The sequence below is a fragment of the Paenimyroides ummariense genome, assembly GCF_900115115.1.
In the GTDB taxonomy this organism is placed as follows: Bacteria; Bacteroidota; Bacteroidia; order Flavobacteriales; family Flavobacteriaceae; genus Flavobacterium; species Flavobacterium ummariense.
Genome location: NZ_FOVI01000019.1, coordinates 1 through 55,626, shown reverse-complemented (window position 1 = coordinate 55,626; position 55,626 = coordinate 1). Strand labels below are relative to the sequence as shown.

General features: G+C 34.2%; 58 protein-coding genes, 2 tRNA genes and 1 rRNA gene. 18 read left to right on the top strand and 43 right to left on the bottom strand.

Annotation, left to right across the window (positions count from 1 at the left end):
* Together BM253_RS12705 and BM253_RS12700 are read right to left on the bottom strand one after the other, a co-directional pair.
* Positions 1-291 (bottom strand): 16S ribosomal RNA (locus tag BM253_RS12705); the annotation flags it as partial.
* Positions 292-492: 201 nt separating this feature from the next.
* Positions 493-567 (bottom strand) — tRNA-Val (locus BM253_RS12700).
* An 819-nt stretch (positions 568-1,386) separates the two neighbouring features.
* Between BM253_RS12700 and BM253_RS12695 the strand changes: the two genes are divergently transcribed.
* A tRNA-Trp gene (locus BM253_RS12695) sits at positions 1,387-1,457 on the top strand.
* A 35-nt stretch (positions 1,458-1,492) separates the two neighbouring features.
* Here the strand turns inward: BM253_RS12695 and BM253_RS12690 are convergent.
* From BM253_RS12690 to BM253_RS12660, 7 genes are all read right to left on the bottom strand, one after another.
* Positions 1,493-2,512 carry a porin family protein gene (locus tag BM253_RS12690; protein ID WP_143095657.1) on the bottom strand — a complete coding sequence of 340 codons (1,020 nt, stop codon included), beginning with the start codon at positions 2,510-2,512 and terminating at the stop codon, positions 1,493-1,495.
* Between the two features lie 96 nt (positions 2,513-2,608).
* Positions 2,609-3,640, bottom strand: a complete 1,032-nt coding sequence (locus tag BM253_RS12685) for a hypothetical protein (protein ID WP_091524968.1) — start codon at positions 3,638-3,640, stop codon at positions 2,609-2,611.
* Between the two features lie 6 nt (positions 3,641-3,646).
* Entirely contained in the window at positions 3,647-4,255 is a 609-nt protein-coding gene (locus tag BM253_RS12680; RefSeq protein ID WP_143095656.1) for a hypothetical protein, read from the bottom strand.
* Between the two features lie 24 nt (positions 4,256-4,279).
* A complete protein-coding gene (locus tag BM253_RS12675; protein ID WP_091524962.1) occupies positions 4,280-4,813 on the bottom strand; it encodes an RNA polymerase sigma factor in 534 nt (177 codons plus the stop codon).
* A gap of 88 nt (positions 4,814-4,901) precedes the next feature.
* Entirely contained in the window at positions 4,902-5,525 is a 624-nt protein-coding gene (locus BM253_RS12670) for a hypothetical protein (protein ID WP_091524958.1), read from the bottom strand.
* Between the two features lie 170 nt (positions 5,526-5,695).
* On the bottom strand, positions 5,696-6,736 hold the full coding sequence (gene rlmN / locus BM253_RS12665; RefSeq protein ID WP_091524955.1) for a dual-specificity RNA methyltransferase RlmN: 1,041 nt from the start codon (positions 6,734-6,736) through the stop codon (positions 5,696-5,698).
* Between the two features lie 25 nt (positions 6,737-6,761).
* The gene (locus BM253_RS12660) at positions 6,762-6,941 is read right to left on the bottom strand and encodes a hypothetical protein (RefSeq protein WP_091524951.1); all 180 of its coding nucleotides are present in this window, start codon (positions 6,939-6,941) and stop codon (positions 6,762-6,764) included.
* A 173-nt stretch (positions 6,942-7,114) separates the two neighbouring features.
* Here BM253_RS12660 and BM253_RS12655 point away from each other — a divergent pair, with 173 nt between their 5' ends.
* Positions 7,115-7,756 carry an O-methyltransferase gene (locus BM253_RS12655; RefSeq protein ID WP_091524948.1) on the top strand — a complete coding sequence of 214 codons (642 nt, stop codon included), beginning with the start codon at positions 7,115-7,117 and terminating at the stop codon, positions 7,754-7,756.
* A gap of 15 nt (positions 7,757-7,771) precedes the next feature.
* On the opposite strand, the gene BM253_RS12650 is transcribed toward BM253_RS12655, so the two are convergent.
* From BM253_RS12650 to BM253_RS12635, 4 genes are read right to left on the bottom strand one after another with little or no spacing between them, the layout of a single operon-like run.
* A complete protein-coding gene (locus BM253_RS12650; RefSeq protein ID WP_091524944.1) occupies positions 7,772-8,362 on the bottom strand; it encodes a phosphatase PAP2 family protein in 591 nt (196 codons plus the stop codon).
* Positions 8,362-8,754 (bottom strand): Sec-independent protein translocase subunit TatA/TatB, encoded by a 393-nt coding sequence (locus tag BM253_RS12645; RefSeq protein WP_317040959.1) that lies wholly within the window; start codon positions 8,752-8,754, stop codon positions 8,362-8,364. Before BM253_RS12645 ends, BM253_RS12650 begins: the two co-directional genes overlap by 1 nt.
* Positions 8,755-8,788: 34 nt before the next feature.
* Positions 8,789-9,517, bottom strand: a complete 729-nt coding sequence (locus BM253_RS12640; protein WP_091524941.1) for a hypothetical protein — start codon at positions 9,515-9,517, stop codon at positions 8,789-8,791.
* A 50-nt stretch (positions 9,518-9,567) separates the two neighbouring features.
* The gene (locus BM253_RS12635; RefSeq protein WP_091524937.1) at positions 9,568-10,263 is read right to left on the bottom strand and encodes a hypothetical protein; all 696 of its coding nucleotides are present in this window, start codon (positions 10,261-10,263) and stop codon (positions 9,568-9,570) included.
* A 107-nt stretch (positions 10,264-10,370) separates the two neighbouring features.
* On the opposite strand from BM253_RS12635, the gene pepE reads away from it, so the two are divergent.
* The 4 genes from pepE (at position 10,371) to BM253_RS12615 (ending at position 13,402) form a co-directional block, all read left to right on the top strand.
* Positions 10,371-11,078, top strand: a complete 708-nt coding sequence (gene pepE / locus BM253_RS12630; protein WP_091524934.1) for a dipeptidase PepE — start codon at positions 10,371-10,373, stop codon at positions 11,076-11,078.
* A gap of 58 nt (positions 11,079-11,136) precedes the next feature.
* Positions 11,137-12,486, top strand: a complete 1,350-nt coding sequence (locus tag BM253_RS12625; protein ID WP_091524931.1) for an acyl-CoA dehydrogenase family protein — start codon at positions 11,137-11,139, stop codon at positions 12,484-12,486.
* Positions 12,487-12,548: 62 nt separating this feature from the next.
* Positions 12,549-12,863, top strand: a complete 315-nt coding sequence (locus BM253_RS12620; RefSeq protein ID WP_091524977.1) for a GNAT family N-acetyltransferase — start codon at positions 12,549-12,551, stop codon at positions 12,861-12,863.
* A 5-nt stretch (positions 12,864-12,868) separates the two neighbouring features.
* Positions 12,869-13,402 carry a hypothetical protein gene (locus BM253_RS12615; protein WP_091524927.1) on the top strand — a complete coding sequence of 178 codons (534 nt, stop codon included), beginning with the start codon at positions 12,869-12,871 and terminating at the stop codon, positions 13,400-13,402.
* Positions 13,403-13,436: 34 nt separating this feature from the next.
* Here BM253_RS12615 and BM253_RS12610 read toward each other — a convergent pair whose 3' ends face one another.
* The 8 genes from BM253_RS12610 to BM253_RS12575 form a co-directional block, all read right to left on the bottom strand.
* Complete coding sequence (locus BM253_RS12610) at positions 13,437-13,640, bottom strand: hypothetical protein (RefSeq protein WP_091524924.1); 204 nt, start codon at positions 13,638-13,640, stop codon at positions 13,437-13,439.
* 48 nt (positions 13,641-13,688) lie between these two features.
* On the bottom strand, positions 13,689-14,162 hold the full coding sequence (locus tag BM253_RS12605; protein WP_091524920.1) for a hypothetical protein: 474 nt from the start codon (positions 14,160-14,162) through the stop codon (positions 13,689-13,691).
* 66 nt (positions 14,163-14,228) lie between these two features.
* Positions 14,229-15,266, bottom strand: coding sequence for an NAD(P)-dependent alcohol dehydrogenase (locus BM253_RS12600; protein ID WP_091524916.1), 1,038 nt, complete (start codon positions 15,264-15,266; stop codon positions 14,229-14,231).
* Positions 15,267-15,328: 62 nt separating this feature from the next.
* Positions 15,329-15,949, bottom strand: a complete 621-nt coding sequence (locus BM253_RS12595) for a DUF6624 domain-containing protein (RefSeq protein ID WP_143095655.1) — start codon at positions 15,947-15,949, stop codon at positions 15,329-15,331.
* 10 nt (positions 15,950-15,959) lie between these two features.
* Positions 15,960-17,087 carry a hypothetical protein gene (locus BM253_RS12590; RefSeq protein WP_143095654.1) on the bottom strand — a complete coding sequence of 376 codons (1,128 nt, stop codon included), beginning with the start codon at positions 17,085-17,087 and terminating at the stop codon, positions 15,960-15,962.
* 11 nt (positions 17,088-17,098) lie between these two features.
* On the bottom strand, positions 17,099-17,827 hold the full coding sequence (locus BM253_RS12585; RefSeq protein WP_091524907.1) for a hypothetical protein: 729 nt from the start codon (positions 17,825-17,827) through the stop codon (positions 17,099-17,101).
* Positions 17,828-18,148: 321 nt separating this feature from the next.
* Entirely contained in the window at positions 18,149-19,033 is an 885-nt protein-coding gene (locus BM253_RS12580) for a hypothetical protein (protein WP_091524903.1), read from the bottom strand.
* Positions 19,017-20,675 (bottom strand): S41 family peptidase, encoded by a 1,659-nt coding sequence (locus tag BM253_RS12575; RefSeq protein WP_091524899.1) that lies wholly within the window; start codon positions 20,673-20,675, stop codon positions 19,017-19,019. The genes BM253_RS12580 and BM253_RS12575 overlap by 17 nt, the downstream gene beginning before the upstream one ends.
* 140 nt (positions 20,676-20,815) lie before the next feature.
* Here BM253_RS12575 and BM253_RS12570 point away from each other — a divergent pair, with 140 nt between their 5' ends.
* Positions 20,816-21,052, top strand: coding sequence for a hypothetical protein (locus BM253_RS12570; protein WP_091524896.1), 237 nt, complete (start codon positions 20,816-20,818; stop codon positions 21,050-21,052).
* A gap of 32 nt (positions 21,053-21,084) precedes the next feature.
* Here the strand turns inward: BM253_RS12570 and BM253_RS12565 are convergent, their stop codons facing one another.
* The 9 genes from BM253_RS12565 to BM253_RS12520 all read right to left on the bottom strand — a co-directional run bounded on the left by BM253_RS12565 (position 21,085) and on the right by BM253_RS12520 (position 30,677).
* Positions 21,085-21,726, bottom strand: coding sequence for a hypothetical protein (locus BM253_RS12565; protein WP_091524892.1), 642 nt, complete (start codon positions 21,724-21,726; stop codon positions 21,085-21,087).
* Positions 21,727-21,809: 83 nt separating this feature from the next.
* Positions 21,810-23,927 carry a prolyl oligopeptidase family serine peptidase gene (locus tag BM253_RS12560; protein WP_397334429.1) on the bottom strand — a complete coding sequence of 706 codons (2,118 nt, stop codon included), beginning with the start codon at positions 23,925-23,927 and terminating at the stop codon, positions 21,810-21,812.
* A 74-nt stretch (positions 23,928-24,001) separates the two neighbouring features.
* On the bottom strand, positions 24,002-24,736 hold the full coding sequence (locus tag BM253_RS12555) for an RHS repeat protein (protein ID WP_091524885.1): 735 nt from the start codon (positions 24,734-24,736) through the stop codon (positions 24,002-24,004).
* A gap of 19 nt (positions 24,737-24,755) precedes the next feature.
* Positions 24,756-25,472: a hypothetical protein gene (locus tag BM253_RS12550; RefSeq protein WP_091524881.1), complete on the bottom strand. Its 717-nt coding sequence runs from the start codon at positions 25,470-25,472 to the stop codon at positions 24,756-24,758.
* 82 nt (positions 25,473-25,554) lie between these two features.
* Complete coding sequence (locus BM253_RS12545; protein ID WP_091524878.1) at positions 25,555-26,292, bottom strand: hypothetical protein; 738 nt, start codon at positions 26,290-26,292, stop codon at positions 25,555-25,557.
* Positions 26,293-26,302: 10 nt separating this feature from the next.
* Positions 26,303-26,743, bottom strand: a complete 441-nt coding sequence (locus BM253_RS12540) for a DUF4625 domain-containing protein (protein WP_177205781.1) — start codon at positions 26,741-26,743, stop codon at positions 26,303-26,305.
* A gap of 604 nt (positions 26,744-27,347) precedes the next feature.
* Complete coding sequence (locus tag BM253_RS12530; RefSeq protein ID WP_091524866.1) at positions 27,348-27,797, bottom strand: DUF4625 domain-containing protein; 450 nt, start codon at positions 27,795-27,797, stop codon at positions 27,348-27,350.
* 18 nt (positions 27,798-27,815) lie between these two features.
* Positions 27,816-30,161: a TonB-dependent receptor gene (locus BM253_RS12525; RefSeq protein WP_091524863.1), complete on the bottom strand. Its 2,346-nt coding sequence runs from the start codon at positions 30,159-30,161 to the stop codon at positions 27,816-27,818.
* A gap of 183 nt (positions 30,162-30,344) precedes the next feature.
* Positions 30,345-30,677, bottom strand: coding sequence for a hypothetical protein (locus BM253_RS12520; RefSeq protein WP_091524860.1), 333 nt, complete (start codon positions 30,675-30,677; stop codon positions 30,345-30,347).
* Positions 30,678-30,731: 54 nt separating this feature from the next.
* On the opposite strand from BM253_RS12520, the gene BM253_RS12515 reads away from it, so the two are divergent.
* Positions 30,732-31,499 carry a hypothetical protein gene (locus tag BM253_RS12515; protein ID WP_091524858.1) on the top strand — a complete coding sequence of 256 codons (768 nt, stop codon included), beginning with the start codon at positions 30,732-30,734 and terminating at the stop codon, positions 31,497-31,499.
* A 54-nt stretch (positions 31,500-31,553) separates the two neighbouring features.
* Here the strand turns inward: BM253_RS12515 and BM253_RS12510 are convergent, their stop codons facing one another.
* The gene (locus BM253_RS12510; protein WP_091524854.1) at positions 31,554-32,546 is read right to left on the bottom strand and encodes an aspartate-semialdehyde dehydrogenase; all 993 of its coding nucleotides are present in this window, start codon (positions 32,544-32,546) and stop codon (positions 31,554-31,556) included.
* Between the two features lie 74 nt (positions 32,547-32,620).
* The gene (gene recJ / locus BM253_RS12505; RefSeq protein ID WP_091524852.1) at positions 32,621-34,315 is read right to left on the bottom strand and encodes a single-stranded-DNA-specific exonuclease RecJ; all 1,695 of its coding nucleotides are present in this window, start codon (positions 34,313-34,315) and stop codon (positions 32,621-32,623) included.
* A 137-nt stretch (positions 34,316-34,452) separates the two neighbouring features.
* Between recJ and BM253_RS12500 the strand changes: the two genes are divergently transcribed.
* Entirely contained in the window at positions 34,453-34,995 is a 543-nt protein-coding gene (locus tag BM253_RS12500; protein WP_091524848.1) for a hypothetical protein, read from the top strand.
* A gap of 107 nt (positions 34,996-35,102) precedes the next feature.
* Positions 35,103-35,672 (top strand): hypothetical protein, encoded by a 570-nt coding sequence (locus BM253_RS12495; RefSeq protein WP_091524845.1) that lies wholly within the window; start codon positions 35,103-35,105, stop codon positions 35,670-35,672.
* A gap of 90 nt (positions 35,673-35,762) precedes the next feature.
* Here the strand turns inward: BM253_RS12495 and BM253_RS12490 are convergent, their stop codons facing one another.
* From BM253_RS12490 to BM253_RS12480, 3 genes are all read right to left on the bottom strand, one after another.
* The gene (locus tag BM253_RS12490; protein WP_091524842.1) at positions 35,763-36,185 is read right to left on the bottom strand and encodes an OsmC family protein; all 423 of its coding nucleotides are present in this window, start codon (positions 36,183-36,185) and stop codon (positions 35,763-35,765) included.
* Positions 36,178-36,873 carry a 16S rRNA (cytidine(1402)-2'-O)-methyltransferase gene (gene rsmI, locus BM253_RS12485; RefSeq protein ID WP_091524838.1) on the bottom strand — a complete coding sequence of 232 codons (696 nt, stop codon included), beginning with the start codon at positions 36,871-36,873 and terminating at the stop codon, positions 36,178-36,180. Before rsmI ends, BM253_RS12490 begins: the two co-directional genes overlap by 8 nt.
* A 232-nt stretch (positions 36,874-37,105) precedes the next feature.
* Positions 37,106-38,092: a hypothetical protein gene (locus BM253_RS12480; RefSeq protein ID WP_091524834.1), complete on the bottom strand. Its 987-nt coding sequence runs from the start codon at positions 38,090-38,092 to the stop codon at positions 37,106-37,108.
* A 100-nt stretch (positions 38,093-38,192) separates the two neighbouring features.
* On the opposite strand from BM253_RS12480, the gene BM253_RS12475 reads away from it, so the two are divergent.
* Entirely contained in the window at positions 38,193-38,777 is a 585-nt protein-coding gene (locus tag BM253_RS12475) for a thymidine kinase (RefSeq protein WP_091524829.1), read from the top strand.
* A 3-nt stretch (positions 38,778-38,780) separates the two neighbouring features.
* Here BM253_RS12475 and BM253_RS12470 read toward each other — a convergent pair whose 3' ends face one another.
* Positions 38,781-40,331 (bottom strand): hypothetical protein, encoded by a 1,551-nt coding sequence (locus BM253_RS12470; RefSeq protein WP_143095653.1) that lies wholly within the window; start codon positions 40,329-40,331, stop codon positions 38,781-38,783.
* Between the two features lie 99 nt (positions 40,332-40,430).
* On the opposite strand from BM253_RS12470, the gene BM253_RS12465 reads away from it, so the two are divergent.
* From BM253_RS12465 to BM253_RS12455, 3 genes are all read left to right on the top strand, one after another.
* Positions 40,431-41,192: an enoyl-CoA hydratase/isomerase family protein gene (locus BM253_RS12465; protein WP_091524820.1), complete on the top strand. Its 762-nt coding sequence runs from the start codon at positions 40,431-40,433 to the stop codon at positions 41,190-41,192.
* A 214-nt stretch (positions 41,193-41,406) separates the two neighbouring features.
* Positions 41,407-41,859 (top strand): 6-pyruvoyl trahydropterin synthase family protein, encoded by a 453-nt coding sequence (locus BM253_RS12460; protein WP_091524816.1) that lies wholly within the window; start codon positions 41,407-41,409, stop codon positions 41,857-41,859.
* 2 nt (positions 41,860-41,861) lie between these two features.
* The gene (locus tag BM253_RS12455) at positions 41,862-42,680 is read left to right on the top strand and encodes a UDP-2,3-diacylglucosamine diphosphatase (RefSeq protein WP_091524813.1); all 819 of its coding nucleotides are present in this window, start codon (positions 41,862-41,864) and stop codon (positions 42,678-42,680) included.
* Here the strand turns inward: BM253_RS12455 and BM253_RS12450 are convergent.
* Together BM253_RS12450 and BM253_RS12445 are read right to left on the bottom strand one after the other, a co-directional pair.
* On the bottom strand, positions 42,580-43,956 hold the full coding sequence (locus BM253_RS12450; protein ID WP_091524809.1) for an HTTM domain-containing protein: 1,377 nt from the start codon (positions 43,954-43,956) through the stop codon (positions 42,580-42,582). The two genes, BM253_RS12455 and BM253_RS12450, sit on opposite strands and share 101 nt — an antisense overlap.
* A 2-nt stretch (positions 43,957-43,958) precedes the next feature.
* Complete coding sequence (locus tag BM253_RS12445) at positions 43,959-44,909, bottom strand: bifunctional riboflavin kinase/FAD synthetase (protein WP_317040958.1); 951 nt, start codon at positions 44,907-44,909, stop codon at positions 43,959-43,961.
* 132 nt (positions 44,910-45,041) lie between these two features.
* Here BM253_RS12445 and BM253_RS12440 point away from each other — a divergent pair, with 132 nt between their 5' ends.
* Positions 45,042-47,312, top strand: a complete 2,271-nt coding sequence (locus BM253_RS12440; RefSeq protein ID WP_091524806.1) for a zinc-dependent metalloprotease — start codon at positions 45,042-45,044, stop codon at positions 47,310-47,312.
* Positions 47,313-47,460: 148 nt separating this feature from the next.
* Here BM253_RS12440 and BM253_RS12435 read toward each other — a convergent pair whose 3' ends face one another.
* The 4 genes from BM253_RS12435 to BM253_RS12425 form a co-directional block, all read right to left on the bottom strand.
* On the bottom strand, positions 47,461-48,507 hold the full coding sequence (locus BM253_RS12435) for a T9SS type A sorting domain-containing protein (RefSeq protein ID WP_091524803.1): 1,047 nt from the start codon (positions 48,505-48,507) through the stop codon (positions 47,461-47,463).
* Between the two features lie 165 nt (positions 48,508-48,672).
* On the bottom strand, positions 48,673-49,575 hold the full coding sequence (locus tag BM253_RS12430; protein ID WP_091524800.1) for a hypothetical protein: 903 nt from the start codon (positions 49,573-49,575) through the stop codon (positions 48,673-48,675).
* A gap of 60 nt (positions 49,576-49,635) precedes the next feature.
* Positions 49,636-49,743, bottom strand: a complete 108-nt coding sequence (locus tag BM253_RS17360; RefSeq protein WP_177205780.1) for a membrane lipoprotein lipid attachment site-containing protein — start codon at positions 49,741-49,743, stop codon at positions 49,636-49,638.
* 111 nt (positions 49,744-49,854) lie between these two features.
* Positions 49,855-51,672, bottom strand: a complete 1,818-nt coding sequence (locus BM253_RS12425) for a GNAT family N-acyltransferase (RefSeq protein WP_091524797.1) — start codon at positions 51,670-51,672, stop codon at positions 49,855-49,857.
* Between the two features lie 224 nt (positions 51,673-51,896).
* On the opposite strand from BM253_RS12425, the gene BM253_RS12420 reads away from it, so the two are divergent.
* The 3 genes from BM253_RS12420 to BM253_RS12410 all read left to right on the top strand — a co-directional run bounded on the left by BM253_RS12420 (position 51,897) and on the right by BM253_RS12410 (position 55,099).
* The gene (locus BM253_RS12420) at positions 51,897-52,658 is read left to right on the top strand and encodes an exodeoxyribonuclease III (RefSeq protein WP_091524792.1); all 762 of its coding nucleotides are present in this window, start codon (positions 51,897-51,899) and stop codon (positions 52,656-52,658) included.
* Positions 52,659-52,873: 215 nt separating this feature from the next.
* A complete protein-coding gene (locus BM253_RS12415; protein ID WP_091524788.1) occupies positions 52,874-53,752 on the top strand; it encodes an OmpA/MotB family protein in 879 nt (292 codons plus the stop codon).
* A gap of 48 nt (positions 53,753-53,800) precedes the next feature.
* Complete coding sequence (locus BM253_RS12410) at positions 53,801-55,099, top strand: mechanosensitive ion channel family protein (protein WP_091524785.1); 1,299 nt, start codon at positions 53,801-53,803, stop codon at positions 55,097-55,099.
* 90 nt (positions 55,100-55,189) lie between these two features.
* Here BM253_RS12410 and BM253_RS12405 read toward each other — a convergent pair.
* Positions 55,190-55,626 (bottom strand): T9SS type A sorting domain-containing protein (locus BM253_RS12405; protein ID WP_143095652.1); only part of this gene is annotated, 437 nt, incomplete at its 5' end.

Genomic DNA, 55,626 nt, shown 5'->3' with positions numbered 1-55,626 from the left:
AGGACCCCTACCCATCATCGTCTTGGTAAGCCGTTACCTTACCAACTAACTAATGGGACGCATGCCCATCTTATACCGATAAATCTTTATAATTAAAAAGATGCCTTTTCAATTAACTATAAGGTATTAATCCAAATTTCTCTGGGCTATCCCTTAGTATAAGGTAGATTGCATACGCGTTACGCACCCGTGCGCCGGTCTCAAGTAAGCAAGCTTACTCTACCCCTCGACTTGCATGTGTTAGGCCTGCCGCTAGCGTTCATCCTGAGCCAGGATCAAACTCTTCATCGTATATTTTTTATATTTTTGATGTGTTGTTCAAGACCTCTTAGTCTCCTAAAAGCTCTTACTCTTTAATTTTCTGTTAATCCAATATGTCTATGAACTTATTCTTCTTTCCTCACTTATCTCTCAAAGCGGTTGCAAAAGTAAAACTTCTTTTTAAACTAACAAAACTTTTGAAAGTTTTTTTTTAAGAAAGTTTTTTTTCTGTGGGCGATGAGGGGTTCGAACCCCCGACCCCCTCGGTGTAAACGAGGTGCTCTGAACCAGCTGAGCTAATCGCCCTTTATTTTTTGAACGGACTGCAAAGATACATACCTTTTGCAATATCATCCAAATTTATTTTTTAATTTTTTTCTAGGAACGTGGCTTTCGTTACTCTGAAAGCGGTTGCAAATATAGTACTGTTTTTTTGAACTTTGCAAATGGTTTTTGAAAGTTTTTTATTCTTTTTTGTAAGAAGCTGAATATGTGTTTATTGAAGGATGTCTGATATTGGATGCTTGGTGCGGGGTGTTTGGCTGAAGCCGACGATATTCTTTTATTTGACCACGGATTGCACTGATTCGCACAGTTTTTTTTGATTTGGCTAAAACCAATTTAAACTTATAACAACAACCCTCGAACTAAAGTTCGAGGCAATTGATTTAGCAAAATAACTTTAAACCTTAAACTTCAAATCATTTAACCACTGATTGCACAGATTTTCACAAATTTTATTTTTATGATTTAAAAAACTTACAACTTGAAACTTACAACTTGAAACTTACAACTTGAAACTTACAACTTGAAACTTACAACTTGAAACTTTAAACGAAAACTGCGTTAGGGATAGCAGCGGATAGCCCGCAGCGAGGAGGTACGACGAGCGAGGACTTGGAGTGAATAGCCCGACCCGACTGTTTACTGACGTTTTCTGTTATTGTTGTATGGTTAACTTATCAGATTTTGTTTTGAAACTGGATGTAAGGGGAACGCCCACACTTAATCTATAATTATTAAACATACTGAACTTAAACGGATTAGGTTTTAAGCGAAATTTCTTTAGATAATTTATTAGGTTTTGTGAGCTTTTTGCGTTTATATTTGCAACCGAAATGTTCTACGGGTGTAGTTCAAGGGTAGAATAGCGGTCTCCAAAACCGTTGATGGGGGTTCGAATCCCTCCACCCGTGCATAAAAAAACCAGCTAATTAGCTGGTTTTTGTTTTTATAAGCCTAACTGAAGTCCGATACTCCAATAATTTTGATCTACTACATTGTCAGTGAACACAGGACTTAAATCGTATTTTAATACTAATTTAAAGTGGTCTTTCCCGGCATAAGCGGTTAAGCCGTATTGAAAATCGTTTACATTCCAATCGCCTTTTTGTTGTTCATAGGTTTTATAATCTCCAACTTCATATCGTAAGTGTTGTTTTGAATTGATGTTGTAACCTACATATCCACCTATTCCAAAGTTAATTCCTTCTTTTGTTGTAAAACGACGGTTTGCTTCGTTATAAACTTTTGAAGTGGTTGTAAAATCTAACGAAATAGGAATGTTTATATAAGTGTTGCGGAAATACGCATAATTTTTACGTAAATTTATTGGAGCAGGCATTGTGACAGTTTGATTTCCACCTCTTAATCCAAACATTCTATTTTGCGTTGTTGCCAAACCGTTGTATTTAAAGCCTAAGCCGTAACGAATTCCCCATTTGTTATTGGTTTTGCTGAAAGGTGTACGTGCGGCAATTCCCCATTCGAAGTAGTTTGAACGCATATAACCGAATTCTGAATTTGCAAAAGCACCATCGGTAGCCACATTACCTACTCCAAATGCTAAATAAGGTGTGGTTTTGGTGCCGTATTTAACTACGGTATCCATTTGTACGCCCATGGCAAAATCGAAAGGTGATGTTTCTTTACCCCAATCGTAATCGTAATTTTCTTCGGCTGCATCGACTGCTTCCACTTCAACCACCTCAACTGGTGCTTCAACTGGGATCGCCTGTAAATAAACCGGTTGTTCGTTTGAAAATTTTGTAATGATTTGATAAGCTTGATCTTTTGTGATACGACCGTTATCTACTTGTTGGTTAACAACGCTTATTTTTTCGCTTAAGGTTAGATCTTCGTTAGCTTGTGCCGTTTTTATGGCTGCATTTTTTTCGATAACGCTATCAATGTTCTGTGCCTGAACGGTTATACCAAAAGCAAACACAGCAAAACATAGTAATTTTTTCATGTGAAGTATTTTATTTTTTTAAGTTAGTGTGTAAGTTAATAATTTGTTACAATTTAAACTCAAAGAATGTGCCGTTTTTAACATTTTATTACAAATTTACAACAATTCTAAAACTACACTTACATTAAAAACATTTTGATCTGCAAATGATCTTTTAAATACTTGATTTAAATTATAAGTTGCTTTTAAACTAACATTGCCGTAGCCTACATATCCACCAACACCATACGTAAATCTGTTAGAATTAAATTTTGCCTGAGTTGACTCTCTGTATTTATCTCCGTTTTGTTCATACACAATATTTCGGCTAATTCCATTAAAACCTATAAACCCGCCAGCACCAACAAAGAAAGATTGACGTGATTTTATAATTTTATTACCGAATTCATCTAACTTGTGTTTTGAAAAATCGTACTCGATATAATTAGACAGTTTAAATTCTGTCATATACATAGTAGATTTTTTTACAGGAAACCCAATATCAACTAAAACAGTTTCGTTATTTACGTTTTCAAACGATTTATTATCGTTAAATTTAAATGTTTGCCCAATTACATCAAATGTTGATTTCCAGAAAAAAGGTGAAGTTTCTTTACCAACACGTGTTTTTGCTCCTAAACTTACACCAAAAGAAGAAAGAACACTTTTGGTATTGTAAATATCTTGTTTAGATTTTCCATCAACAATCATCATACTTGATCCAAAATTGTAATCTACCACAAATAATGTTTTATTCTCCACCAACTGCTTTTGGTAAGCACTCATATCGGTACTAAAATTAATGTTGTCTTCGATTTTATTATTGATTAGCACCTTGATTTTATCTTCCTGAATTTTAGTTTCTTCTTCAATTTGTTTGGCATAAAACTCGGCTTTTTCGTTACGTAACTTATCCGCTTCAACTTTTGTTAATTGGTTGCTTTCAACTTTTTGGTCGATCTCGTTTAAATCCTGTTTTAGCTTTTCTTTGTTGTTTTTAATGATTAGATCGATATCATACGAAATATCGTTTACCTTTTTTGTAAACTCATTTGCCGACTGAACCGGACGTTTGTCACTAAAAAATTCTTGTGCCTGAACACTTAAAATGCTCAATAAGAATGCGGTCGTTAAAACTAATTTTTTCATATGGTGTTATTTAGAATGTACTACAACTGTGTTTATTTCTTTAACTTTTTTCCAGAAATTTTGTCCGTTCGAAATCATATTGTCTGTTTGGCGTTCCATTTCGGCACTTCGCAACAATTTGCTTGGATTGACTTTAATTTCGATTTTAGATTCTTGTGCTAAAAGATTTTCCTCTACTTCTTTTTCTGATTTTTGAATGATATTATAAATTTCTGTCCGCTCACCTACTTCTTTTTCTTTTTGTTGATTTTTATTGTTTTGAACGATTTCAGCAGATACTTTCTTAATTATTGTTGATTGCTTTCTACTATTTTCTGTTTTCTGCGGAACAATATCTACTTTTACAATTTGATTATTGTTTTGCGGTTGTTGAATTTTATTTACCACACTATCTTTTGTTACGTACGAATTATTTGAAGCAGGATTGATTAATTCTTTATCTTGCTTTTGCAACATTGTAAACAGCCCAAATAGTACAACAATCGAAGCTGCAACTGCCCAATAAATTCTATATGTTTTTTTTGGTTTAGTTTGCGGTTCGTTTAAAAGATTTTCCATTCGCTGCCACGCATCTGCCGATGGTTTTATTTCACGGCGTTGGAAAAAATCTTTCATCTCTTTTTCAAAATCCTCCATCATCTATCGTATTAATTCAATTTGTTGTTTCAGTAATTTTTTAGCATAAGCCAGTTGCGATTTCGATGTTCCGACAGAAATATTCAGCATTTCGGCAATTTCCTGATGTTTGTATCCTTCAATCACACTCAATACAAAAATATATCGGCAGCCTTTCGGCAAATCGTCAATCAGTTTTTGATAATCGTTCGATGTTTCGTATTGATCTGAAACCACACTTAAAATCGACTGATTGGCATCTTCTATAAAATCGAATTCTTTTTTTGATCGAAGAAACGACAAGCTTTCGCGAATCATAATCTTGCGGATCCAACCTTCAAAACTACCATCGTTCCGGTACTGATTAATGTTTTGAAACACTTTCATAAAGGCGCACAGCATTACATCTTCGGCATTGTGAAGATCTTTTATATACTGCCTGCAGGTACTTAACATGGTTGGCGAAAACTGATCGAACAGTTGTTTTTGTGCCACGCGGTTGTTGTTTTGTACCTGATTTATTAGTTCAGACTCAGAAAAAGGTGTTTTTGAATTCAATTGTTTTTGGCCTCTTTATTACATAGACGCAAAAGAAACGGAAAAGGTTGTAAAGAGATTGTTTTTTTTGAAATATTTTTTTGAATGATTAACTCATCCATAGATTGATTTTAGAAATGACTACCCACTTTGCAGATTCTTTCTTTTCTAAAACTAATAATTGTCCAGAACCACACAAACCTCCGCAGTGATAACCGTAATATACGGCTGCATAATTTCCTGAAAAGCTTACTTTAGAAAATTCGACTACCCAATTTGATTGATATTTTTTATCTATTTGACCCCAACCCTTATCAATATCACGTTTAAAGAAAGAATTGAATTTTCTTTTGTTTATTGGTTTAAGGTTAAATGTTGAATCAACAAAAGGTTTTATTTTGATTTTTTGAGTAGAAGTTTTTAGCAAACCTAAAAGAGCATCTTGATAATTTTGATCTGTTAAATACTTCTTTTGAGATTCATCATCAAAATAAGAAAAGGGAAGCACCATATTTGGATCAGAATCTAATTCTTCTAGAAACTCTCTTGAATCATCATTCAATTTTACATTTCTAATAACAAGAATTGTATTTTTATTCGTCCAATTAATTTCTTTATCATTGATGATGGTTGAATATATTTCGTATTCATTATAAGTCTGACCATAAACATCAAACTTTGATATAGTAAGAAATACAAGTAGGAAAAGAATAGTTCTTATATATTGAAACATATTTTAATTTTCAACCAATATACTAAAAACTTCGGAATTCATAGCCCGGATTGCAGCGGTATCCTTTCTTGTTGCCCTCGACTCCGCTCGGGCAACAAGAAAGATATAGCGGAAAGCCGGAAAAGCTTCAAATAAAAAACCTGCAAAATGTGATACCTTGCAGGTTGTTTTTATGATTTATTAGCCAATTGTCCGCAGGCAGCATCAATGTCTTTTCCGCGCGATCGGCGTACTTTTGCTACAATACCGGCATTGTTTAAGGCGGTGATGTACGCATCGATAACCGTTGGATCGGCTTGTTGAAACTCGCCATCATCAATTGGGTTGTATTCAATGATGTTTACTTTACAAGGTACGTATTTGCAGAATTTCACCAACGCATCAATGGCTTTTTTATCGTCGTTAATACCTTTCCAAACCACATATTCGTAAGTAATTTTGCTTTTGGTTTTGCGGTACCAATATTCTAACGCTTCGCGCAGTTCGGGCAACGGAAAACTTTTGGTAAACGGCATGATTTTGTTTCGGGTTTCTTCGATTGCCGAATGCAATGATACAGCCAGCTTGAATTTCACCTCATCGTCTGCCATTTTTTTAATCATTTTTGAAACGCCCGATGTTGATACAGTAATACGTTTTGGCGACATTCCCAAACCTTCGTTTGAAGTGATTTTTTCGATCGCTTTCATTACATTCGGGTAGTTCATCAACGGTTCGCCCATTCCCATAAATACAATGTTTGATAGCGGGCGGTTGTGGTACAATCGGCTTTCCTGATCGATCGCTACTACCTGATCGTAAATTTCATCAGGACCCAAATTACGCATGCGTTTTAAACGCGCCGTTGCACAGAAATTACAGTCTAAACTGCACCCAACCTGACTTGATACGCAGGCTGTTGTGCGTTTTTCGGTAGGAATTAAAACAGATTCTACAATTAAACCATCATGTAAACGCACCGCATTTTTTATAGTACCGTCGTTGCTGTGCTGCATGGTATCTACCTGAATGTGGTTTATTACAAAGTGCTGTTCCAACAAAACACGTGTTTCTTTTGATACGTTTGTCATATCGTCAAAACTATGCGCGCCCTTGCTCCACAACCATTCGTACACCTGATTGCCGCGAAAAGCTTTATCGCCCTGCGCCACAAAAAAGTCACGTATTTGCTCTTTGGTTAAACTGCGTATGTCTTTTTTAACTGTATTCATGCTGCAAAGTTACAACAAAAAACAGCTATTTTATATTTTGAATTTCAGTTGAAGTTGCTGTTACCGATTTTGTAATTTTTGCTTTAGCAAGTAAATCAGCATCCTGATTGCTATTTATTGTCCCTAAAGATACAATTGCCGTTAAAACCATTGCGCAGCTTAAAAATCCAATCCCAACAATGGCATTTTTTAAATTAGTGTTCATGTTTTATTATTAAATAGTTTTTAAATATAGTATTTTTACTTAACAACGATAAAAAATAACAATTAATTGTTTGAACTTTAACATTTTACAAATTAACATTAATAAATCACTAAATACAAAAGGTTGAACTATTTATAAAATTGTTAGTTATCTTTACCTAAAAATAAAAGTTTATGCATTTTATTTCAGAAAAATTAGAGAATTATATAGAAAAACATTCGGCAGCCGAACCCGAGCTTTTACAGCAGTTAAATAAAGAAACGTATCAAAAAATATTGCAACCACGCATGTTAAGCGGTCATTTTCAAGGACGTGTTTTAAGTATGCTTTCAAAAATACTGAACCCCAAACATATTTTAGAATTAGGAACATACACCGGTTACGCTACTTTATGTTTGGCTGAAGGATTGAAAAGCGATGGTACTATTGATACAATTGATATAAATGAAGAATTGGAAGATATTCAACAGAAATATTTCAGTAAGTCAACATTTAAAGATCAGATTATTCAGCATGTTGGTAATGCTTTGGATATTATTCCTACTCTGAATAAAAAATTCGATTTGGTTTTTATTGATGCCGATAAGGAAAACTATATTAATTATTGGAATTTAATTGTACCTATGATGAATAAAGGCGGAATTATTTTATCGGACAATGTTTTATGGAGCGGAAAGGTTTTAGAAGAAGTTCAGAGAAACGATAAATCAACACCGATACTTTTAGAATACAACAAAATTGTAAACGAAGATTCACGGGTTGAAACGGTTTTACTGCCAATACGTGACGGTTTAACTGTTAGTAGGATTTTATAAAAACAAAAACGCTTTCTATTCGAAAGCGTTTTTTTGTTGTTTATCAGTTAATCTGTATTTATTGTTAAAATATCTAAAGATAAAATAGAATAAAAATCCTGAGGAAAGTCCGAAAATGTATCCGCATAAAATATCTAACGGATAATGCAATGCCAAATAAATACGTGTGTAGGCAAATATCAATGGGAAAAAGAAAATAAGCCAGGCGTATTTGTAATATCTTTTCATAATTAAAAAGATGATTAATATAGAACCGCTTGAATTTGATGCATGTCCAGAAAAGAAACTCGGGCTGCCGGCTTTCCTCAAAACACGTAAATAAGGTTCTATCAAAGGATCGTTCACCGGACGCAATCTGTCAACGCTGTATTTTACAAGATTGGTCATTTGATCGGTAAAAACAAAGAAAACGGTTAGTATCAATACTAATAGCCCGAATTGTTTTAGCGAAATCTTTTTTAGCAGTAGGAAAATAAGGATTAAAAAAAACGGCCACCAGTTAATTTGGTGGGTAATGTACATAAAAATAGGATCCAAAAAATCGGTTCCTAAATTATTTAAGTAGATCAAAAGTTGCTGATCTTTTTCAATAAGATTTTCGAACATTATCTTTGGCGCTTAATAGGTCCTGTCATTGTTTCAATATCTTCTTTGGCTTTGTCGATCTCTTGTTGCACATCGTTTAAAGGATTGTACTGATCTATGTCTAAATTCACCGATTTTTTAATATCATCGATACCAATTCGCTTTTTAATATCCTCTACATTTACGGCTTCTTTAATATCGTTGATCACACCGGTTTCATCGACGCTTTTAGTGATTTCGGACTTTAATTCGTTCGATGCACTTTTAACCTGATTGATTACTCTTGCCAAACCGCGAGCCATTTCTGGAATTTTATCTGAACCGAAAAGCATTAAAATAACGCCTATAATCAGTACCATTTCGCCACCACCAATGCCTAAAATAAGCGGACTTATATATAGATTTAAATACATTTTGATTATTTTGTTACAAAGTTACGTAAAACTATTATTTTAAAACCTTTAGAATTTCTAAAAATTCTGTTGACTTTTCTGTGTACATTAAATTAAGCTGCGTAATATCTACCGTTTGATACGATGTTACAATGATTGCGTCTTGTGCCAAAAAGTAGCCGAACGCCATGTAATATTGTTCCGGAATATTTAAACGGTGTGTGTAAAATTCCAATGGGAATTTATCTAAAAGTTTTTGCGCGAACAAATATTCCTGTTCTAATTCAACCGCCTTTTTAAGCATTTTTGTTCTGCCAGTAATTGCGTTTACAATTGCATCAACAGGAATAATTCCTCCGTTAGATGATGTTGCTCTATGAAGTCGGCGTTGTGTTGGTGTTAGTTTACGTGCACCGCCCAAGCCTAAAGTTTCTGTTGTAACACGGCGATCAATCACAATTTCTTCCAGTATATTTTCAGCGTATTCCATTGGAATAAAAACCAACGATTTGTTCATATCGGCATACGACAACACTTTTTCACGACCAATTAAGTGTACCGCCGAAAGTATAAGCGTATCGTTGGGGTTTGCCTCAATAGAAAAATAACCGCCTTTTTCTGTAATTGCTGATGTTTTTAAATTGATGTTTTTTATATAGATACCTTCTAAGTCGCGCGTTTTTGCCACGACCTTTCCCAATATGTTTTTTTTCTGCGCAAAACCATTTAAAGTTCCAAGCAGTACAAAAAACAACAATAATATACCGGTAGTAATTTTATTCATTTTACAAAACTATTCATTCTTTTATCAGCACAAAACGTATTATCACTTATTTAACGCAACGGAATATTTTCCTGTTCCAAAAACTGAAACGATTTATCTAATAAATGCATGCGCCATTTAGCTTCGTCGCCACTTTTTATGTATTGGTCAATAACATAATCATCATTCAAATAATAATAAAATTTTTCAACCAATTCATCGGGAATTTTCAAATAATCCGTCATAACGCTTCTTGGTAAACCTGCCACATAAGGGTTCATATCGGTTGGTCGGCGTTCAACAAACTCTTCTCCTTTGTTTTTCTTCATTTTACCTAACAACCACAAAAACATTGCCTTAAAATCCATATTCGGGTTCGGATTTCTTTTGTAGATGTATTTATTAATTTCAGCCGCATCAATTCCCAATGATTTCGATGTGATTTTTTCCACTTCAATTTCCCTTAAAACTTCGGTCAATGGTTCGGGATAGATACGAATTACAGTGTTTTGAAGATCTTCTTTCTTCATAAAATATTTCAATTGATAAAACTCGTTTTCAATCAACGCCAATTCATCGTTTGGTTGTACATTTATTGTAAAATAACCGCCGGCATCCGTTGATACCACCTCTTTTGTTGTAACATTGATTACTTTTAGAGGGAAAATGCTAACATCGGTAATCATCAATCGCATTTTATGTTCGTTTCTTTCTTGCGCAAATGAAGTTATCGACACAAGAAATACCAAAAAATAAAAATATTTCATAAGTGTTTATTTGGATTTCAACAAAAGTATCAGCAAAAATGTTAAAACATAACCAACGTTTTGGCAAACAAATGTTAAATAAATAAGTTTGTTGTTTATTATAACTCATGAAGAATTTAATCATAGCAAGCACCTCAACTATTTACGGTTTAGGATATTTAGAATATTTAATGCCCGTTTTAAAAGATCATTTTAAAAACGCAACCACCATTTTGTTTATTCCGTATGCCAGACCAGGCGGAATATCGCATGATGATTACACTGCGAAAGTTGCCGAAGCTTTTGCACAAATTGATAAAAAAATAGTGGGTTTGCACACGTTTGAAAATCCTGTAGAAGCTATTGAAAAAGCCGAAGGAATTTTCACCGGCGGCGGTAATACCTTTTTATTGGTTAAGCAATTGTACTGGCACAACGTAATGCTTCCGCTAAAAGAAGTGTTACAAAACGGTGCACCTTATTTAGGGTGTTCGGCAGGCAGCAACATTACCGGTTTAACTATGGAAACCACCAACGATATGCCCATTGTGTATCCGCCGAGTTTTCAAACTTTGGGAATGGTTCCGTTTAACATTAACCCGCATTATTTAGATCCTATAGAAGGTTCAACGCACATGGGCGAAACCCGCGAAACCCGTATTAACGAATTTCATTGTTTTAATTCGCAGCCGGTTTTAGGACTTCGCGAAGGAAGTTGGCTTGAAGTTCATGGATCGAAAATTACATTGAAAGGATCTCTAACTGCGAGATTGTTCCGTCAGAATCAATCACCGATTGAATTGGAAACCGAAACCGATTTATCAAACTTATCATAAAAACGATCTTAAACCGATCGTTTTTTTATTTCTTTTTGTATCTTGAAAAGAAAAAATCATGCTAGATAAAATTAAGAAAACCATAGAGTTAATTAAATCGGTTGATTTTGATGCGTTGCAGAAATTAAACGAAAAGGTTGATCTAAAGAAATTGATGGAATCTGTAGGTTCTTTAAACGACGATCAATTAAAAGGAATTGTTCATTTGCTGAACAACGCCAATAAAAAACATGAAGTTCCACCAATCGATGCCGATTTTTATAATATTGGCGATAAACTTTCTGCCGATGATCGAGCCTTGCAATTAAAAGTTCGCGGTTTCATGGAAAAAGAAATTGCCCCAATTGTAAACGAATATTGGTTGCATGATGAATTTCCTAAAGAAATTATTCCAAAATTATCCGAACTAAATATTGCCGGATTAAGCTTTGAAGGTTACGGCTGTGCAGGAAAATCGTCTTTATTAGAAGGAATCATTGCTTGCGAACTGGCTCGGGTTGATGCTTCTATTGCAACATTTTTCGGAGTTCAAGGTGGTTTGTGCATGGGCAGTATTTACACCTGCGGATCTGAAGAACAAAGACAAAAATGGCTGCCACCATTGCAACAATTCAAAAAAATTGGTGCATTTGGATTAACCGAACCCGAAGTAGGATCTGGTGCTGCCGGTGGATTAACGACTACCTGCGAAAAAACCGAAAACGGCTGGGTGTTGAACGGACAAAAAAAATGGATTGGCAATGCGACCTTTGCCGATATTGTGGTAATTTGGGCACGCGATGTTGCCGATAATCAGGTAAAAGGATTTATTGTTGAAACAACTACGGAAGGTTTTTCAGTTGAAAAAATCAAAGATAAAATGGCGTTGCGTATTGTTCAAAACGGCTTAATTACTATGAAAAATTGTATTATTCAAGAAGAAAACCGCTTACCCAACGCCAATTCTTTTAAAGATACTGCTAAAGTTTTACAAGCTACACGTGCCGGAGTTGCATGGATGGCGGTTGGTTGTGCCCGCGGAGCTTACGAAAATGCCTTGGCTTACACCACACAGCGCGAACAGTTTGGCAAACCAATTGCGGCTTTTCAGTTAATTCAAAATCATTTGGTAGAAATGCTTTCTAATTTAACCGCCATGCAAACAATGGTTTTTCGTTTGTCTGAATTGCAAGATCAAGGCAAGTTAAAAGACGAACACGCATCGTTAGCAAAGGTTTTCTGTACGTTGCGAACTCGAGATATTGTATCGAGGGCTCGTGAAGTTATGGGCGGAAACGGTATTTTATTGGAATATAATGTGGCTCGATTCCTTGCCGATGCCGAAGCAATTTATTCGTACGAAGGCACTAAAGAAATTAATTCATTAATTGTAGGTAGAAGCATTACCGGATTTTCGGCTTTTGTTTAAATCAATCTACATTAAGTATTGATGAAAAGATAAAAATGTATCTTCACAAAAAAGAAAAAAATATGAAAGAAGAATTTATAGCACTTAACGTAGTAAAAAATAATAGCAACAATAGATTTGAACTGACAGTTGATGGTTTTACCGCTTTTATAGACTTTAAAGAAAAAGACCATGTTATTAAGTTGATTCATACCGAAAGCCCGCCTGAATTATCCGGCAGAGGTGTGGCAACAGCACTTATAGAAAAAACATTGGTTTATTTAGAAGAAAACAATTATAAATTAATTCCACTTTGTCCGCTTGTGTTTGCATACATTAAACGCCATTTAGAATGGAAACGTATTGTTGACGCAAGCTTTAATGGTTTTAAAGATTAGTTTTTATGAAACAATTAATCATGATTACCGCATTGTTAATGTGCTTTGTTGGATCGGCTCAAAAAAAGAAACCTAGAAAAGTTATTCCGCCTCCACCCGTGAAAGAGGTTTTAGAGCCACCAAAAATTCAAGAATTAACTGTTAAAGATGATTCTAAAAAATGTTTCTCTTTTAAAATGGAAGAAAAAAAGGATTCTTTAGTTTATGTAAACGAAACCTTGTTGGAATATGGCTGGAATAGTGATTTGGCTCGAATGGTTATTACCACTTATGATTATGATCCCATAAAAAAGAAAGAAGCAAAAGAGGCTGGTTATGACTTGGTACAAACCGAAACCATGCAATTTATAGATGGTGTTTTTAAAATTGAAAAACGCACTTTTACTTTTACACCCGATAAATTAGATCGATTTAAAGCACAATTGTTTAAAATTACTTACAAACCTAAAGCGAAAGAAATTGAATTTTTAATCGACGAAAACAATAATAAACTACAACCCGGCGAATGTTTACAGCCAATGGTAATGATGAGTATGTAAAACAAAAGCTCTTGACTTCTCAAGAGCTTTTGTTTTATTTTACAATCTGTAACTTTTTTGTTATTGATTTTATTCCAAAATAAAAACCGGATAAAATAGTAAAAACAATGGTAAGCATTGCTACATATTCGGTAATACGGGTTAATACGCTTGGATCCTTAGCATCGCCGTCTAACAAAAAACCTGTGGTTGTAATTGCCGAAGCAAGTGCTAAAATATTTATAATTGATTTTTTCATAATGATACTATTTTACATCAATAACGAACAAAAGCACTTAATTATTGTTTACTTTACCTTTTCGCAGTTTATATCCATTGATAATTTATAAATATCTCCACCATCTTTTTCTTCTTCTGTAACATTAAAGTTATAATTGGTAGCATTTAATAATTTAATGTTCATTGTTTGGGTATATTTAGTTCCATCCTCAACATCAGTCATAGTGCAATCTATTTTGTTCTCACTTGGGTAGTATACATATGTTCCTGTATCAGTGGTCCATTTTTCTTCGAAATCATCAAATGTTGTAATGGCAATTGTATTTCCTGCTTTAAATTCAAAAACGGTACCTATCACATTTTCAAAATCAAGATCTTCATCTGGTATTGGTGTACCATTTACAGTTGCTTCTGCATTAAATGATTTTACTTCCCATTTACCGTGAATAGGAGAAACTTCCGCCACTTGATTATCATCGTTCTTATCACATGAAACAAAAGAAAATGATACTGCAACCAATAGCAATAATACTTTTTTCATAATTGTCTTTTTAAAATTAATAAAGCGCAAATATAGACAATAATTAAGAAAAGTAAAAATCGGTTTTTACAGCGTTTTCATATCAATTACAAAACGATACTTCACATCCGATTTTTGCATGCGCACGTAAGCTTCATTAATATCGTGCATATTAATTACTTCTACTTCAGAGACAATTCCGTGTTCTCCACAAAAATCAAGCATTTCCTGCGTTTCTTTAATTCCACCGATTAACGATCCGGCTATGTTTCTGCGTTTGTTAATCAAAACGCCACCATGAATCGGAAATGGTTCAATTGCACCAACCATACACATAGTTTTATCGAGCTTTAGCAACAACAAATACGGATTTACATCGTGTGCCACCGGAATGGTATTTAAAAGAAAATCGAAACTATATGCGTGTGCTTTCATTTCATCGGCATTGGTAGAAATCAATACCTCATCGGCTCCTAATTTCATGGCATCTTCACCTTTACTTACCGATGTAGTAATCATAACCACATGCACACCCATTGCTTTGGCAAACTTAACGCCCATGTGCCCTAAACCGCCTAAACCAACAACGCCTACTTTATCGCCTTTTTTCACGTTCCAATGGCGGAGTGGCGACCAAGTGGTGATACCGGCACATAATAACGGAGCTACATTTTCTAACGGAAGATTGGTTGGCACGTTTAGCACAAAACTTTCTTGTACCACAATTTTTTCTGCATAACCGCCGTATGTAATTCCACCGTATTTAGAGTTTTTAGAATTGTAAGTTCCCGTAAATCCGTTTTCGCAATACTGCTCTAAACCTTCATCGCACGAATGGCAATGCTGGCAGGATTCTACCATACAACCAACACCTACAATATCGCCGACTTTAAATTTTGTTACTTCACTACCAACAGCTTCAACCCGACCAATGATTTCGTGCCCAGGAACTGCCGGATAATTTGTTGGTCCCCAATCTGATTTTGCCGTATGCAAATCGCTGTGACAAACGCCGCAATATTCTATTTTTATTGATACATCTTTAGCGTCTAACGTTCTGCGTTCTATAGTATGTGCGCCTAACGGATCTACCGCATTAAAGGCTGCATAAGCTTTTGTTGTCATTTTTTTATTTATGTTTGATTTTATAAAGTTAGGGAAAGATTTTTAATGGATGTATTCCTGCTTTATTTTTTCATTTGTTTAACATCAATCGAAGTATCCCACATTTTAAGATAATCATTAATTGGATTTAACCCCATTTCTGCTCTTCGCTGATCAACATATTCGGGTTCTTCAATTTCATAGACTTCAAACTTATTACTATCGTGAAGAGTAGATGTCAATTGCGTACCATACATTTGAGGTTTTCCGTCGCTAACCAAAATTCTATCTTTCATTAAAGCATAATCACTTTTCTGTAGATCTCCATGTTTTACGGCTTGTTCAATTAAATGAAAATATTTTTTGCGATGATAGTTATCGCCATGTTGTAAAACTAAAAAAATGGTAGCAATATGTTTTTTATCAATACTTTTTGAAGTTGGCATTCCACAATTTTCTATAATACTTACAACAATTTCTAAATTCTTTCTGTCGATTAATGGATTTATCTCATCAACACGATTCAACCCATCTTCTTTTCTTACTTTCTCTAAAATATTTGGTAAATCAAAGCAATTTATTGGATGTGGTTTTATTGGTTTTATATTCTCAACGAACTGGTTAAATATAATAGTTTTATCTTCTTCTTTTTTTACGCACGAAATTGTACAAATCAATATGAGTAATAGAATTATTCTTTTCATTTTAACGGTTTTAATCCAATCCAATCTCTTTCTTAATTTCCAAATTAATGTTTTCTTTAGTTAATCCTACTTTATTTAACGAAATCCACAAATCATCTTTTGAGTTTAAAATTTCAAAGTATTTTTCTTTACCATACAATCTAATTGTTCGTTCGCAAACAACTGCAGCAATTAAATATGGAATTGATGTTTCTTCTTCAAAATACAATCTTTCATACAAGTCATCTGTATGTTCTTCAATTTTAAATGATGGATTTTCTTGTAAAAACCGCTTAAATTTGTTTTTATGCCAAGAATAATCAAAAATTCCGCTACCCGATAAAAATGTAGCCAAACCTTCATCGAAAAAAGGATTTTTATTTGGAAAAAGATTCATTGTATAAATATGAATGATTTCATGGGTATAAATTTCTGAATTGTTTCCAGATAAAATAATGTTTCCAAATTCTGCCAAACCGCCAACTTTACTAACATACATCATTGGGTTATAATCAAATCCTTTAACTTCAAAAAGTTCTTTTGGATTAATGCACGAAATGTAAGTTAACGGTATTGGTTTTGTATTAAAGAAATCACACAACATTTCTATATCTTTTTGCTGTTTTGTAATTTCTATTTCGTTTATTTTTTTTAAAGGCGAAATGTAATATGATATGCTTTGTGCTTGATGGTGTTGCCACGATTCTAACACAAAATCTTGGTATCGACTTAATACTATTTTATTGTTTACTTTTGTTGCAATGATATTGTAAATAGATCTAATTAAATTATCCTGAGTTTCGTTATTATGACCGATAAATGCCAGCTTCACAATCCATTGATCTGCCTTATTTGTAGCAATGACTTCCATTAAACTTGGCTGGTAAACATTTTTTCCTTCTCTGCCGGTTTCAATTTCGAAAATATCTAAAAACGGATAGTAATGCTTTTCAAAATCTGATTTTAACCAATACTCATTAGATGTGTATGAATTGTTTTTTGTTTCTAAAAATGCACGTACTGTTCTAATAATTTCAACAATTTGTTCATCTTCTTGATTTACGGTCTTTGAAATGCTAAAATGGAGATCATTGTTTGTGGTTTGACCATAGTTATTTAAGAACGCTAAAAAGCATAAAACTAAAATTATTCTTTTCATATCTGTATTTTTTATTCCCAACCTAATTCTTGTCTTAATCTTTTTGTTTTTTCGGGATCTACTAACGGAATTTCTTTATCGTCTATATTGTTATGCCAACTTTCAGGAACGTCTTCAATTTTAAGAAGGTTAAATAGTTGTTTGCCGTTGTATTTATACATCCAAGAATCTATATCTCTAAAATATCTGGAAGAAATATCTTTTTTAAGATATGCTTTTTTATACCAAGGATACAATATTTGCCAAGCTTTTTCAAAAGTATTTTCGTGCTGCATAATGTGCAATTCTACAATACCAAAACCATTTTGAATTAACGCAAAAGAATTTCCCTTTGGAAGATTATTTATTTCTTTAGTAACATCAATTAATGTTTCAAAATTATTATTAAACGTAACACCTTCTAATGCTCTAATTTCTTTAAGTTGATTATCAGTTAAGTCTTTTACGCTGCGTATCATGCTAAAAAAGTTTCTTTGAATTTGATCTTTTTCATGTAACGAATTCAATCTATAAATATCAATCTGTTTGTCTAAATTTTCACCTAACCATTCGCTATGGTTTTTAATGTACATTTCTTTAAACCAAACCGCTAAATCGCCTTGAATAATTGCATCATAATAATTTTCGGATCCTGATGCATAGCTTAAATTGTAACCATATTTAAGAGTTAGCAGGGTTAAAACTTCCTTAAAATAATCAATGTCGTTGAATTTATAAATTGATGATAATTTTGAATGCAAAATTTCAGGATTTGACTTTCTTCTAATTTTTCTAATGATTTGATATCAGATTTTAATTTTTGATAAGCGTTTTCATCTTTAGGAAAATTATATATGATTTGCGACGTTAAAGTATCGCGGTAGGTTTGGGCGTGTATAGTGATTGTGTTTACTAAAAACACGAATAAAATTAGTTTAAATAGTTTTTTCATAAAATTTATTTTTCAATCCAATTTAAAAATTCGGTCATTACGTTCTTCCATTCTGGATCATTTTCATAATCTACTTTACCGTTTTCCACCTTGAAAAAATTATGTTCTACGCCAATATAACGTTTTACAGTTAAATTTGTTTTTGCTGACTAATAAAAAATAGTGGAACAATATCACACAAGGCACTCGATGTATCTTCGGTTCCGTAAGCAATATAAATAGGTATTTCTATTTTTAACCAATCGTTTAAACTGGGTTGAGAGAAAGATTTCCAAGCTATAAGTGATGGATCTTCCGTTTGATTTTTAGGATCTGATGCATGTTGATAAAACAATATCGATTCATCAATTGCTGTAGATGCTTCTGTCCAACTGATTTTTTTTGATTGAGCATCTAATCTGGCTTGTCTAACTTCCTCATCAATTCTTCCAAACGGATTTGGGTTAAATAAACCTAAATGAGTAACAAATTTATTTTGCAATGCAATTTTTGACGCAATTTTTGTTCCTTGAGAATGACCTGCAATAACCAACTTTTCATTGCTAACCCACGATTGATTTTGTAAAAAGCTTAAGACTTTTTCTGCTCTATTCACATAATTTTCAACGTAATCTGCTTTTAAAAATAATTCAGTTGGTTGATTTTCATGCCTTGGATCAAAATAAAATTGATTATTCAAATCACTTTCACTAACAGTCGCCGGAGTTTCGGGCATTGATACAACCACAACATAAAATGATTTTTGCAATTCTTCTAAATTCAATGTTTTAACACCACCTGCAATAATTTCGGTAGTTCCATCTTCTTTTTTAATGAGCAATGGAATAGGCAATGAACCTTGACAAAAAAGTAAAATGGGTTTCTTTTCTTCTAGATTTTTATCAGCAACAATAAAATCAATGGTTTTATTTTCTATAGAAAAAAGTAGTACTTCATTGTTTATAAGTGTTTGGGCATTGATTGTTATAGTGTTTATTAAAAACAGAAATAACATTAGTTTAATTGCTTTTTGCATATTCTACTGCTTTTTCTAAAATTTCGTCTTTATTATTTTTAATCCCCTCAATAGTTCTTTTTACATATATATCGGGTTGAATGCCATTGCCAACCGCTGACGTTCCATCAGGATAACTCATGCCGGCAGCAGTGAAATACACAGAATAATTTCCAGGAATATTAATTAAAGCTGCGTTACCATTTGAACCAGCCGTAGATTGACCAATAAGTATAACATTAGGAAAAGTTTTAATTAATGAAAGAGCTGTTTCTGATGCACTTTGTACATATTCGTCAATCAAAATAATTAATTTTCCATTATACTTTGGTTTTTGTTTTATACCAATCATGAAAACGGGATTAATTTCATAAAATTTCCCAGGAATGTCTTTACTAATATTATACATGTGTGCATATTTTTTTTCTTCTGATGAAAAATAGTACGCTAAAACTTCAGAATTGAGTTTATCGAAATTATACCCATGACGGAGGTCAATTATTAAAGCCTTTTTTTTCTTTAATTTTCTCATAGCTTTATAAAATTCTTCATTGCTCATAAGATCTGTTCTTATAAATCCAATTTCTTTGTCAATTTCTTTCCAACTTGTAGCTACAAGTTCATCTGAAATTAATTTTGATATATAATTTCCTTTGTATCTATGAAGTTTTAATTTTTTCAATTCATTACTTCTCTCAACTTCAACTACTGCTGTATCATTCCAACCTAATCTTAGATGATTAGATGTTATAAATTTATCTCTCGACGCTTTATGAGATCCTCCAACAAATTGTCTGTATTCATTTAGCAGATTATCAACAGAAATACCATCAATACTTATAAGAATATCACCATATTCTATTTGGTCTTTCTGTTTCAGTAATTTGCTTTGAGGTAAAAAATTTGTTGCAACTACTTTATCTTCTATCAGTTGAAAATATAGTTGAAAGCCTTTATCTCCTAAAGCAGAATATTTATCAGGATGAAATGTAATTGATGAATGGGAGTCACGTAAATAAGAGAAAGTATTAAGAATTGCTTTGTAATACTCTAAACTGTCTTTAGCCTTTTCGAATTTCGGAATTTGATTTTCTAAAACATTTTGCCAACCTAATTCAATACGGTTTTTATGTGGCGAAAAATATTCTATTGTTGCCCAAATTCTTGCAAGTGCTAATAATCTTATTGGTTTTGAGGGATAGTGAATGTCTTTGTAGGTATCTTTTTCTAAAAAAATAGGATGGTCAATCTCATTAAAATCTAAAAATCTGTTTTTACCACTGATTCTTTGTAATGCAATTTCTTTAAAATATTGCATCAGTTCATCTGAGAAGTGTTCAACGTTGTATAGATTGTTTATAATTGTATCAACAAACTCTGTTTCTTTTGGATTTACATACATTACTCTTTCACTGTTCAATTTTTTGATTATGTCTATAAATCGGAGGTTTAAATCTTCTTTTGAATTTATGTTTTTTAATGAATCTAACTCATTTAAATAAAATTGATCCCAATCCATTGTTCCATGTGTAACAGCAGGATGAAAATATTTTAAAAAGCTCCACATTTTGGTCCAAGCAGCTATTTTATCAGTTTCGGAAATAGAAGTTTGTCCAATAGCATTGGTTGCTACAAAGAAAAGTAGCAAAAAGAAATTTTTCATTTACAGTGTTTTATTAATTGTTATTTAAGTAACGCTTTGCTTATGTTTTTAGTATTTATTTAGTCTAAAAGAATTTACCAATGTTAATTGATATGAAAAAGAATAAATAGTCTTTATCTTTGCACTTTAAATTAAACGTTATGGGAAAAGAAACGAAAGAAGGTTTATACCAAGGAATTATTGAAAAAGATGAAAAAGGAAATTATTTCTGCGGACCTTATTTGTTAGATTATAAAATGGTTGAGGCTAATTTTAAATTGGGCGATAAAATCAGTATTAAAAAATTGATCAACAACCCAAGCCACATGAGTTCTGAATTGTATCCAAAAAAATCGATTAAGTTTTCGCTGGCTAACGGCGATAAACCAAGTAAATAAAAAATCCATCGCGTTAAACGATGGATTTTTTGTTACTGCTCAATCTCTAATGTCATTTTTAGATGTTCTCCTTCTAAATTAAAAAAATCATTTCCATTCGCACCTTTATAATTTTTATGTGTTCTGTAAGAAACATTTTCATCATTATCACTCAACATCACATAAAAACCTATATCGTTTTTGTATGTTTCAGACAACACTTTTAAACCTATAAAAAACTGCCCTTCAGGAAAATCAATTTCAGATAGATCTACTTTAAAATCTCCTTTATGATCTTTTGAAACTGAAAATTTTACCTCGCAATTACTCACGATATTTCCAAGTTGATATTTATCATTCATTTCATAAACCAATATACCAAACTCCATATCCAAATAGCTTATATTAATCTGATTAAAATTTTGTCCAACAAATCTAGTATAACGATTGTTAAAATTGAATATCACTGATTTTACTTTACCCTTAGGAAGATTAGTCAAACCTGTAACAATTGATTCATTTTGACCATAGTAACCGTAAAAAGGAAAACCTTTCACTTTTAACTTTTTGATTTTCTTTTTAGCTTTTGAATGAATAATTAATTCGTCTAATGTTGTTTCATCATTTTTGTTCTGTGCAGTTAAAGTTGTTGAAACTGATGCAAGTAGCATCAATAAAAGTAAAGTTTTACGCATAAGTTATTTTTTTAAGAAATTAAATTTAACAAAAAAAGTCACCGGTTTGCGGTGACTTAAATTTTATTTAGCATTTTAAAAAACTACAACTTAGTAACGCCCATATTCCAAAGGGTGAACGCTTGTATATCTGCATTTTCGTTAATGGTTTGCTGAACCGATTTTCCTGCGCCGTGACCTGCATTCACATCAATACGAATTAACATTGGATTGTTACCCGCATTTTTCTCTTGTAATTCTGCGGCGAATTTAAAACTGTGTGCCGGTACTACTCTATCGTCGTGATCGCCTGTGGTAACCATTGTTGCCGGATACGAAGTGCCTGCTTTTACATTATGAACCGGCGAATATCCTTTTAAATAATTAAACATTTCGTTAGAATCTTCTGCTGTTCCGTAATCATAAGCCCAGCCTGCGCCTGCCGTAAACGTGTGGTAACGCAACATATCTAACACACCAACAGCTGGTAAAGCTACCTTCATTAAATCTGGTCGCTGTGTCATGGTTGCTCCAACCAATAATCCTCCGTTTGATCCACCGCGAATTGCCAGTTTTTCGCTCGATGTATATTTTTCTTTAATTAAATATTCTGCTGCGGCAATAAAATCGTCGAACACGTTTTGCTTTTGCATTTTTGTTCCAGCATCGTGCCATTTTTTACCGTATTCTCCGCCGCCACGTAAATTTGCAACAGCGTAAACACCGCCATTTTCTAACCAAACCGCATTGGCAACACTAAAGCTTGGTGTTAACGACACATTGAAACCTCCGTAAGCATATAACATAGTTGGATTTGTTCCATCTAACTTCGTTCCTTTTTTATAGGTAATCATCATTGGCACTTGTGTACCGTCTTTAGATGCGTAAAAAACCTGTTTAGATTCGTAGTCGCTTGGGTTGAACTTAACTTTTGGTTGTTGATACACTTGTGATGTTCCCGCAGCAATATCCATTTTATAAATAGTTCCCGGCGTAATGTAGTTGGTAAACGAATAGTACAAATCTTTCGCATCTTTTTTTCCGCCAAAACCACTTGCTGTTCCCAAGCCCGGCAACTGAATTTTGCGAATGAATTTACCCGAATAATCAAACTGTTCAACAACCGAAACGGCATCTTTCATGTAATGTGCAAAAAAATATCCGCCAGCTTTAGATAAATCAAGCACGTTATCGCTTTCTAAAATCAAATCTTCCCATGCGCTTAAATTAATTACCTTAACCGCATCTACCACCATTAATTTTTTATTGGGCGCTTTTAGATTTGTTTCGATATACAATTTTCCGTCTTTAGAATCAATAATAGAATAATCGTTATCAAAACCCGTAACAACTGTTTGAATCTGGCTGTTTGCTTTTGTTAGATCTTGAATGTACAATTCGTTGCCCGATGTAGCATTTGCAGCAGTTACCACCAAATATTTTTGATCGTTGGTAACGTATCCGCCCACATAACGGCGTTTGTATTTTTCACCAAAAACAAGCTTGTCGGTTTTTTGCGATGTTCCTAACTTGTGATAATATAATTTATGCTGATCTGTTTTTGCAGAAAGTTCAGATCCGGTTGGTTTGTCGTAGCTTGAATAATAGAACCCTTCGTTTTTGTACCAGCTGATTCCCGAAAATTTTACATCGATCAAGGTTTCTCCGATTACCGATTTATCTTTTGCATTTAAAACAATAATTTTTCTCCAGTCACTTCCTCCCTCTGAAATAGCGTAGGCAACCAAACTTCCGTCTTCGGTAAAAGAAACATCGGCTAACGACGTGGTTCCATCCTTAGAAAAGGTATTAGGATCTAAGAAAATTTCTTCTTTACCTGATTTATCTTTTCGATACAAAACCGACTGATTCTGCAAACCATCGTTCTTATAATAATAGGTAAAATCGCCTTCTACAAACGGAGCACCGATTTTTTCGTAATTCCATTTTTCTGTCAATTGCTTTTTTAAATGATCACGATACGGAATCTGATCTAAATAAGCAAAAGTTACGTTGTTTTGAGCCGTAACCCAAGCGGCAGTTTCGGCAGATCGGTCGTCTTCCAACCAACGATAAGGATCTGCTATTTTATTGTTAAAGTAAGTATCTATAACTTCTTTTTTTGCTGTTTGCGGATAATTCATTGCTTTATTTTGGGCATTTACGCTTTGTGAAAGGATAACCGAAGCGATAAAAATAGAACTAACTAATTTTTTCATGATTAAATTATTGATGTTCTGCAAAATAAAAAAACTTGCCGAGGTTGGCAAGTTTTAATTATATGAATTGATTAAGATTACTTTTTAGTGTATTCTATTGTTTGTGTGTAAGTCCCATCTGTAGATGAAGTTGCTTCCATTTTCACAGGATAGTTATCAGCATTATAATCATATTTTACTGTTCCCGTAAAATTATCTTCAGGAAAATCTGAATCTTCGTAATTTATACTCACTGCATTATTAACCAAGTTTGTTTGATTTTCTAAGATATAGGTTGAAACCCATTTTGGAAGGTTTAGGTTTTTAAAGATTCCGTTTTTAGCATCAAAAGTTAATTTTACCTCTTCGCTGTCATCGCTCGTCATCCTTGTGATATTTCCATTTGCATCATAGCTATAAGTAAAATATCCGTCGTTAATCAAATTTCCTTTACTATCTAAAGTCAATTCTTCAGTATCGGTTTGAGTTTGTCCGTTAAACTCTCCTTTCATGTTAAGAGTTAACTTTGTTCCCGATTGTGTAAATGTATAAGTTGTTTTATAAACTTCGTCTATAGAAACAACTTCAACCAACTGGTTACCATTGTAGGTAAATGTATATTCGTACCCATCACTTTCGGTAATTTTTGTTACCTGACCCTTGTTGTTGTAAGTGTAAGTTGTTGTATAATCGTCTGAAACAATTTTCGATGGAAGGTACATTTTTGTAACATCAACCGTTCCTTCTTCTGTTGGGTTGTTGTCATCGTTTTTATCACAAGATGTGAACATTAATCCGGCTAAAACAAATGCCGATAATACTAATTTTTTCATAAGTATATAAGAATTAAAATTATTTTTTAGTGTATTCTACTTTTATGTAATAATCTTCGTTTGAAAACAATATTTTTTCAGGAAAATTATCGGTATTGTAAGTATAAGTGATTGTTTGGGTATCGGTTTCTGATGATTCTAAATCTTTATAATCAATTTTTACACAGTTGTTAACCAAATAAAAAAAGTAATCATCTAACAAATAAACATACAGCCATTGTGGCGTTTTTACATTTTTAAAGATGCCGTTTTTAGTATCGTATTCAAATGTGTATTCGTCGTAAGGATTGGTTACTTTCTTTATATTTCCTGCGGTATCGTAAGTGATTGATCCGCCATCGTAACCTATTAACCTACCTTTAGTATCAATCGTAAAAACATCTATTGGTTCTGGATCATCATCATAAGAAATCAATACATTATTGCCTTGATAGGTAAAAGTATAATCAGATGTGTAGGTGTTTTCTGTAGTAACTTCTTGAACTTTTGCCGAGGTTACTAAATCGCCGGTATAGTTAAGTGTGGTAGTAATGGTATAATCAGAATCGTCTTGCTTCATTTCGGTAATTCTGTTTTTATCATCGTACTTAAAAGTAACCGGACCGCTGTCGCCGTATATTTTTGAAGGAAGATAAATTGCGTTGGTAGTTTGATCTTCATGTTCTTCTTTATCTTTCTCACAAGAAGTGAATGCAAAACCAACAAAAAGCAGGGTTGCAAAGATTATTTTCTTCATAAGTTATTTCTAAATTTGGTGCAAATATAAAACTCCTTTCCATATAAACAAGAAAGGAGTTTATTTATAAGAAGCTCATCTTTTAATAATTAATGGTATAAATTTCGTTTTCGGTTGATCCGTTTTCGGTGTAGTTTACAGACATACGCGTTGGATATCCATCGATTATATGTTCAATTGGATACGAATAAGTTTCAGACGAAGTGTAAGTTGTTCCTTGGTTTTCTGAAACATTTGTTACTGAAATTGGGTTGTTTTCACCGAAATGATACAAATCAAAATCGCTTAACAACAACACCCATTTAGGCGATGTTATTCCGCTTAAAATACCTTTGTCATTATTGTAACTTGCGGTTGTTGTAGAATTTCCGTTGACAATTTTTACAATATTACCTTTGGTATCGTAAGTAAAAGCTACTAAAAGACCTGCATTGCTAAAGTTTAAAACCTGACCTTTTTCGTTGAAGTTAAACAAAACGTAATCATTATCGTCTCCAGTTACTCTTGCTTGGTTTGCTGTTGGGTAAGTAATGGTGTACGAATCGGTTTCGGTGCCTGTAGGATCATTATAAATAGTTACAAACTTTGTTACTTTGCCGGTGCTGTCGTACGTAAAAATAGTTTCGGTATATTCTGTTTCAGAATCCTTATCGGTTACCTTAACCAATTGTCCGCTGGCGCTGTAAGTAAACAATAAATTACCCGACACACTTGTTATTGATTTTGGTAGCTTCTTTACTTGGGCAACATTATCGTCGTTTTTACACGAAACAAAAACTGCCGATGCTAATAAAACAATTGGTATTATAATCTTCTTCATAAATTTTAAATTATTCTGCTGCTGGATAAACAATACGGATTGGCTTGTAATAGGTAGAAATATTGCCTTTATAATCAACGGCTATTATTTTTATTATGTGATTTCCTTCATCATATAGTTTATCATTTTCTATTTCTTTAGGAATTAATACACCTTGATACACTGTGAAATCTGTAGAAAAAGCAGCTATTTTTACTAGTTTAGTAAATTCAAAAGAATTTACTGTAAAATCTTCTCTGTAAATTTCAATTTGATACTCTACTACACCATTAGGATCATTAAAATGAATATCCATTTTTAATTCTCCGCCGAATTTAAATTCTTTATTATCTGGAATATTCGTAATTTCAATTGTTGGACCAACAGTATCCGGATCTTCATCGTTACAGCCTACAAAAGTAAAAGCAGTTGTTAGTAAAAATAAAAGACTTATTTGTTTGAAAAATTTCATAATTAAATTCATTTAATCTTCAAAGATAAACGAATAATTTCAAATTTTAGTATTTCTAGAATTGCTAGAACTTGAACTTTCCAAGTTTAACAAATGATTAATAATTCTGATTTTAAGGATAAAAATGCTTAATGGTGCTATTTGTATAACTCAATAATACAATCAAATTTTCATCATGTTGAATCTCATTCAGTTTTACTTTAAAATCGAACAATAATTTATTCAAAAAAAGTTCATCTCTATACTGTATATCAAATATGTAGAAAGGGGAATTTTTGATAAAACTAGATATGTGTAGTTGATCATCTATTGTGAAATTTAGATCAATTTCTTCTTTAGAATTAAACAAAAAGTGAAAGAAGATTTCATTTTTCTTACTATTAAGCTTCGTATAAAAATTAGTATCGGAATCTGAACTCTCAAATTTTAAAGAAGAATAATGTTTAATAAAAGAATTAAAATATTCCAATATTACTTTTTTATTAGATATGATTGACAATACTTCCATTTATCAAAAATTAATTTCGCCAAATATAAGCATCAATTACCAAAAAAAATCCCAAACCTAAACGATTTGGGATCTGTAAAAAAAACAATGAATCTATTAATGATGGTGATCGTGACCAATAAAAATTTCTACAAACTGCTGGTTTTGGTTACCGTTTACATCTAAAACCGTAATTCCAACATGGTAATGCTCTTCCGGTGCATCGGCAGGAATATTAATAGCATGCTCTAAAGCATAAGTTGCTGTTTTGTTAGGAACTTCGCCTGTGAATGCATATTCGTAATGTTCGTCATGTAACTGTTTTGCTTTATGTTCGTGACCGTCTTCTGCCGAGTGAATTTCGATTTTGTAACTTGCCAAACCTACATTATCTGCCAAATTTGCTTTCACTGTAAAAACCGATCCCGGTTCAACTTCCTGATGATCTGTTGGTGTAATGATTTCAATGGTTGGTTTTGTTGTATCTACCACTGCATCATCGTCTGAACATGATGAAACTGCTAATAAACTAATTATTGCGAAACTTAAACTTGCTAATTTTTTCATGATTGATTTCTTTTTAAATTAAAAGGGAATTGTTATAAAAATTTGAATGTTTCTGCCAAACTCCGGTATATCCAAAGCGCGGTAAAAACTGTTGTGATGATAGTAAACCGTGTTAAAAACATTATTCACCTGCAAACGAATCTGCGGTTTAAAACCTTTAAAGTTAAGTACCGAACTAAATTGTGCATTTGCAATGGTGTAACCCGGCGTTACTTCTTCGTTTTGGGCAATTCTGTTTTGCTGCAAAGCGGTTTTTAATCCTACTTGAAACTGATTTTGCTGCAGTAAACTACCATCGTTTAAATAATATTGAACATTAAATTGTCCGTTAATTGGGGTTGAAAACGGCAAAGGATAATCAACACCCGAATCACTAATCTGCTTGTTGTACAAATAAGCCGCCTGTGTCTGGAAACCAAATTTGTTCCATTGGTACTGCGCATCAACCTCTAAACCGGTAAGCATCGCTCTTGATTGGTCGTATTTATAAACCTGTCCGCCGTGTGGCAAAATAGAAAACGTGCCCGTTGGTTTTAAGAAAATGTAATTAGTGAAATAATATAAATAAGCACTTGCGTTTATTTTAAAGTTATTTTTGTGGAAATGCTGACTTAAATCAAAAGCCCAGCCTTTTTCAACATCTAAATTCTGATTTCCTTGTTCGTGACGAAAAGCGCCATGGTGAATTCCGTTCGAACTTAATTCCATTGCCGTTGGAAATCGAAAATTTGATGCCACTGTAAATGTACTTTCCCAATCGGCCGTGATTTGGTGCGATACGCCAAAAGCTACATTTCCTCTTGAAAAATCTTTAGATAGCGATTCAGCACGTTGGGCATTTTGTCGAGCCTGATCTTCTGGTGTGCCACGTTGTGATAAATAATCAAACAACACCTCATCAAAAAAACCGGCAACTTTTACATTGGCAACATCGTATCTTGCACCTAATTCCAAATTCCAATCGGTTGCAAAATTCCAGGTATGTTTTCCAAAAACGCCTAAATTCCATCGGTTATATTCCGGCATTAAATAACTGTAACCCGCAATATCGTTGGTTTGATACTGACTTTGCACACCTAAAATTGTGGTATGATCTAACAGCCAGTCTTTTTTGTACAATAATTCGGCGTTCAGGGTATTCAATTTAAAATCTAACTCTAAATTAGGATTGATTTCGGGCGGAACCTGATTGGAATAATGCGAATGAAACAAGCTGTATTCCTGACGGTGGTTGCGTTGAAAACCAAACTTAAAATCCCACACATCATGCGTGTTTAGCCATTTTGCATGATAGGTTATTTTGGTATGATTTACCTGCTGATAAGGCATGCCGATGTTTCGTTCGTTACCGTCGGGTTTGGCATCATTTACAGACGGAATTCCGTGTGCACCTGCAAAAAATCCCGATTTGTTTTGAAACTGGCTGATGCTTAAAATACTCTGAAAATCATCTTTTACATAACCCCATTGTCCGTAAACCGATAGTTCGTTTCCGGCAGTATTGGTCATGTTTCCATTGGTCAGCGGAATTTTTGTAGATAGATACGTTATTTCATCAACCGGAACCTTAAAATCGGCAAATGTGGTGTATGCTGTTTTGAATTTATAAAAGTGATCGCCTTTTTTATACGACATATTCAGTGCATTTGCCCACGATTTGTTCACACTTTGAGCCGTTGTAATGTATTGCCCTTTAAAACCATCGGTTGGAATTGTTTCGTTGTTCACTTCAATTACACCTGCAATCGCGTCCGATCCGTGCGTAATTGTGCCAACGCCTTTAACAACATTAACACTTTCGGTAGTCAACGCATCAATTTCCAAACCGTGATCGGCACCCCATTGTTGTCCTTCCTGCTTAATACCGTTTTCGGTAACAGCCAGGCGTGTAAATCCCAAGCCGCGCATCATAGGTTTTGCGGTTTGCGAACCAACGGTAACGGCATCTAACCCCACCACGTTTGACAAGGTTTTTGCCAAACTGTTGCTGTAATTATCTTGGAGATATTTCTGTGTAACTTTTTGCTGATTGTAAGCTTTTTGTTGTGCGGTATGTATTATAAGGGTTTCCAAAGTTTCTTCTTCATTTAAAACAACGGTAATTTGTTTTGATTGATTCAAATGAATTTTTTCTTGATAAACGCCGTAACCATCTGCCGAAACCTTTAAGGTGTACGAACCATTTTTCAGATCCGTAAAAATAAAAGTTCCCGATGCATCTGTATCCACACAACTACTGCTTAAATCAACATGACTGTTTGGTATGCTTTCGCCATCAACATTTTTTACAACACCGCTTATTTGGTATTGCGCAAAAACGCCATAGCCCAACATACACAAAACAATCGTTAATAATAAACGCATTTTGTGAGCTTTTTTATTTTTGTAAATGATTGAATTGGTTAATTGAAACTATGCAAGTTATGTCCCGTCAGTTCGAGCGAAGTCGAGAACTAAATCTAAAAACTTCTCGATACACTCCATTGCATTACGTTACTCGAAGTGACGAATGATAATAGATACTGATTAAATAACCAAAATTGTTTATTAAACAAAAACCGGCGGACCGCGAAGTGATACAAAATCAAACGAAGCATCAACAGAAATTGTTCGATACTCAGCATTTAATTTTGGATATGTTTTAGTGGGATAAAATACGATTACATCTGGTGTAACAGTTGTAAACGGACTAAAAGTAAAGTGACAGATTTGACAATCATCTGAATGATGATTTGCCATTTGATCATGATTGGCATGATGCGTATCTGTACTTAAAAAATCGGAAACCAAATGCGAATACGTATGCACCGATTGAAACATAAGTGTTACCAGAACACAAATGCTAAAAAACAATGATATTATTTGCTTGTTTGATTTCATAGAACTGCAAATATAAAAAATTACTTATATTTAAAGCCTAATGTATTCCGTTTTATGATTAAATTATATTTTACTACTCTTCTTATTCTATTTGCACAATTAAAAAACTACGCACAAAACACAGATAGTATTGGCAATATTTTAAAAAAAGAGATGGCTACAGTTCATACAGGAAAAGAAGTAATTTCTAAATTAGATAATATAACAAAATCTGTTCCTACAGATCTATACCATTTTGACGAACATTTTGAAATAATAACTATTTTTGATAGAGATGTTGATTTTAATATTTATCATCAAAGAATTTATTTCTTTAATTTTGGTGATGACTTTCAAATAGATATTTTAAAGAGAAATGACACAATCTTACTTTATACTATAAACATTAGCACTTGGGGTTCTGAAAACAACAGTGTACTTGTATCGAAACATTTTATTAAGGAAAATAAATCAGTAAATGAGTACATAAACAATAGAAACGAATTTTACCACACAAATAAAAACTTAAAAGATATACTTTATGAAATGTCATTAAACTATGAGTATGCCATTAATGCTGGATATGGTTATTCTCTAACTGAAAAAGCTAAAGATATAAAGACACTTCTCGAATTACATAACTATAGTGAAGTTTATGGTTATTTAAAAAGTTTCAATATTGAAAATCAAGCATATGGTATATACGGTCTCCATTTAATGAAAAAAAAGAAATTAAAAATACCTAAAGAAATTAAAAGGATAGCAAAACATATAAAGAAAAGGAATTCTGACACATTAATTTGTGCAGGATGTATTTGTGGTATCGTTCAAAAAATATTTTAAAAACAAAAAACTCTTGACGAATCAAGAGTTTTTTATAAATGATACTAACATATTTTAACCTATTAATTTGTTTGCCAACAAATATTCGGCAATTTGTATGGTATTGGTTGCTGCACCTTTTCGTAAATTATCGGCAACAATCCACATGTTTAAAGTGTTTTCCTGGCTTTCATCTCTACGGATTCTTCCAACAAAAACCTCGTCTTTATTTTGTGCGTACAACGGCATTGGGTAAGTAAAAGTATCTAAATCATCTTGTACCATAATTCCCGGTGTATCTTGCAATAAAGCGCGTACTTTGTTTAAATCGAAATCGTTTTTAAATTCAATATTTACTGCCTCGCTGTGTCCGCCAACAACCGGAATACGAACTGCCGTAGCCGTAACTTTAATACTATCGTCGCCCATAATTTTTTTGGTTTCGTTGGTCAACTTCATTTCTTCTTTGGTGTAACCGTTATCTAAGAAACTATCGCAATGTGGAATCGCATTTCTGTGAATTTGGTATTTGTAAGCCATTTCGCCTTTTTCACCTTTGTATTCGTTCTCTAACTGCTGAACCGCCTTAACACCCGTTCCGGTTATCGACTGATACGTTGAAACAATAACACGTTTAATTTGATATGCTTTATGCAAAGGAGCCAACGCCATTACCAGCTGAATGGTTGAACAGTTTGGATTGGCAATGATTTTATCGTCTTTTGTCAACACATTGGCATTGATTTCAGGAACAACCAATTTTTTAGTAGGATCCATGCGCCAAGCCGATGAATTATCTACTACAGTTGTACCCACTTCGGCAAATTTTGGTGCCCATTCCAATGATGTTTCTCCACCTGCTGAAAACAATGCCACATCGGGTTTCATTTCAACGGCTGTTTGCAAATTTACTACCTTATACTTCTTATCCTTGAAAGCTATTTCCTTACCAACCGATTTTTCCGATGCTACCGGAATTAATTCTGTTACAGGAAAATTACGTTCTGCCAAAACATTCAGCATTACCTCGCCAACCATACCGGTTGCACCAACTACAGCTACTCTCATAGATAAAATTTGTTTTAAGATTAAAAATTTGCAGTAGCAAAAATATGCAATAATTTGAATAATTTATGATGAAATTACTGCGTATTAAAATCTTTTACCTGAAGTTGTATGGTTACGTTATCTCTCCACTGATTTTCTGATAACGAATACACCATATTCATTAATTTAAGATTTTTTGTTGCGTTAAGCACCTCGCCCTTTTTAAAGGCAATTGCAGGGAAAGGTTTTGAATTATTCTGTTTGACGAACATACGCAAATGCTCATTATTTTTGCCGATACACTGCGCATTGCCGGTATCAAAAACATTGGGTGTAAAAAAAACAGGCGTCATATTTCCAGGACCATGTGGTTCGAACTGTTTTAAGATACGGAGGGTTTTTTCATCGAAATCATCAAAATTCACCACGGCATCAATTTCAATTTCTTCGGTTTGCTGTTCTTCGCAAATGGTTTCTTTCACCACTTCTTCAAACTTCGACTTAAAATTTTCATATTCGGATTCTTTAATCGTTAAACCTGCCGCATACATGTGCCCGCCAAACTGAATGATGTGTTCCGAACATTTTTCTAATGCCTGATACACATCGAACCCTTTAACAGATCGAGCCGAAGCTGCCAGATAATCGCCACTTTTTGTAAAAACCAACGTTGGACGGTAATACGTTTCGATCAACCTAGAAGCCACAATACCAATGACACCTTTGTGCCAACTTTCGTGATAAACAACCGATGAAAAAGCAGTTTCTTCGTTATTTTCAATGATCTGATTTAATGCTTCTTCGGTAATCTGCTGATCTAAAATTCGTCTGTTCATATTAAACTCGTCAATTTCTTTTGCACATTCAATCGCTTCATCCAAATTAAATTCGGTCAGTAATCTAACGGCATAATTTCCGTGTTTAATACGTCCGGCAGCATTTATTCGCGGTGCAATTTTAAAAACCACATCGGTAATCGTGAATTCTTTAATGGCAAACTGCTTTTTCATTGCTAAAATTCCAGGTCGCGGATTGCTATTAATAACCTGCAAACCGTAATATGCCAGAATGCGGTTTTCATCGACAATCGGCACAATGTCGGCTGCAATGGCTGTTGCAACCAAATCTAAATACGGAATTAAATCTTCTATGGTTTCCTCGCGATTTGCCGCCAAAGCTTGTATCAACTTAAAACCCACACCGCAACCGCACAGTTCCTTAAACGGATAGTTGCAGTCTTTTTGTTTTGGATCTAAAACCGCAACAGCATTTGGAACCTCATCACCAGGTAAATGGTGGTCGCAGATTACAAAATCGATTCCTTTTTGGTTGGCGTATTCTATTTTATCGATTGATTTTATACCGCAATCTAACGCAATAATCAGCGTAATTCCGTTGTCTTCGGCGTAATCGATTCCTTGGTTTGATATTCCGTAACCTTCGGCATATCGGTCGGGAATATAGGTGTCAACATCGGGATAATAACTTTTCAGATAAGACGACATCAAAGCAACCGCCGTGGTTCCATCCACATCGTAATCGCCAAAAACCAAAATGCGTTCGTTGGTTGCAATGGCTTTTTCTATACGCTGAACCGCCTTGCCCATATCTTTCATTAAATACGGATTGTACAGATCTTCTAATTCTGGTCGAAAGAACTTTTTAGCCTGATCAAATGTTTTAATACCACGTTGTGCCAGCAAATTTGCCACAAGCGGACTTACATTTAAAGTGGTTTTTAAATGCTGAATTATTTGAGAATCGGGATTTTGTTTTAATGACCAACGCATAGTAAAATGTAAAAGCACTCCAATTGAAGTGCGTTTAAAATACAAAATTATTTTAATATTATGGCTTTTGCAAGATGAGAATTTGTCGTTGATTTAAAAAGAATATGTATATTCGATTGTGGCAAATAATTTAAAAAATGACTAGACAAGCAGATGACATATTATATATTGACAATAAAAAAATCTATCTAAATAATTTTATTTTAGAAGATTATTTTGATGAATTCCCCGAAAAGAGACCCGTAAATAATTTTGTTTCTACAGCTATGTGGAGAGGGTACATTGCAGAATTTGAAATAAGAGACAATCAATTATTTGTATTAAATAGAGATTATAATCTTGGAGATTTGTTTCCAAATAATGGTAAATATGATTGGTATTCTGGTTTAATTAGAATTGATGATTTTAGAGATGAATTCGATTTAGAACCTATAAATGGTATTTTTGAATATTTAGAGATTCTTGATGGAAACTTTATTCAAAGAAGAATATTTACCTACGAAGAATTACAAGATTTTAAGAAAGAACAATACGAATACTTCTTACTATCCGAGGAAATTGAAACTGTTTACGAATTTTGGAGAAAGAATAATGAAAATGGAGTAGTCAACAAAGAAAATTTGAATACTATTATTGCCGAAAATATTATGACATTAACTAAAAGAGTTTATGTTAAGTAACAACTATTGACAGCAGAGACTTTGTAAAAAATGGTATATACTTCTGATGTTTTAATACAAGTTTAATATTCTAACAGTTGTTTGTTAAGATTAAGAAAAATTAACTAATGGTATACAGTATCTATTATTTTAACAAACGTAAAGTTGAAATTAGGGAAGCAATTTCACTCGTAAAAGTAACTGCAAATTATGACGATATCTTTTACATTTCTGATGATTTAACATGGAGAATAATTGACAAGCTAAAAATAAGAGGCTTAGACTTTAAAATTAACAACGATTTTATAGGTGAGTCTTGTTTTCTTCTCGACTTCTTAAATTTTTCTATTTGGCTTGATGAATCGAGAATTGAAATTAAGATTGCAATTTTATCAGAAATAAAATTAAATGAACTATCTGTAGTTTTAAATATTATTGATAATATTTTAATTCATGAATTTAAAATGAGTGGATATGATCCACAAGCAAGATTAATATTTGATGAGTATTTTGGGTATAGCGACGCAATTAGTTATATAGAAAACGAATACAATGAAAAATTAAAACAGTCTAAAAAAAATCATAACCCAAAAACATTATTAAATTTTTTTGCTAGTGCTTTTGCCATAGGATGCATGACTTTAATTTTTACAATAATATTTGCCTTATTATATCTTTTTATTAGGGTATTTATTTAATTTAAAAAAATTATTAGTTTTTTTGTATAAACTGTAATTTTAAATATCGAAATTACCACAAAAAAAGGAAGCCAAATAGCTTCCTTTCTTTTAAATTTTATGAAAAACCGTATCAATTTTTACATCGGCAAAACTGCGGAACATATGCATAACTCCACAATACTTTTCAACCGAAAGTTCAACAGCCCGGTTTAGTTTTTCTTCGTTTAAATTGCTTCCGTAAAAATGGTAGGTAACCGTAACTTTATCATAAACCTGTGGTTCGGTATCGGTTAAAAATCCTTGGGTTTCAATATTGAAATCGGTTACTTCCAAACGCATTTTTTTTATCAGCGAAGCAACATCCAAACCCGAACAGCCGGCTAAAGCCGACAACATCAACGCTTTTGGACGCAGTCCGTTGTTTGTTCCACCAACTTCTTCGGCAGCATCAATGATTAACGAACCGCCCGGATTTGTCGATTCAAACTGCATGTTTCCTTTCCAGGTTGTGGTAATTAAATGGCTACTCATTTTTATTCTTTTTTTCTTTTTGTTTACCTGCTACAATAACAACTATTTCGCCTTTTGGCGGTTTGGTTTCAAAATGTTTCAACACTTCTTCTACCGATCCGCGTACGGTTTCTTCGTGCAGTTTTGATAATTCTCGAGATACCGAAACCTGACGTTCTTTACCAAAATAGGTTTCAAATTCCGCCAATGTTTTTACCAGTTTATGTGGCGATACATACAAAATCATGGTTCGGGTTTCTTCTGCCAATGCTAAGAATCGAGTCTGACGTCCTTTTTTATCGGGCAAAAATCCTTCGAAAACAAATTTATCGTTTGGCAAGCCGCTGTTTACCAATGCTGGTACAAAAGCAGTTGCACCCGGCAAACATTCCACAGGAATATCGTTTTCAACACAAGCACGCGTCAATAAAAATCCGGGATCGGAAATTGCAGGCGTTCCAGCATCAGAAATCAACGCAATTGTTTGTCCGTTTTTTAATTTCTGCACCGTATGTTCCACCGTTTGATGTTCGTTGTGCATGTGGTGGCTGTGCATTTGCGTACCAATTTCAAAATGTTTTAAGAGTTTGCTGCTGGTGCGCGTGTCTTCTGCCAAAATTAAATCGACTTCCTTTAAAACCTTAATGGCTCTAAAAGTCATGTCTTCTAAATTGCCAATGGGCGTTGGCACAATATATAATTTACTCATTTTTTGAGTTTCTTTTTATTATGTTTTCCACAGATGTAAGGTTTTATCTTTAATATTTCACCACATAGATATATAGAAATTCTGCCTTAAATAATTTTAATTGCTCATAGTTTTAAGCTATGCTTAAAAATGATTCTATGCTTTCTAAAAGCAAAAAATTAAAATGCTATCTATGTGGTTTATTAATTATCAACCTTTTTGGATTAGATTTATCTGTGGTATATCAAACCTACTACAAAAATCTTTTTTCAACCAACTGCATAAAACGGTTTTCGTAATCTTCTTTTCCGTTCCAGTTGTTAAATTCGGGTTTCACCAAATCGTCTATAAAATCTTTTGCTTCTTCGTAACTTTCAATGGTGTTTAATTGTGCAATTACTCGGTTTAAATCATCGCTGCTGCCGTTGAACAAGTTCTTTTCAAACGCAATTCGGTCATTTAAACCAATCGAAATTTTATTGGCAAATGCATCGTTTATTGATTTATTTAACGGAATTTGACGGTAATTTTCTGTCGATTTTTCTGCTGCCTGATTGGTTACAAAATGTTGTGATCCTTTAAAAGTATCTTCTTCCTTTTTGTTGGAATCATTCGTATCAAAAAGTTCGTTATGCGGAATTGAGAAAACCGGATCGATCTCTAACGTAGCACGTTCAACTGCTTCTTTTGCATCTTCCACAGGATCTAACTGTTCCACGATTTTTATTTCTTCTTCCACTTCATCAATCGATTTTATAGTTTCTTCGATCGACGGAGTAAACTCCACTACATTACTTTCAGTTTGCACTTCTTCTTCAGGAGAAATTTCTTCAACAACTTCCTCTGTTGTTTCTTCGATTTCTTTCTCTTCTTCAACATTTTCAACCGAGGCTTCAACCGGTGGCGCTGCATCAATATCAGCTGCGTTGGTCACGCTTAATTCAATTGGGGTAATTAATTCTTCCTCAAAAGTTACCACATCGTCTTTCTTTTCTTCCGTTAAAAAAACGCTTGCAGGTTGTTCGTTTGTAGGTTCTGTCGATTTTACGTCTTCTAATAATTTTTCCGGAGTTATCGATGGATCCAATCTAAACTTGTTATCTTCATAAAACTGCAATAAAATCAATTTGTTATGCAGCAGTTCGGTTTCTTTCAACAAAGAAGAAATTTCCGATTTATCTTTTAATTTCAAGATTCGGTGGGCGATACTTATTAAATCTGATTCAATGATTTTCTTCATAACTTTTAACGGTTTTAAATTTTACCAACTTATTTTTTGATAAATTTGCAGGATACAAAGTAACAGAAAAAACTGTTTTAAACAACTTATAATTGCTAAAATGTTTCTTGAAAATCCGGTAAATCATACAGAAAAATTTGGATGGATCGAAGTGATCTGCGGCTCGATGTTTTCTGGCAAAACCGAAGAATTGATTCGTAGATTGCGCCGTGCACAGTTTGCCAAACAGCGCGTGGAGATTTTTAAGCCGGCGGTTGATACCCGTTACGACGACGAAAACGTAGTATCGCACCAAGGAAACGAAATTAGATCTACACCTGTTCCGGCTGCTGCAAACATTAGAATTTTAGCCGATGGTTGTGATGTAATCGGGATTGATGAAGCACAGTTTTTCGACGATGAAATTGTTACGGTTTGCAATGATTTGGCAAATGCGGGAATTCGAGTTATTGTTGCCGGTTTAGACATGGATTTTAAAGGGCAACCTTTTGGACCAATGCCTGCTTTAATGGCGACTGCCGAATATGTTACCAAAGTACATGCGGTTTGCACACGCACCGGAAATTTAGCTAATTACAGCTTTAGAAAAGCAGCTAACGACAATTTGGTTATGTTGGGCGAAACCAATGAGTACGAGCCTTTAAGCCGAGCGGCTTATTTTAAGGCGATGCGAGAAAATCAGTAGATTTTACTTTAAAATGTAACGAACGTTTAGTTTGGTATTTGTATCCAAAATACCTTCTAACGGTTGGTATTTTAAAAGTCCGTCTTTGGTTAATTCTATAATTTTTACTTTATCTTTTTCAAACCACGTAATCTGATATTCCAAATCGGTTGGTTTAATTTCAAGCGCATTATTACTTTGGTCTGCACTGCTAATTACTGCCGACCCGTAAAATTGGTTGTAATAATCGAACAAATCAAAAGTTAAAGGTTCTGTAACTTCTGCATTTAAAGGCATTAACACGTTTGGTGCAACAAACATTTGCGTTTTGGTCAATAATTCTTTTCTTAAAACTTCTTGGTTCGATGTTTTTAACTGTTGTTCGATCCATTCTTTATAAGATCCTTCAAAACCTTTGGTTTGTGCGTGTTCGTATGCTTTTTCGCCATCGGTTCCCACTACAGATTCTACCCATTCGGTAAAAGTTCCGTAAAAACCATGTTTTAAAGCCATTTCGTAAGGCGATTTTCCTTTAGATGTATTTAAAGATTGGATCCATTCGGTTACAATTGCCGTAGTTTTATCGCGTTTGGCAATTTCAACATCAACTTCGCGTCCCCAAAGCATCTTCATCCACTCTTCTTCTGTGCCTTTGTATCCTTTATCAAGCGCTTGTTGGTAAGCTGTTTTACCACCTTTGGCATCAATCATTTCAATCCATTCGGTTACTGTACCATCAAAACCTTCGTTAACGGCAATTTCGTAATCGTTGCTTGGTTTAGCGATAATTGGCGTGTTGGTTGCCGATATTTTTACAGGAGCTTCCTCAACAATCTTCTCTTCAACCTTCGGTTTTTCTTCTGTTATTTCAGGCTGATTTTCAACAACCGTGTTTTGGGTAGGATCAAACGGAACTTCTTCTCTTTTTACTACATCTACAACTTCAATAACATCTAACAAAACAGATTGCGGATCTTCGCTGGTAATTAAAACCGGTTCGTTGGTATTTAGTTTAGGTAATTCGGCAGTAACAGCAACTTCTTCTTTTGCAGGAACAACCGGAATTTCATTTTTAGGAACTTCCACCACATCGATCACATCTAAAACAACAGGCGTTTTTTCTGCAACAACTTCAACAGGTTTTGTGTAGGTAATTAAATCGCGTTTTTGGATCGATTTAGAAAGTGTGGTAAAATCAGAAGCCGAAACAATGTACGTATCTAAAGCTTCCACCGGAAACAGATAAACCACATCGTTAACATCTTTTATTTTTAAAGGATTTTTATTTTCTTTTGATATCGTAAAAAGTGTTTTAAAATCGGCATACGGTTTAAATAATTCGCCGGTGTTTAAAATTTCGTACCATTGATCGTCAACCCACATAAAGAAACCTTCGTGAATAAACTTAGAATCTGGATGAATCAAAATATTGTATCCAAAGTCATTTCCGTCGGCAGTTGCTTTTTTATAAACATCTTCAATTTGTAGATATGGCGCTGCATAATACACAGTATTTGCCTGCTGGGCAGTTACCGCGAAAGGAATACAAATTAGGGTTACGAAATATTTCAACATTTTTTTCTTTTTAAAACGTTGCAAATGTACATATTTATCAAAAATAAATAACAAATTGCCAACATGGTTTATCTTTGTATTAACAAACTAAATTTTTAAATGGAAACAACATCATACGTTACAACTACTTTTAAGGATACTATTGCTTTTGTAGAATTTTTTCACCCGGCAAGTAATTCGTTCCCAAGTTCGCAATTGGCAGAACTAACAAATGCTATTAACGCTTTAAATACGAATAATGATGTTCGAGTTATTGTGTTGAAAAGTGCAGGCGAAAAGGCTTTTTGTGCAGGTGCATCGTTTGATGAATTGTTGCAGGTGAGCGATTTAGAACAAGGCGGACAATTTTTCAGCGGATTTGCTAATGTTATCAATGCCATGAGAAAATCGAACAAAATTATTATTGGTCGAATTCAAGGAAAAACCGTTGGCGGCGGTGTTGGTTTGGCAGCTGCGTGCGATTATACGTTTGCTACCAAAAACGCTTCGATTAAACTATCTGAACTGGCAATTGGTATTGGTCCATTTGTTATTGAACCTGCTGTGAGCCGAAAAATTGGAAAACCTGCTTTAGCTGAAATGACGTTGGATGCCGAAAATTGGAAAAGTGCCGATTGGGCTTTTAATAACAAATTATTTACGCAATTATTTGATGATGTAACACAAATGGACGAAGCTTTGGAAAAATTCGCCACACGTTTAAGCACTTACAACCCGGAAGCTTTATACGAAATGAAAAAGGTTTTATGGGAAGGAACCGAAAATTGGGATACACTTTTAAAAGACCGCGCTGCGATTTCGGGTAAATTGGTTTTGTCTGATTTTACTGTAAATGCATTGAATGCTTTTAAAGGGAAATAATATAAAACTTGTCATTCTGAACGAAGTGAAGAATCTTTACTTGAGATTCCACCTTTGTCGGAATGACAGGTTTTTGTCAAGCTAAACTCGATTCAGCTTCTCATTGAAGTATACTCCATTTAATTCTGTGGCAATCTGTGCATCTGTGGTTTTTAGTCAAGCAGTATCAGCTATTAAATTTTAAATCACTAATTTTGCTAAAAATTTTCGCATCATGAGTTTTATCAGAATCACCAAACAATTTACTTTTGAAACCGGTCACGCACTTTATGGTTACGACGGTAAATGTAGAAATGTTCATGGACACAGCTACAAACTGTCGGTTACTGTTATTGGGCAGCCTATAACAGATAAAAATCATGTAAAATACGGAATGGTGATCGATTTTACCGATTTAAAAGCCATTGTTAAAGAAGAAGTGGTAGATCAGTTTGATCATGCAACTGTTTTTAACCAAAATACGCCGCACGTAGAATTGGCTAAAGAACTGGAACAACGCGGACATCATGTTATTTTGGTTGATTACCAACCTACAAGCGAAAATTTAGTAATTGATTATGCCGAACGCATTAAAAGCCGTTTGCCGCAAAACATCAAGTTATTTTCTTTGCGTTTACAAGAAACCGAAAGTTCGTACGCAGAATGGTTTGCTTCTGATAACCTGTAAGCATGATTACTTTAGAAATCCCTGCAGATAAAAAAGTTTATTTTACGTCCGATCATCATTTCGGAGCGCCGACCCGTGAAAAAAGCCTTCCACGCGAAGCCTTATTTTTAAAGTGGTTAAACGCTATTGAGAAAGATGCCGGTGCGTTATTTATCGTGGGCGATTTGTTCGATTTTTGGTTTGAATATAAAAAGGTTGTTCCCAAAGGATTTGTCCGTATTCTAGGAAAATTGGCACAAATGCGTGATAACGGCTTGCCCATTTACTTTTTTGTAGGAAACCACGATTTATGGATGGAAGATTATTTTGAAGAAGAACTGGATATTCCGGTTTTTCATGAACCTAAAGTTTTCAAAATATTCGATAAAACCGTTTTTATTGGTCATGGCGATGGTTTAGGCCCGGGTGATAAAGGATACAAACGCATGAAAAAAGTGTTTACCAACAAGTTTTCAAAATGGTTGTTTCGTTGGTTGCACCCTGATATTGGGGTTCGTTTGGCGGAATATCTTTCGGTAAAAAACAAACTGATTTCGGGCGATGACGATGCAAAATATTTGGGCGAAGAAAACGAATGGCTCATTTTATACGCAAATAAAAAGGTAAACGAACAATTTGCCGATTATTTTATTTTTGGACACAGACATTTGCCAATGACACTTCCGTTGAAAAACAATCCAAGCGCCTTATACATCAATTTAGGCGATTGGATTCAGTATTTTACTTTTGGTGTTTTAAATCCTTTAAATTTTGAATTGAATTCGTTTTCACAGGCTGATCTTTCGGATCCTTTTCTTCCAAAACCCAATCATGGTGGCTAAAATGGCTCCATTCTTCGGCAGCTAAATCAACATTTTGATCTATTAAACGGCTACTTGGTCGCATATTGATACTTACGCTGCTTCGCATGGCGTAAACGGCAACATCTTTCCCCTGACTTTTAAAATGATCTTTAATTTTATGTGCCATTTGCCAAATAACATCGGGTGCATTTAAGCGCGAACGTTGTTTTTCGTTCAGCAATTCCGTGTTATTAAAAGTTAAACGTTCGTTTGTTTTTTTATCGATCACTTTAAAAGTAACTTCACCGGTGCGCGATCTTAACATCATTCGCCAGCTTAAACGATGTCCTTCTTCGGTCCACAAAACATCGTCCTTAATAAACCAGTGACGAATAGGCAATAAAATTTGAATGATTAAATATGGAACAAAAAAGTATTTGAAAATAGTAACATAATCAGCGGCTGTTTCGCCATGGTATTCTTCTTTTGGTCTTTTTCTAAAAAAGAAATTCCGAATTTGATTTGGCGGAAAAAAGAACACGCAAAAACTCAATGCAAAGTACGGAAATACGCCAATTTGCAAGGTTATGGAATTGAATATGTGAAATATTAACGAAGCGATAATAGCAAACCAACGGGTACGTTTCCAAAGAAGTGCAGGAACAATTAATCCGTCAAAAGCAATACCCATGTAGGCAATAAACAACTGAAATTCGGTTTTTTTGAACAATACCTGCACCGTTTCAGGCACATTCGTCATTCCTATAAACATGTTTCTTGTAACAGTTCCATCTAACCAATCGGGATAAAATTTGGCAATCGTTGCATAAAAATAGACACAGCTTACCTGAATAATAAAAACCAGCCGAACCCATTGTGGCATGTAGTTCTTTTTTATTGCTGGATTTAATTTAGCATCGATAGAAGCATTGGCGTTCGCAGGCAAAAAGCACATAATCAAACCGATTAACCACATTAAATAATAGTGATTGTTGTACGATGTTTTTTGTCCGAAATAAGCCAGACTCCACAAAATCGTAAGTGCAATAACTGAAAATCGGTATTTGTAGCCTAACATTACTCCGATTGAAGCCACAGCCATTAAACCGAAAACCACATACATTGTTTCGTTTTGAAGATGCAGCAACCATTCAAACCCGATAAAGGTGAAATTAGTTCTGGTATCGATAAAATTTCGATCGACCCATTTTAATGCCAACGCACCAACGGCTTCGGCAAGAAATATGATTCCGAAAAAAATCCGGAAAACAACTAACGAAGAATTATCTATTTTTTGAAATGCTTTTTTCCACATAACTAATCGATATTTGAAAGGAAATTTCGAGAAAAAACTTCATCGTTCTTTAATGCTTCTATCAACAAATCAATCGAACCAAAATGTTCTTCATCTCGAATTTTTGTCAGAAAACGAACCGTTATTTCTTCATCGTAAATAGTATCGTTAAAATCAAAAATATAAACTTCGACTGTTTTCTCGGTTCCGCCAACTGTTGGGTTTGTTCCTACACTTAACATTCCGTAAAAATCTTTGCCTTTGACTGTAACGCCAACCACATAAACGCCAATGGCAGGAATTAGTTTATAATCTTCGGCAACCTGAATATTCGCTGTGGGGTATCCAATCGTTCTACCCAACTGTTTGCCCGAAACCACCTTGCCCGAAACCATATACGGATAGCCCAAATAGGTTTTTGCAAGTGCTACATTGCCCACATTTAAGGCGTTGCGAATTTTGGTTGAACTAACAGAAACATCGTTTAATTCTTCGGCAGAAATTTGTTCTACATCAAAATGATATTTTTTACCGAATTCTATTAAATCGTGAATATCAGCAGAACGATTTTTTCCAAAACGGTGGTCGTATCCAATAATAATTTTCCCGATATTAAACTGATCTACCAAAACAGTTTTTACAAATTCTTCGGCAGATAAATCGGCAAAATCCTGTGTAAACTCCTGAACTACCAAATGATCAATTCCAAATTGATCGATCAACTTAACTCGTTCATCAATCGTATTTAACAATGATATTTTATGATCGGTTTTTAAAACCATTCGTGGATGCGGAAAAAAAGTAAGCACCAAGGTTTCGTAACCGTATATTTTTTTTTGAAGTTTCAGTTTGTTTAAAATAGCCTGATGCCCAATATGCATACCATCAAACGTACCAAGGGTTACAATGGTTTTTTGCGTTGATTTAAAAGATTGTACAGAATTAAAAACGTTCACTTTTACAGTTTTTGCCAAAGTTATTAATAAAATAACGAATGAAAGTTATTTTGTAAGAATCTTAATGTAGGTTAATAATTTAAAAAACGAGGTTAACTTAAATTCTGTTTTGGATAAAGTTAGTATTTTTGGCAAAACAATCATTCTTTTATGAAATTTTACAATAAATTAATTCTTATTCTGCTTATTTTCTGTACAGGAAATTTGTTTGCGCAATTTAATCCTTTTAAAGAAAGTACAGAACGAAATTTTTCCGAAAAGGAAAAGTTCGTTAGAAAACACAATCCAGCCGATTTTAAAATTTACAGTTTAAATCTTAAAAATGTTTTAGAGTGGGTTAAAAATGCTCCGGAATTATCTGAAAGACCATCGGATTTAGTGATTTCGTTACCAGATGCAAACGGACAATTGTCAACTTACTGGGTTTACAACAACGCTGCCATGGAAACTGAACTGGCTGAAAATGTACAAAATATAAGAAGTTTAAAAGCTGTTGATACTAAAAATAACGGAAACAGCGTAAGTATAAGTATTTCTGATATTTTTGGATTTCATGCCATGGGAATGAAAACCGATGGTTCTGTTTTTTATATGGACAATTACACCAACGATTTAAACAACGTTATGGTGTACCAACGCAGTAGTTTAGAATTGCCGAAAAACAATTTTACTTGTTTGGTTCCGGGCGATAGTTTTGATGATGTTGCAGTTTCTTCTGTTCCCGTTCAAACTTTAAGTTTAGACAACAAACGCAGAACCTACCGCTTGGCATTAGCGTGTACTATTGAATATGCAGCTTTTCATGTAACAAACGCACCTGCAGGAACACCAAACACCACGGTGGACCAGAAGAAAAACATTGTGTTAGCTGCAATGAATGTAACTTTAACCCGTTTAAACCAGATTTTTGAACGCGAATTAAATGTTCATTTAAATTTAATTGCAAATAATAAGAATATCATTTTCATTACATCTGATAATTTTACTAACAATGATGCAGGTTCGTTAATTAGCGAGAGTCAAAGTGTAATTGATAACGTTATTGGAACAGCTAATTACGATATAGGTCATACTTTTAGTACCGGACAAGGTGGATTGGCTCAATTAGGATCGGTTTGTAGTTCGTGGTCAAAAGCAGCGGGTATTACAGGATCCCCTTCTCCAGTAGGTGATGCGTATGACGTGGATTATGTAGCACATGAAATGGGACATCAGTTTGGTGCAAATCACACTTTTAACAACTCTTGTCAATTTAATAGAAATAATAGTACAGCAGTAGAAACAGGTAGTGGTAGCACCATAATGTCTTATGCCGGTATTTGTCCGCCAAACGTTCAAAGCAATGTAGATGCTTATTATCATACTGTAAGTATAAGAGAAATACAAACTTTTTTACTGACTGCAACATGTGCGCAACAAACCACTGTTACCAATTCGCCACCGGTTGTTGCACCTTTAGTTGCTAAGACAATTCCTTACGGAACTCCTTTTATTTTAAGCACCACAGCGACTGATGCAAATAACGACCCGTTAACTTATACTTTTGAACAAGTTAATACCCAATTATCAGCGCAACCACCTGTTGCAACTTCTACAACCGGTCCTGCTTTTAGATCGGTAGCCCCTAGCCCAAATAATTTCCGCTCGTTTCCAAGTATGGCAACTGTTTTAGATGGAACAACTTTTAGCCACGGAATTGTTAGTACTGAATGGGAGCGTTTGGCAACGGTAGGCAGAACATATAGTTTTGTAGCAACCGTACGCGATAATAATGCCAATGGAGCACGCGTTGCTTATACGCAGCCTGTAACTATTACGGCAGCCAATACAGGTCCGTTTGTAATTACAGCACCAAACAACAACCCAAGCACTACAGAACCTGTTTGGTTTATGGGATCAAGTAAAACAATTACTTGGAATGTTGCCGGCACTACCGCAAATAACATAAACACAACTGATGTTAATATATTGGTTTCTACAGACAACGGATTAACCTATTCAACTTTAGCGGCTAATGTGCCAAATAATGGAAGTGCTACAGTCAATATCCCAACCAATTTAACAAGCACGTACGATGCGCGAATTAAAATTGAAGCCGTAGGAAACATTTTTTACACGGTTTCTAAAAAATTTACATTATGGGATCCAAATTTAAGTACAGAAGAAGTTACGTTAGATAATTTAAAGATTTATCCTAACCCTACAACAAGTATCTTAAATATTGAATTTTCTACAACTAACATTGAAAAAGTTAAATTTGATATTTTTGATTTAAACGGAAGATTGATTAAAACGGTTTCTCAAGAAAATTCCAACCAAATCAACCAACAGATAAATGTGGAGAGTTTACAAACTGGAACGTATATCTTGGTTATTAATACAGGAAAATACACTTCTACACATAAGTTTATTAAGAAGTAGTTTTAATATTCATATATAAATAAAAGCAACCATTAAATTTGGTCGCTTTTATTGTTTTTAAACCTTGCCAAAGTTTAGAACTTTTGCAAGGTTGATTCTTAACTTTTACACTTTACATTAATACAAATTACAATATACAGCAAAAAATCTATTTTTTAACCAGTTTTTTAACCGCTGTACCTTCATTGGTTTGTAAATGCAGCATATAGGTACCACTTGCCAAGTTTTCTACATTTAACTGTATTTCAGTTTCGTTATTAAAGTTTTGTGTGCTTACCTGTTTACCTGCCATATTATAAACCGTAACTTGGTTTACCAACATATTTTCGCTGTTAGTTATGTTCACCACAGTTGCTGCCGGGTTTGGGTACATGTTAAACTTTGCAGCTAATTGTTCGTTGGTGCTTAAACTTATAACCTCTGGCGGTACTGCATTTAATGCCGTAATTTTAATATTATCATAACGGTTTCGACTATAAATTTGAGGATCATTTGCTCCCGTTGACACTATTACATCTATTACGATATTTGATAAAGGATAGTCTTGTATAAGATTAGTTGACGTTTTATACTTTAAAAAATCACGAGAAGATACTTTATTTAAAGATGGCGTATGATAATACACTTTTTTGTTAGGGTAATCTAAATACACGATAAGTTTAACCCAAGTGTTAAAAGGTAAGTAAAAGTGCTGGTTACCATCGGTAGAACCATCATAAAAGATGCCGTTTGTTTTCATAAAAGCAATATTAGCCAAACCTTCAGGTGGATTTATCGGAGAATTTGGATCACCAATACTATATAATCTTATATTAGCATACCCTCCTGCGTTTCCTGGGTGTTTTGGACCAGTATAAAAATCAATTTCAAACATCAGCACATCATTTCCCGGCAAATGGTTAGCCATTAAAGGGTGTAAGTTTGTTTTCCATGCACCAAGCGCCTCTGCATAAGTTAAACCGGTACTTATATTCAATACCTTGCCTCTGCCCGTTTCGTTTTCAATGGTAAAAAAACTGTTTGCCTGTGTATAAGCCGAACCGGTATACCACCCCCATTGCCCGGGTATTTTACCGGTAACATCGGTTCCAAGATTACCAACACTGTGATTGTTGAAATTTTCGGTGTACAAAACCTGACTATATATGTAGTTAAAACATAATACAGTTATTAAAACCAGTAAATACTTTTTCATAATTTTTAGAATTATAAGTAAAGAGCGTGTCTTAAAAGGTAGCTATTGTCAAGCTGAATTCACTTCGGCTTCTCATTAAATATTGAAAATCAAGATTATGAGATTCCGAAACAAGTTCGGAATGACAACGTTGGGTACTTTTAAGACACACACTTTAATTTTCTATCAATGTACTCTTAAATGCAACGCTGAACGTTGCCAAAAAGTGGGAACGTCTTGCCAAATATCCATAGTTAGCGTTTTAGGCACACTACCTGTTATAGTATGCTGGTGTTTAATACTTGGTGCTTCAAAAACTAATTCAAATGAGTTACATTGTCCAGAACCACTTCCAAAATTACTATATGTCGTAGGGTTGAATGACCCATCTGTATAATAATGCAAATTAAAACTGCCAAAAGGTAAGTTTCCTTGTAATTGTATTCCTCCGCCTGGTGTATTTTCAACCGGATGCCATTTATTAACTAGTCCGCCAGATAATGTTTTTATTTCGGGATGCAAAATGTACGTACCTACAAAAGCATTAGTGGCTGCTTCAAAAACTTCAACTTCGTAAAAAAACACTTTACCGTAATCTCTTAATAAGAGTTCTTCTTGCGGTTGTAATGTTCCAGCAAAATCAAAACCATCTGCCCATTGTCCAAAAGCCCAAGGCGGGGTAAAACTAGGATATCTAGGAAGTGTTCCTCCAGGCATAGGTAAATGGTCTTGTAAATCTTCAATTCTTGCGCTTTGCTGCGGCTGAAAGACCAAGGGATTAATTGTTTTTACAAGATTACCAACTTCTTGAGGTTGTCCCGCATTAAAAGTAAGTAAATTTTGATATTGAGCTGGGTTTGTAGCCATATTGGCAACGATCTGGTTAGCCGCAGGTAAGCTATAATCATTAAATATTCCATCGTTATCGCCATCAAAATAGGCTAAGCCTACCCACGCATACACCTCTAATCTATAAGGCGAATAGTTTTCATCCTCGTCACCATTGCTAATTCCATACGATGGTTGCAGTCCTTCAAAGCCATTTCTGTTGTACCAAATATCCCAAGGCGAAAAATAATTTGTAGCCAATTGGCTTATACCTCCCGAGCCAAGTCCACCAGGACTGTTGTCATCAAAACTGTTGGTTTGTTATTGCGAACCGGTTTCTTCGTTTTGCAATTCGGCTTCCTGATACGCATCTTCACTACACGCTGTAAGGGCTACTACCCCCCCCAATAAAAAAAGTAATTTTTTCATAATGTTATATTTTTTAATTAACTGTACTGTAAATATAACAAAAAAATTAACATAATATTAAACAAAATAAAAAAAGGCTAATAATTAATTTAGCCTTTTGTATAGTAACAATTATTCTTCTTGTTTTTCGTTTATCTTGCGTTCCAGTTCTAATTGTAGTTCTTCAATTACGGGGCGAACGGTGCTTTCGGGTAAATCAACAATACGTATGTACATTAATCCATCAACCGAATTATTAAATAAGGGATCTACGTTAAAAGCCACTACCCGTGCGTTTTGTTTTATGTACTTTTTAATTAAAACCGGCAAACGCAATCCGCCTGGTTCTATTTCTTCAATCAACTTGTCGAATTTATTCAAATCGGCTTCGGCTTCGTTAAAAACAAAATCCTTATCGGCATCTTTCAAACGTACTTTGTATTCTTGTTTAGCCTGAACATACTGTGCCACATACGGATCGTAAAAATGTGACTTCATAAACTCGATCATCAACGATTTACTGAAATCTGAAAACTGGTTGCTGATGCTTACCCCGCCAATTAAATATTTGTGTTCCGGGTAACGTAACGTAGTGTGTACAATACCTTTCCACAACAAGAACAGCGGCATTGGTTTTAGCTGGTATTCGCCAATAATAAAGGCGCGACCCATTTCTATTGATTGTTCCATCATACCGTGTAACTCCGATTCAAAACGGAACAATTCGGTTAAATAAAACCCGTTAATACCGTGCTTTGCATAAATATCCTTACCAATGCCCATGCGGTAGGCACCGGCAATGCACTTAGCATCGTCGTCCCACAAAAACATGTGTTTGTAAAAGGTATCGTATTTATCTAAATCGATCGATTCATTTGTTCCTTCACCAACAGCTCTAAAAGTAATTTCACGTAACCTGCCAATTTCACGCAAAATATTCGGAATATTGGTAGCATCGGTCAAAAAAACCTCGTAATTTTTGCTTTGCAGCAAACGATCATCGCTCTTACGCAAATTTTCTATTTCCTTCACCATTAAATCTTGAAGCACCGGGCGTTCGATTTCTTTTGGTGGAGGCGTTGGCAGTTTAAACGATGGTATTTTTATGTATTGTTTTTTATCGTCGTCTTTTGTGGTATTTGCCAGCAGATAGGTTTTCTGACGTAAAAATTTTCCAAAATTTTCTATGGATGCTCCATGTTCGTTTTGTTCGGCAACGGTGATTGGTTTTCCAATACGCACGCGAATTACTCGGTCTTTCTGTGTTAACAATTCAGAAGGAAGCTTGGCTGTTTGTAATGTTGGACTGATCTTAGACAACATATAAAACAACTTGCTGTTTTTTGCGTGGAAATAAATAGGAACCACCGGAACTTGTGCTTTTCTAATCAGTTTTAAAGCACCTTCTTCCCAAGGTTTATCTACAATTTTATTATCTTCTTCAAAATTCGATACTTCACCTGCCGGAAAAATTCCCAACGGTTTTCCGTCGCTTAAATGGCGTAAGGTTTCCTTTAATCCTAAAACACTCGATTTGGAATCTTTATGATTTTCAAACGGATTAACCGGCATTACATAAGGTTTTAAAGGCTCAATTCTATGCAACAGAAAATTCGCGATGATACGGTAATCAGGATCGCGTTCGCGCATTAATTTCAACAGCAAAATTCCGTCAATACCTCCCAACGGATGGTTCGATATGGTAATATATGGACCTTGTTTAGGTAAGCGTTTTAATTCTTCGGGATCAATTTCAAATTCTATCTGAAATTCGTTTAAAATGGCATTTAAAAAAGTAACATCTTCTAAATGTTTGTTTCGGTCGTATATTTTGTTTAATTGTGATATTTTAAGCACTTTCATTAATAACCAACCAGAAAAAGTACCAATAAACCCGTACTTATCTAATTTTATTACGCGCGCAATTTCTTTAGCGGTTACTAACCCCATTTAACTATTTTTTTGCAAAGATAACAATTCCTTTCACACCTGTTTAAAACCCATTTCATTATAATGCAGTTTTAATCTAAGGTTAAGGTTTTAAATATAATAAAATTTACTTTAGTTTAATAAATTGTTAATAATATAATTTACATTTAAAAACAAAATAAGTCGTTAAATGTATTTTTCTTAAAAAACGAAATATGTATTTTTGACAAAACACCTACTTATAAATGAAAATTTTATCATACAACGTTAACGGAATTCGCGCTGCTATTACCAAAGGATTTTTAGATTGGTTGCAGGCTGCAAACCCCGATGTTATTTGTTTACAGGAAATTAAGGCAACACAGGATCAAATTCCGGTTTTAGAAATTACGGCTGCCGGATATCCGTTCCAATATTATTTTTCGGCAGAAAAAAAAGGCTACAGCGGCGTTGCCATTTTGTGTAAAAACGAACCCAAGCAAATTGTTTTTGGTACCGGAATTGATTATATGGATAAGGAAGGAAGAAACGTTCGGGTTGATTTTGACGATGTTTCGGTGATGTCTTTATACCTTCCTTCAGGTACGAATATTGATCGTTTAAGCCATAAATTTCAATACATGGCAGATTTTCAGAATTATATCAATGAGCTGAAAAAAGATGTTCCAAACTTGATTATTTGTGGCGATTACAATATTTGTCATCAGGCAATTGATATTCATGATCCTATTCGTAATGCAAAAGTTTCGGGCTTTTTACCTGAAGAACGCGAATGGCTGGATACTTTTATGAAGAATGGATTTTTAGATTCGTTCCGTATGTTGAATCCGGAACCGCATCATTATTCGTGGTGGAGCTACCGTGCAAATGCCCGCAACAATAACAAAGGCTGGAGAATTGATTATAATTTAATAGCCGAAAACATGAAAGATCGTGTAAAACGTGCGTACATTTTGCCTGATGCTAAACATTCTGATCATTGCCCGGTTGCAATAGAAATTGATTAATAAAAACAACCGTTGGGTGTAATTCAAAATAAATAAAAATTAACCACATAGACGAATAGAATTATAACTAATTGTAAAAGATGGGATAGAAAATTATATTATTTTTCACATAGTTTGTGCTATGCGAAAAGTAAAACATCTATCATAATCTTTTAAAAACATAAGAAAAATCTATGTTTCTATGTGGTGGAGGTTAATAAAAAACATTTAGAAATATGAAAAAAATATTATTGGCGGCTTGCTGCATACCGCTTTTAACAAGCTGCGTTACCAGAAGATTGTACAATGAATTAGACGCGAAATATAAAAACTGTGCCGAAGAATTAGAGCGTTTAACAGGCGAATCGAGTGATTTAAAATCGCAGTCGTTTGATTTGGGAACGAAGAATCAATCATTACAAAGTCAGTTAGAAGATGCTGTTGCTGAACGCGATAAATTAAAAGTTGCGTACGATCAACTGCAAAAAGAATACGGCAGTTTAGAGAAAAACAGCGATCAGGCAATCAAGGCAGAAATTGAACGCTTAAACAGTTTAAAGAAAGAATTGGACGGAAAATCTTCACGTGTTGCCGAATTAGAAGGCAAATTAGCCGCTCAAGATAAAAACCTGCGCAATTTAAAAGAATCGCTTTCTAAAGCTTTGTTTGAATTTGAAGGAAAAGGTTTAACGGTTGAACAAAAAAACGGAAAGGTTTATGTTTCAATGGAAAACAAATTGTTGTTTCCTTCAGGAAGTTGGACAGTGAGTAACGAAGGTAAAAATGCAGTGGAACAATTGGCTGAAGTGTTAGCTAAAAATCCTGATATTGCTATTTTGATTGAAGGGCATACCGATAACGATAAAATCATGGGTAATTTAGGTGGCGGCATCACAAACAACTGGGATTTGTCAACCAAACGTGCTACGGCAATCGTTAATATTATCGAACAAACCAATGGCATCGATAAAAAGAACCTTACGGCAGCCGGACGCAGTGAATTTGCTCCGATTGCATCAAACAGTTCCGCAACAGGCAAGGCAAAAAACCGACGAATAGAAGTTATCTTAACGCCGAAATTAGACGAAATATCTAAATTATTAAACGACTTATAAAAGCAAAATCCCGAGGTAACATCCGGGATTTTTTTCAAATACATTTACATGAACGAATTACAAAGCACCATTTATTCCTTTGGATACAATTTACTTAAAGAAGCCGGTTTAAGCAGTCAGGCATCGCATTACATCAATACTATTTTACTGCTCATTGCATTTTTTGTTATTTTATATGTGATTGATTATGTATTGCGCAGAATTTTAATGTTGCTGCTTATAAAAACCATCAGAAGAAGTAAAACCCGTTTCGACGATTTTTTAATTCACAATAAAGTTTTAAAGTACATTACGCATTTAATTCCGCTAATTATTGCAAAACAATCGTTACCCCTTATATTTACTGGTTTTCCGCAAATAACCAATGGCACTGTAAAGATGGTAGATATTGCCATTATTATAACATTTACCCTTTTATTAAAGTCGATTTTTTATACGTTTAAAGATGTTTTAAACAGCCGCAAACGATTTACAGACAAACCATTAGACAGTTATTTTCAGGTAGTTGCCATTTTACTTTATATTGTTTGCGCCATTTTGATTTTTTCGGAATTAACCGGCAAAGAACCTTACGGTTTATTAACAGCATTGGGTGCGGCATCGGCAATTGTAATATTGGTTTTTAAGGATACCATTCTGGGATTTGTTGCAAGCATTCAGGTATCGTCTAACGATATGGTGCGTGTGGGCGATTGGATCGAAATGCAGAAATATGCAGCAGACGGAACCGTTTTAACGATTAATTTAAGTACTGTAAAAGTTCAAAATTTCGATAAAACCGTAACTACCATTCCTACATATGCACTGATAAGTGATTCCTTTAAGAACTATCGAACCATGCAGAAATCGGGTGGTCGCCGTATAAAAAGATCACTCAATATTAAAATTGGATCGATCCGTTTTTTGAAGGAAGATGAAATAGAAGATTTAAAACGAATCAAACTTTTAAAATCTTATATCATCGAACGTCAGCAGGAAATAAGCACTTATAACCTTAACCATGTTGACGACCCCACGATGCTGGTAAACGGGCGTAGAATGACCAATATTGGTTTGTTTCGCGAGTACACAAAACGGTATTTACTAAACAATACTAAAATACACAAACAATTCCCCATAATGGTAAGACACCTACAACCTACCGAACACGGTTTACCTATTGAAGTTTATGCCTTTACAGACACCGTAGAATGGCTTAAATACGAAGGCATTATGGCTGATATTTTTGATCATATTTTAGCGGTGGTTCCATACTTTAACCTTGAACTTTTTGAACTACCAAGTGCCGCCGATATTCACGATGTACTTTTAGCAAACTTCAATGAAAACAAAAGTAGCCTTAAGTAGGTAGATTAAAGCTAGAGAATAAAACGTTAACAAAAAACAAAGGCAGGTTTTCACCCGCCTTTGTTTTGTTATAATTGTGTTTGATTAATCTTATTTCTTAACGATTTTCACAAACTGTGAAGCTTTCGCTGTTTCTATTTTAACCAGATAAGTTCCTGCACTCAATCTGCTTAAATCAACTTTTACTTCGTTGCCTTGGTAGTCGTTTCCAAATACTCTTTGACCTGTGATTGTGAATACTTCAACTTTCTTGATCTCTTCAATATAGCTGATGTTTAATTCAGAATCAACCGGGTTCGGATAGTATTTCAACTGTGTTAAGTCTAACTCTGCATTGCTTAAGTTTATCGTTACTTTAACTGCGGTTGGAACTAAACTTCCACAGTTGTTAGGTGTTACAAGAACGCCGTAATACGTGGTTGCATCTGTTAACGGTGTATTTGGCGAAAGCTCATTCATTAGCTTAGCAGCATCTGCAGCACTTAAGAACCATTTTACGTTTGGTTCGTTCATTGCTAAATCAGATA

Excerpts from the sequence above, each read along its gene's own strand:
- BM253_RS12690 (WP_143095657.1), bottom strand. The coding sequence starts at position 2,512 with ATGAAAAAATTACTATGTTTTGCTGTGTTTGCTTTTGGTATAACCGTT.
- BM253_RS12685 (WP_091524968.1), bottom strand. The coding sequence starts at position 3,640 with ATGAAAAAATTAGTTTTAACGACCGCATTCTTATTGAGCATTTTAAGT.
- BM253_RS12680 (WP_143095656.1), bottom strand. The coding sequence starts at position 4,255 with ATGAAAGATTTTTTCCAACGCCGTGAAATAAAACCATCGGCAGATGCG.
- BM253_RS12670 (WP_091524958.1), bottom strand. The coding sequence starts at position 5,525 with ATGTTTCAATATATAAGAACTATTCTTTTCCTACTTGTATTTCTTACT.
- rlmN (WP_091524955.1), bottom strand. The coding sequence starts at position 6,736 with ATGAATACAGTTAAAAAAGACATACGCAGTTTAACCAAAGAGCAAATA.
- BM253_RS12660 (WP_091524951.1), bottom strand. The coding sequence starts at position 6,941 with ATGAACACTAATTTAAAAAATGCCATTGTTGGGATTGGATTTTTAAGC.
- BM253_RS12655 (WP_091524948.1), top strand. The coding sequence starts at position 7,115 with ATGCATTTTATTTCAGAAAAATTAGAGAATTATATAGAAAAACATTCG.
- BM253_RS12650 (WP_091524944.1), bottom strand. The coding sequence starts at position 8,362 with ATGTTCGAAAATCTTATTGAAAAAGATCAGCAACTTTTGATCTACTTA.
- BM253_RS12645 (WP_317040959.1), bottom strand. The coding sequence starts at position 8,754 with ATGTATTTAAATCTATATATAAGTCCGCTTATTTTAGGCATTGGTGGT.
- BM253_RS12640 (WP_091524941.1), bottom strand. The coding sequence starts at position 9,517 with ATGAATAAAATTACTACCGGTATATTATTGTTGTTTTTTGTACTGCTT.
- BM253_RS12635 (WP_091524937.1), bottom strand. The coding sequence starts at position 10,263 with ATGAAATATTTTTATTTTTTGGTATTTCTTGTGTCGATAACTTCATTT.
- pepE (WP_091524934.1), top strand. The coding sequence starts at position 10,371 with ATGAAGAATTTAATCATAGCAAGCACCTCAACTATTTACGGTTTAGGA.
- BM253_RS12625 (WP_091524931.1), top strand. The coding sequence starts at position 11,137 with ATGCTAGATAAAATTAAGAAAACCATAGAGTTAATTAAATCGGTTGAT.
- BM253_RS12620 (WP_091524977.1), top strand. The coding sequence starts at position 12,549 with ATGAAAGAAGAATTTATAGCACTTAACGTAGTAAAAAATAATAGCAAC.
- BM253_RS12615 (WP_091524927.1), top strand. The coding sequence starts at position 12,869 with ATGAAACAATTAATCATGATTACCGCATTGTTAATGTGCTTTGTTGGA.
- BM253_RS12610 (WP_091524924.1), bottom strand. The coding sequence starts at position 13,640 with ATGAAAAAATCAATTATAAATATTTTAGCACTTGCTTCGGCAATTACA.
- BM253_RS12605 (WP_091524920.1), bottom strand. The coding sequence starts at position 14,162 with ATGAAAAAAGTATTATTGCTATTGGTTGCAGTATCATTTTCTTTTGTT.
- BM253_RS12600 (WP_091524916.1), bottom strand. The coding sequence starts at position 15,266 with ATGACAACAAAAGCTTATGCAGCCTTTAATGCGGTAGATCCGTTAGGC.
- BM253_RS12595 (WP_143095655.1), bottom strand. The coding sequence starts at position 15,949 with ATGAAAAGAATAATTCTATTACTCATATTGATTTGTACAATTTCGTGC.
- BM253_RS12590 (WP_143095654.1), bottom strand. The coding sequence starts at position 17,087 with ATGAAAAGAATAATTTTAGTTTTATGCTTTTTAGCGTTCTTAAATAAC.
- BM253_RS12580 (WP_091524903.1), bottom strand. The coding sequence starts at position 19,033 with ATGCAAAAAGCAATTAAACTAATGTTATTTCTGTTTTTAATAAACACT.
- BM253_RS12575 (WP_091524899.1), bottom strand. The coding sequence starts at position 20,675 with ATGAAAAATTTCTTTTTGCTACTTTTCTTTGTAGCAACCAATGCTATT.
- BM253_RS12570 (WP_091524896.1), top strand. The coding sequence starts at position 20,816 with ATGGGAAAAGAAACGAAAGAAGGTTTATACCAAGGAATTATTGAAAAA.
- BM253_RS12565 (WP_091524892.1), bottom strand. The coding sequence starts at position 21,726 with ATGCGTAAAACTTTACTTTTATTGATGCTACTTGCATCAGTTTCAACA.
- BM253_RS12555 (WP_091524885.1), bottom strand. The coding sequence starts at position 24,736 with ATGAAAAAATTAGTATTATCGGCATTTGTTTTAGCCGGATTAATGTTC.
- BM253_RS12550 (WP_091524881.1), bottom strand. The coding sequence starts at position 25,472 with ATGAAGAAAATAATCTTTGCAACCCTGCTTTTTGTTGGTTTTGCATTC.
- BM253_RS12545 (WP_091524878.1), bottom strand. The coding sequence starts at position 26,292 with ATGAAGAAGATTATAATACCAATTGTTTTATTAGCATCGGCAGTTTTT.
- BM253_RS12540 (WP_177205781.1), bottom strand. The coding sequence starts at position 26,743 with ATGAAATTTTTCAAACAAATAAGTCTTTTATTTTTACTAACAACTGCT.
- BM253_RS12530 (WP_091524866.1), bottom strand. The coding sequence starts at position 27,797 with ATGAAAAAATTAGCAAGTTTAAGTTTCGCAATAATTAGTTTATTAGCA.
- BM253_RS12525 (WP_091524863.1), bottom strand. The coding sequence starts at position 30,161 with ATGCGTTTATTATTAACGATTGTTTTGTGTATGTTGGGCTATGGCGTT.
- BM253_RS12520 (WP_091524860.1), bottom strand. The coding sequence starts at position 30,677 with ATGAAATCAAACAAGCAAATAATATCATTGTTTTTTAGCATTTGTGTT.
- BM253_RS12515 (WP_091524858.1), top strand. The coding sequence starts at position 30,732 with ATGATTAAATTATATTTTACTACTCTTCTTATTCTATTTGCACAATTA.
- BM253_RS12510 (WP_091524854.1), bottom strand. The coding sequence starts at position 32,546 with ATGAGAGTAGCTGTAGTTGGTGCAACCGGTATGGTTGGCGAGGTAATG.
- recJ (WP_091524852.1), bottom strand. The coding sequence starts at position 34,315 with ATGCGTTGGTCATTAAAACAAAATCCCGATTCTCAAATAATTCAGCAT.
- BM253_RS12500 (WP_091524848.1), top strand. The coding sequence starts at position 34,453 with ATGACTAGACAAGCAGATGACATATTATATATTGACAATAAAAAAATC.
- BM253_RS12495 (WP_091524845.1), top strand. The coding sequence starts at position 35,103 with ATGGTATACAGTATCTATTATTTTAACAAACGTAAAGTTGAAATTAGG.
- BM253_RS12490 (WP_091524842.1), bottom strand. The coding sequence starts at position 36,185 with ATGAGTAGCCATTTAATTACCACAACCTGGAAAGGAAACATGCAGTTT.
- rsmI (WP_091524838.1), bottom strand. The coding sequence starts at position 36,873 with ATGAGTAAATTATATATTGTGCCAACGCCCATTGGCAATTTAGAAGAC.
- BM253_RS12480 (WP_091524834.1), bottom strand. The coding sequence starts at position 38,092 with ATGAAGAAAATCATTGAATCAGATTTAATAAGTATCGCCCACCGAATC.
- BM253_RS12475 (WP_091524829.1), top strand. The coding sequence starts at position 38,193 with ATGTTTCTTGAAAATCCGGTAAATCATACAGAAAAATTTGGATGGATC.
- BM253_RS12470 (WP_143095653.1), bottom strand. The coding sequence starts at position 40,331 with ATGTTGAAATATTTCGTAACCCTAATTTGTATTCCTTTCGCGGTAACT.
- BM253_RS12465 (WP_091524820.1), top strand. The coding sequence starts at position 40,431 with ATGGAAACAACATCATACGTTACAACTACTTTTAAGGATACTATTGCT.
- BM253_RS12460 (WP_091524816.1), top strand. The coding sequence starts at position 41,407 with ATGAGTTTTATCAGAATCACCAAACAATTTACTTTTGAAACCGGTCAC.
- BM253_RS12455 (WP_091524813.1), top strand. The coding sequence starts at position 41,862 with ATGATTACTTTAGAAATCCCTGCAGATAAAAAAGTTTATTTTACGTCC.
- BM253_RS12450 (WP_091524809.1), bottom strand. The coding sequence starts at position 43,956 with ATGTGGAAAAAAGCATTTCAAAAAATAGATAATTCTTCGTTAGTTGTT.
- BM253_RS12440 (WP_091524806.1), top strand. The coding sequence starts at position 45,042 with ATGAAATTTTACAATAAATTAATTCTTATTCTGCTTATTTTCTGTACA.
- BM253_RS12435 (WP_091524803.1), bottom strand. The coding sequence starts at position 48,507 with ATGAAAAAGTATTTACTGGTTTTAATAACTGTATTATGTTTTAACTAC.
- BM253_RS17360 (WP_177205780.1), bottom strand. The coding sequence starts at position 49,743 with ATGAAAAAATTACTTTTTTTATTGGGGGGGGTAGTAGCCCTTACAGCG.
- BM253_RS12425 (WP_091524797.1), bottom strand. The coding sequence starts at position 51,672 with ATGGGGTTAGTAACCGCTAAAGAAATTGCGCGCGTAATAAAATTAGAT.
- BM253_RS12420 (WP_091524792.1), top strand. The coding sequence starts at position 51,897 with ATGAAAATTTTATCATACAACGTTAACGGAATTCGCGCTGCTATTACC.
- BM253_RS12415 (WP_091524788.1), top strand. The coding sequence starts at position 52,874 with ATGAAAAAAATATTATTGGCGGCTTGCTGCATACCGCTTTTAACAAGC.
- BM253_RS12410 (WP_091524785.1), top strand. The coding sequence starts at position 53,801 with ATGAACGAATTACAAAGCACCATTTATTCCTTTGGATACAATTTACTT.